This is a genomic window from Terrabacter sp. RAF57, assembly GCF_052113925.1.
Taxonomy (GTDB): Bacteria; Actinomycetota; Actinomycetes; order Actinomycetales; family Dermatophilaceae; genus Terrabacter.
In genome coordinates this window covers 226,940-283,978 of sequence record NZ_JBFRDT010000002.1, presented here as the reverse complement: position 1 = coordinate 283,978, position 57,039 = coordinate 226,940, and the positions used below count along the sequence as shown (strand labels likewise).

The window sequence follows — 57,039 nt, the reverse complement described above, 5'->3', positions numbered from 1 at the left end:
TCGCGACGGCGCTCGAGATGCCGCCGCCCACGGCCGAGCAGGCCGCCGTCATCGAGGCGGGTGCCCGCCCGCTGCTCGTCGTCGCCGGCGCGGGCTCGGGCAAGACCGAGACGATGGCGGCGCGCGTCGTGTGGCTCGTCGCCAACGGCCTCGTCGACCCTGACCAGGTGCTCGGCCTGACCTTCACGCGCAAGGCCGCGGCCGAGCTCTCCCAGCGCATCGCCAAGCGCCTGCGAGGCCTCGAGCGGGCCGGCATCTGGACGCCGCCCGCCGACGACGGCACGGGCGCCGAGGTGCTCGGCGGCACGCCCACCGTCTCCACCTACCACGCGTATGCCGGCCGGCTCGTCCGCGAGCACGCCCTCCGGGTGGGCATCGAGCCGGAGTTCCGCATCCTCACCGAGGCCGGGGCGTGGCAGCTGGCTGCCGAGGCGGTGTCGCGCTGGGACGGTCCGATGGACGACGTCGTCAAGAGCGAGGCGACCGTCATCCAGGCCGTCATGGCGCTCGCGGGCGAGATGGCCGAGCACGTGCGCACGCCCGTCGACGTGATGGACCATCTTGACGCCGTGCTCGCGCGCCTCGACGCCCTGCCCGACGGCGAGGGCCGTGGGTCGCTCACCGCCGCGCGAGACGCGGTCGCCGTCCTGCGCGAGCGCCGCACGGTCCTGCCGATCGTCGAGGCCTTCCTCGCGCTCAAGCGCGAGCGCGAGTCCCTCGACTTCGCCGACCAGATGGCCATCGCGGCCCGGCTCACCCGTTCGGTGCCGGCCGTCGGCGAGATCGAGCGCGAGCGGTTCCGGGCCGTGCTGCTCGACGAGTTCCAGGACACGTCCGAGGCGCAGCTCGAGCTGCTCCGCTCGCTCTTCCACCACTCCGGGGTGGCGCTGACCGCCGTCGGCGACCCCAACCAGTCGATCTACGGCTGGCGCGGCGCGAGCGCGACCACCCTGCTGCGCTTCCCGTCCGAGTTCGGCGGCGACGAGGGCCCCGCCGACGTCCTGCCGCTGTCGACGAGCTGGCGCAACGACTCGCTCATCCTCGATGCGGCCAACGCCGTGGCCGCGCCGCTCGCGACCGAGCACGTGCAGCCGCTGCGGCCTCGGCCAGGCGCCGGGGTGGGCACGATCGAGGTGGCGCGGCTCGGGACCGCCGAGGAGGAGGCCGACCACCTCGCGGCCTGGATCGCCGCGCACTGGTTCAGCCCGAGCGGCCGGCGCACCGGCCGCAGCGCGGCCGTGCTGTGCCGGCGACGCTCGACCTTCCCCGTCGTCCTCGAGGCGCTGCGCCGCCACCAGCTGCCCGTCGAGGTCGTCGGCCTCGGTGGCCTGCTCGTCACCCCCGAGGTCAGCGACCTCGTCGCCGCTCTGTGGGTGGTGCAGGACCCCAGCCGCGGCGACCAGCTGATGCGCCTGTTGACCGGGCCCGTCGTCCGTCTCGGCGCGGCCGACCTGGCCGGGCTGTGGGCGTGGGCGCGTGAGCTGCACCGGCGAACGCCCCGCGTCGGGGCCGCCACCTCGACCGCACCCGACCAGCCGGCGCCCGGCGGCCCCGGCGCAGTCGCCGCGCAGGGGAGCCCGGGAGCCGGGCCCTCCGGAGGCCATACACCCACGGGCGACGGCGCTCCGGCGGACGGYGTCGTGGCGGAGGTGGCGGGTGCCGGTGGCGGCACGGCATCAGCCGATGACCGCCGGGGCTCTGACCTCGCGGCCGACAGTGCCGACACCGCCACGCTCGTCGAGGCCCTCGACGACCTGCCTCGCGCCGGGTGGACCGGACGCGACGGCGCCCGCATCGGCGACGAGGCACTGGCCCGGCTGCACGAGCTCGGCGACGTCGTGCGGCGGCTCCGTCGGCTCACGGCGCTGCCCCTCGTCGACCTCGTCGCCGAGGCCGAGGTCGCGATYGGGCTCGACATCGAGGTGCTCTCGCGGCCCGAACACACGGCCTCGACCGCCCGCGTGCACCTCGACGCCTTCGCCGACGTCGCGGCGCGCTATGCCACGACCGCCGATCGACCCACCCTGTCCGGCTTCCTCAGCTGGCTCGATGCCGCCCGCGACCAGGAGCGCGGTCTCGACGCCGGGCACACCGAGTCCGACGCCGACGCCGTCCAGGTCCTGACCGTGCACGCGGCCAAGGGGCTCGAGTGGGACGTCGTCGCGGTCCCGACCCTCGTCGAGGGAGTCTTCCCGGCGCACGGCGCGACAGCGGTGGCGCCCGTCGCCGACAGCGAGCCCACGGCATACGCCTGCTCGGGGGAGGTCAAGGACAAGGGCTGGCTCATCGGGCTCGACTCGCTGCCCTACGACCTGCGCGGCGACCGAGCCGGCCTGCCGCACCTCGACTGGCGCGGGGTGCCCGACCGCAAGGCACTGAGCGCCGCCATCGACGCGTTCGTGCTCGACGGTGGGCGTCATGCCGTGGCCGAGGAGCGGCGCCTCGCCTACGTCGCGCTGACGCGCGCACGGTCCGCGATGCTCCTGACGACCCACCTGTGGGGCTCGGCGAAGAAGACGCTGTCGGTGCCGTCACGCTTCATCACCGAGGTCGAGGAGACCCTGCCCGGATCCGTCGTGCGCACCGCCTGGGCGCCGGACCCCGAGCCGGTCGTCGACGACAAGGGCAAGGCGTCGGCACCGACCAACCCGCACCTGGCCGTCCCGATCTCACAGCTGTGGCCGCATGACCCGATGGGGGCGAGGCGCGCCGGCCTGCTCGACGCGCACCGACGGATCGCCGCCCTCGTGGACGCGGGTCCCACTGTGCCGCAAGGGGATCCGCGCGTCGACGACCTTCGCATCCTGCTCGCCGAGCAGGCGGCCCGGCGGTCTCGTGATGAGTCCGTCGTCGACGTCCCTCGCCACCTCTCGGCGTCCGCGGTCGTCTCGCTGGCCCGGGACGCGGAGGCGTTCGCGATGTCCCTCCGGCGTCCGATGCCGAGCCCGCCGGCCGTCGCCGCGCGGCAGGGCACGGCCTTCCACGCGTGGATCGAGGAGCACTACGCGCGCGCCGCGTTCGTCGACCTGCTCGACCTCCCAGGCAGCGCCGACGAGGGGGCAGCCGACGACGGCGACCTGGACGGGATGAAGGAGCGCTTCCTCGCCAGCGGGTGGGCCGACCGCATCCCCGAGGAGATCGAGATGTCGATCGAGACGGTCATCGACGGGATCGCCGTCCGCGGCCGGGTCGACGCCGTCTTCCCTCGCGACGACGGCGGTTGGACGGTCGTCGACTGGAAGACGGGCGCCAGGCCGACCGGGCGCGACGCGACCGTCCGCGCGCTCCAGCTCGCGGCGTATGCCGTCGCCTTCGCCCGGCTGCGCGGCGTCGACCCGTCGCTCGTCGACGCGGCGTTCTACTACGCGGGCGAAGGTGTCACGGTGCGTCCCGACCTCCCGGGCGAGGGCGCCCTCGTCGACCTGCTCCGCACCCTCCCCGACTAGCCCCCTCGAGTGAGCGCCCCGTCCCACTCGAGTGGCCGCCCCGTCACACCGATCCGGTCCGTCCGTGTGGGACCGGTGGGGTGCCGGGGCCACTCGACGGGAGTGACGGGTGGGGTCTCGGGGCCACTCGACGACGCGGCCTGGGCCCGTCAGCTGCGCGCGTCGTGCGCGGGGTGCTCGGGTCGGTGCTCGACAGGCACGAAGTCGGAGGCGCCCTCGTGGAGGTCGAGCACGCCGTCGGCGTCCTCGGGCAGGGCCTCGACCTCGTCGATCTCGAAGGTGGAGGCGTCGGCGTCCGCGGCCGTGAGCGGCACGGGCTGGGACTCCTCGACGGTCTCGTCGTGCCACGGTGACCGGTCCGGCTCGGCCGTCCCGTCGGGGACCGCTGGCATGTCGTAGGCCGCGACGGCGTCACCCGGTGCCGCATCGGCCGCCTCCGGCGACGTCGAGGGCGCCTCGGCGTCCCCGGCGGTCCAGTCATCGGGGGCCTCCGGCTCGTCGAGCAGCGAGGTCATCGAGATCGCCTGGGTCGCGCCGAGCATCGGGAAGGGCACGTGCGGCTGGGTCGCGTCCCACTCGGGCTCGGGCCGCTCGGGGTCGTCGGGGTCGAGGACCGCTGCGGCGCGCTCTCGCGCCTGTCGGGTGCGCTCGCTGCGCTCGGCGTCCTCCTGCGCGTGACGACGGTCGTCGTCCTCGACCTGGCCGTCGAGGGCGCGCAGCTCGTCGGCGGTGCGCTCGACGACGTCGAGCTGGCCCGAGGCGAGGGCGTGGAGCAGGGTCCGCAGCGGCGCCATCTCGGCCGCGAGCCGGGCCCGGCGCACGAGGTGCACGTCAGGTCGCTCGATGCGCGACTCGGCGTAGGCCTCGAGCACGGCATCGAGCGTCTCGGCCGGCGCGAGACTGGCGAGCTCGGCGAAGTCGTCCGCCGGGTCGCCGATGCGGCTGGCCTCCCAGGCCAGGACGCCACGCACGTGACCGCTCGACGAGTCGTCGTCGTCGTCGAACGACGCGAGGACGTTCTCGCCGGTGAAGGTGCCGTGGACCGTGCTCGGCGCGAAGCGCCACAGCGAGACGTCCTCGAGCGCGTGCTCCCACCGCGTGAGGAGCCCGGTGGGCACGTGCCCCGTCGCCGCGGCCCGGTCGAGCTCGGAGAGCTGGCGGCGGCGGTACGCCTCGGCGTCGTACGAGGGTCGCCCGGCCTCCTCGTAGAGCAGGTGCTCGACGTTGTGGATGTGCGCGAGGGTGCGACCCACCTCGGCCGTCAACGGGCCCGGACGGAGCCCCGCGAAGTCGAGGGGTCGACCGGGGACGCGCAGGTAGACGGCCGCTCGGCCCTCCGGCACCTGGGCGAGGCCGCGGACCATCGGCATGGCCACGTCGAGCCGGCGCCCGAGCAGGCCGGACAGGGCGGAGATGTCGTCGAGCATCGCGCCGGCCGCCGACGTGCACGGCGCCTTGACGACCCAGCGGCGGTCCTGGCTGTCCTGGACGTAGGCGATCTCGAAGAGGTCGCCGGGACGGCCCGGGACACCCTCCACCGTCACCGGGTCGAGGCCCGGCACGGCCGAGCTCGCCAGGGCGGCGAGGAAGAGCGGGCTGCGCGTCACGTGTCCACCGTAGGTCGAGCAGCGCGCCGAGCGTGGGAGGCGACGCCCGCGCCGGGTCGGTTCGGTGCAGGCTCGACACCGGTGCGCCGGTGCCGGCTCGCCGCCCTAGGGTGGGTCGCGTGGCAGTGACCGACGAGACCCTGGCCGACCTCGCGCTCTCGCGCAGCTCACTGGACCGGGTGGCGCTCGAGCGTCGGCGGCCCGAGGTCCTCACCGAGCTGCTCGACGACCCGCAGACCCGGGTCGCCGAGGTCCGGGGTGACCGCATGCAGGTGTCGGCCCCAGACGGCGCAGAGGTGGCCGGTGACGACGGGCTGACGCTCGTCCTGCGCGCCCCCGAGCCCGAGGACCACGCCCGGCTCGGACTGCACMTCGGCCGCGACGGCGACGGGACGGCATACGTGGGCGTCGTCTCGACGGACGACGGGAGCGCGGCCGACGAGGACCGGCCGCCGGAAGGCTGGCTCACGCTGCGTCAGGCGGGCGAGGCGCTCGCACCCCGCGACGCAGGCGTCTTCACGACCGCGCTGGCACTGGCCAACTGGCACGCGACGCACCGCTTCTGCCCTCGCTGTGGCGCCCCGACCCATCCCCGCCAGGGTGGCTGGGTGCGGCGCTGCGAGCGCGAGGGCAGCGAGCACTATCCGCGCACCGACCCGGCGGTCATCATGTCGGTCGTCGACCCGGACGACCGGCTGCTGCTGGGGCGGGGGGCGCACTGGCCGGAGGGTCGTTTCTCGGTGCTCGCCGGCTTCGTCGAGCCGGGGGAGTCGTTCGAGTCCGCGGTCGCCCGCGAGGTCGCCGAGGAGGTCGGCATCTCCGTCGAGGCGGCGCACTACCTCGGCAACCAGCCATGGCCGTTCCCCTCGTCGGTGATGATCGGTTTCCAGGCGACGACGCGCGAGACCGAGCTGACGATCGACCCCGTCGAGATGGCCGAGGCGCGCTGGGTGAGCCGTGAGGAGTACCGCGACCTGCTCCGCGACGGCTCGATCCGCACGCCGAGCGGCATCTCGATCGCCAAGCGGATCATCGAGCACTGGCTCGGCCAGACGGTCGAGTCCGTCGTCGAGCCGGGCACGCGGACGAGCTTCTGAGCCCGGTGGGTTGTACCCGTCAGCCCGCGAGGCGCGAACGGACCTCGGCGAGCGAGGGGTTCGTCGCGGCCGAGCCGTCGGGGAAGACGACGGTCGGGACCGTGCGGTTGCCGCCGTTGACGTGCTCGACGAAGTCGACGTGCTCGGGATTGGCCTCGAGGTCGATCTCGGTGAACGGCACGCCCTCGCGGGTCAGCTGGCCCTTGAGGCGTGTGCAGTAGCCGCACCACGTGGTCGTGAACATCGTGATCGAGCCCTCGTCGGGCGTGACCTGCGTGGACTGGGGCATCGGTTCCTACTCGTGTCGCGACGTCGTGCGTGGTGGTGGGGACGGCTCCCACGGGCGTCGTCCCTCGGTGCAAGGATGACCCCATGGCCAAGCGCGGCGCAAAACGATCCCCGAGGATGGACCTCGACGTCTACGAGACCGAGGTCCGTCGGCTGCAGGCCGAGCTCGTCGCGTTCCAGGAGTGGGTGCGTTCGACGGGTCAGCGGGTCGTCGTCGTCTTCGAGGGGCGCGATGCCGCCGGCAAGGGATCGGCGATCAAGCGGATCACCGAGTACCTCAGCCCTCGCGTCGCCCGGATCGCGGCCCTCCCGGCGCCGACCGATCGCGAGAAGACACAGTGGTACTTCCAGCGCTACATCGCCCACCTGCCCGCGGCCGGAGAGATCGTGCTCTTCGACCGGTCCTGGTACAACCGCGCCGGCGTCGAGCGGGTCATGGGCTTCTGCACCGACGAGCAGTACGCCCGGTTCCTCGAGCAGGCCCCGCTCTTCGAGCAGATGCTCGTCGATGACGGCGTCATCGTGCGCAAGTACTGGTTCAGCGTCTCCGACGTCGAGCAGGAGCGCCGGTTCCGCAGCCGCGCCAAGGACCCCATGCGCCAGTGGAAGCTCTCGCCGATGGACCTCGAGTCCATCACCCGGTGGGAGGACTACTCCGAGGCCAAGGACATCATGATGGCCGCGACGAGCACCGACTGGGCGCCGTGGCACGTCGTCGAGTCGGAGGACAAGCGGCGCTCGCGGGTCAACGTCATGCACCACCTGCTCAGCTCCATCCCGCACGCCGCGGTGGCGCCCGTCGTGCCGCCCGTTCCCAAGCGCCCCGCTCCGCGCGGCTACGAGCGCCCGCCGCAGCACGAGCAGAACTACGTGCCGGACCACGCCGCGAGCGTGCTGGCCGCCTCGAAGGGTGATCGCTCCTGAGCGCAGTACCGTCCGCCGACGAGATCCTCGCCGGGCTCGACCCGGAGCAACGCGAGGTCGCGATGGCCCCGCCGGGCCCCCTGTGCATCCTCGCGGGTGCGGGCACGGGCAAGACGCGCGCCATCACCCACCGCATCGCGTATGCCGTCCACTCGGGTGCGCAGCAGCCGCAGCGGGTGCTCGCGCTGACCTTCACGGCCCGCGCCGCCGGGGAGATGCGCACGCGCCTGCGCGGGCTCGGGGTGCAGGGCGTCCAGGCCCGCACCTTCCACGCCGCCGCGCTCCGGCAGCTGCACTTCTTCTGGCCGCAGGCCATCGGTGGCGCGGCCCCCGAGGTGATGAGCCACAAGGCGGCGGCCGTCGCCGAGGCGGCGAGCCGGCTGCGCATGCAGTTCGACCGCACGACCGTCCGCGACCTCGCCGCCGAGATCGAGTGGGCCAAGGTCAACCTCCTGACGCCGCAGTCGTATGCCGCCCGCGCCCGTGAGCAGCGACGCGAGCCCCCGGGCCTCGACCTCACCGCCATGGCCCGGCTCTTCGAGGCGTACGAGGACGTCAAGCAGCGTCGCGGCGTCATCGACTTCGAGGACGTCCTGCTCCTCACCGTCGGCATCCTCGACGAGCGCGAGGACATCGCCCGAACCGTCCGCGGCCAGTACCGCCAGTTCGTCGTCGACGAGTACCAGGACGTCAACGACCTCCAGCAGCGGCTCCTCGACCAGTGGCTGGGGGAGCGCAAGGACCTCTGCGTCGTCGGTGACCCCGCCCAGACGATCTACTCCTTCACCGGGGCCAGCCCGCGACACCTCGTCGGCTTCCCCCAGCGCTTCCCGGGGGCGCAGGTCGTGCGTCTCGTGCGCAACTACCGCTCCACACCGCAGATCGTCGGGCTCGCCAACACCATCGTCGCGTCCGGCACCCAGGCAGCGCGCGACGGGGCGGTGCGCCTCCTCGCACAGTCCGACCCGGGTCCCGCGCCCGAGCTGACGAGCTATCCCGACGACCCGGCCGAGGCTGCCGCGGTCGCTGACCGCATCCGCACGCTCGTCGCCGGCGGGCACCAGGCGGCCGAGATCGCCATCCTCTTCCGCACCAACGCCCAGTCCGAGGCCTTCGAGTCGGCTCTCACCGACGCCGGGGTGGCCTACCTCGTGCGGGGTGGCGACCGCTTCTTCGCTCGCAAGGAGGTGCGCGATGCGGTCCTGCTGCTGCGCGGCGCCGCCCGCAGCGACGACGGCGAGAAGCCGCTCGGCGAGATCACCCGCGACGTCATCACCGGCGCGGGTTGGTCGCATCAGCCCCCGTCGGGGAGCGGAGCCACCCGTGAGCGGTGGGAGTCGCTGACCGCGCTCGCGACGCTCGCCGACGACATCGCGGCAGCGGCCCCCGACGCCCGGCTGCCCGAGCTCGTCGCCGAGCTCGAGCGGCGGGCGGCCGAGCAGCACGCGCCGGCCGTGCAGGGCGTGACGCTCGCCAGCCTGCACGCCGCCAAGGGCCTGGAGTGGGACACCGTCTTCCTCGTCGGCGCCTCCGACGGCCTCATGCCCATCTCGATGGCCGAGGGTCCCGACGCCGTCGAGGAGGAGCGACGCCTGCTCTACGTCGGGCTCACGCGCGCCCGCAAACAGCTCTTCCTGTCGTGGTCCGGCGCCCGCACGCCGGGAGCCCGGGCCACGCGCCGCGTCTCGAGGTTCCTCGCGCCGGCGGCCGACATCCTCGGTCAGGGCGCCCGCAGCGAGGCGAGGTCGGGCGGGTCCAAGCGGTCCGCGCCGAAGGTGGCACCCCGCGCGCACTGCCGCGGCTGCGGCGCCGAGCTCGTGTCCGCGGCGCAGCGCAAGACCGGCCGCTGCGACGACTGTCCGCCCACCTACGACGAGGCGACGTTCGAGCGGCTGCGCACGTGGCGCCTTGCCGTCGCGCGCGAGGCGAGCGTGCCGGCATTCGTCGTCTTCACCGACGCGACGCTCACCGCGATCGCCGAGGACGCGCCCTCCGACGAGGGTCGTCTGTCGGTCATCAGCGGCGTCGGCGCGCGCAAGCTCGAGCAGTACGGCAGCGACGTCCTTGCCATCCTGGCCGGTGCCGACCCGCAAGAAATCATCGAAAGCCGTTCTGCGGCAAAGGAATCCGCGGGTTAGACGCAGTGGCCCAAAATAAGTTCGGAAAACTTCGTTAAATCAGTTGTTCGCCCGCGAGGCGCACGCGTACCCTTGACGAAGTCAAGCCCAGTGGTCTCGGTGGCCAGCTGGGGCCCGTGAGCAGAAGTGAGGAGGTCGGCCTGATGGACAACGCCACGATGACGATGAGCGCAGTCTCCTGCGTCCTTTCCGTGCGTCTGCGGCCGACCACCGGCGATGTCCGCCTGGCGGCCACGCGCGCTCCGGAGCAGGGGACCACTGTGTCCATCGCCGCCGTCATGGGCGGCCGTGTCGCCGACTTCCGCGCCCCGATCCAGGGAGACGTCTCGGTCACCGGCCTCACGTCCGCCCCCGCCTACAAGACCCTCGATGTCGTTCGCTCCCGTTCTGGGAGGCCACCGGTCTGACAAGACCCGAAGCCTCACCTCCAGGCCGCGAACCCGACATCACCGGGTCCGCGGCCTTCGTGTTACCCGGGGGAGTTCCCCGGCCGAATGCCGCTCCCACACCGCACCAACCGACACCGACAGATGAGCACCCGACCGGGTGCCTGACAGATCAGGGACACAGATGACTCCCCGGATGCCGAGCAGCAGGACCGAGACCCGCACCACCGGTGCAGGCCTGCGGACCAAGCCAGACACGAGAGAGCAGGGGCACCCCGCCACGGGCGCCCAGGAGACGGAGGTGAGAACGATGCAGCTGAGCGAACTGATCGACATGAGAACCGAGGCGGAGCAGGTCGGCGAGACCATTCCGTGCCGCGACTACGACGCGGAGCTCTGGTTCGCCGAGCGACCCGAGGACGTCGAGTTCGCCAAGACGCTCTGCGGGCTCTGCCCGGCGCGCGTCCAGTGCCTCGCCGGCGCCCTCGAGCGCCAGGAGCCGTGGGGAGTCTGGGGCGGGCAGCTGCTCGTCCAGGGCGCCATCGTGGCTCGCAAGCGGCCACGCGGCCGTCCGCGCAAGCACCCCGTGGCTGCCTGAGCCTGCGTGACCACGCATGACCCAGACGCCCACGCCCACCACCAGCACTTTTCATCCCAGACCAGGAGATCGTCATGAACCAGCTCGAGATGCTGGCTCGCGACCGGATCAACCAGCGCAGTCAGCGCCAGGAACGCAGCGGCATCCGTCGCAGCGCCCGGCTGATCGCCCAGGAGATCCGCGCCAGTCGACGCCACAGCCAGAAGTGAACGACCGCGCCACGAGGCGCGTTGCAGGACAACTGAATCGAGTGAGCGAGCCGCGGGTGACGCGCACGTCACCCGCGGTTCCGCACGTCCGGGGCCGTTCGCCCCGCTCCTGAACCCCGTGCCCAGCCCCCTCCTTGCCCGGGCCGAGATCCCGCGTGGCGCCACGAACCACCCCCACGTCGGCGGATACTCGAAGAAGGAGAAGGGAGAACCCCGTGAACACCTCTACCGAAGCGGCGAGCGAACCAGCTACCAACGCCGCAGCCAGTGACGAGTCCCTCGTCTGCTCCGGGTGCGGCACGACCCCGCGGCCCGAGGACCAGTCGGCAGCCCGGCTCACGTGGAGCCGAGGCAGCGACGCCGGGCGCACGACCTGGACCTGCGAGCGATGCAGCCGCGAGAACCTCCGCTCGATCGAGAGCAAGCTCGACCCCGTCTGGTGGTGACGAGCAAGGCCGTGTGAGCGCGACCGTCCGGGCGATCGTCCGTCGATGGCGTGCGTCAGTCGGCGTCGCCCACGGGCGGTAGGTCCGCCCCGGGGAGCAGCTCGTCGACGATGGCGCGCCCGTGGACGGTGCCGCCGAGCTGGCTGAGCACGCCGATCCCGCCACCCCACACCCGGTGGATGAGGAGGTACTCGGGCGGCAGGTTGAGCTTGTAGGCGACGGCGTAGTTGGGCTGGCGCGGGTCGTTGATGTGCGCGAAGACGCCCCGGAGCCAGTCCCGGCTGAAGGTGAACGTGTCGGTGCGGAACGGCGCCATGAAGGGCTCGAGGTAGTCGAGGAGCCGCTGAGGGTCGAGGTCGATGTTGTCCTTGACGAAGCCGATCCCGCGCAGACCCTCGAGCACGTCCTCGGCGCTGCCTTCTAGGCCGGTGGTGAGCAGCGGCCCGATCTCGGGCGGCATGCCGTTCGGGAGCCGGTTCACGGCTCCGAAGTCGATGACGCCCAGGCGCCCGTCGGGCGTCATGCGGAAGTTGCCGGGGTGCGGGTCGGCGTGCAGCAGCCCGGCTCGGGCAGGCCCCGCGAGCAGGAAGCGCAGGTAGAGCTGCGAGGCTGTGTCGCGCTGCTCCTGGGTGCCCTCGGCGATGATCCGCGAGAGGGGGAGCCCGTCGAGCCACTCCGAGACGATGACGTGCTCGCGGCCGTCGACGACGTGCGGCACGGCGAAGTCGGGGTCGCCGTCGAAGGCGGCAGCGAAGGTCGCCTGGGACTCGGCCTCGAGGCGGTAGTCGAGCTCCTCGGCCATCCGGTCGCGCAGCTCGTCGAGGATCGGGCCGAGCTCGATGCCGGGCACCCAGCTCGCCGCGACCTTGGCGACCCGGCTGATCTGCCGGATGTCGCTCATCAGGGCGGCGCCGGCGCCCGGGTACTGGATCTTCACCGCGACGTCGCGACCGTCCTTCCAGACGGCCCGGTGCACCTGCCCGATCGATGCGGAGGCCACGGGGTGGTCGTCGAAGGACTCGAACTTGCTGCGCCACCGTGTGCCCATCTGGGCGCGGAGCACGCCGTGCACGGAGGTGGTCGGCATCGGCGGGGCGCTGTCCTGCAGCTTGGTCAGCATGGTCCGGTAGTGCACGGCGAGGTCCTCGGGCAGCGCGGCCTCGAAGATCGAGAGCGCCTGCCCGAACTTCATGGCGCCGCCCTTGAGCTCGCCGAGGACCTGGAAGAGCTGCTGCGCCGTGCGGGCCTGCAGCTCCGCGGCCACGATCTCCGCCGGGCGACCACCGAGCCGTTTGCCGAGGCCGAGGGCGGTCCGACCGGCGAAGCCGAGTGGCACCGAGGCGAGCTTGGCCGAGCGTACGACGGCCTTGCGTGGCAGGTCGGTCACGGCGCACCTCCTCGGGCGGGTCGACGGTCTCGTGCGGGCGCGAGTGGTCGGTCCGGCGCTGGTGAACGAGACAACATCGCGCGGCGGCGGATCGAGCCCACCCTCGACTCTATGTGTACCCGCCCGGGCAGGTGTGCCCGACCATCTGTCCAGCCTTGGCCCTGCGTCGGTCACGCCCCGCGGCGGAGCGACGCGTCCCCGGTGCCAGTCCACGCGCGGCCGGGGCCGCTCGTGCCGCCTGAGGCAAGGTGCGCAGGGCAGAGCGGGTGCGACGGCCAGCGTCGGTGGTCCATCCGCGGCCACGGGGGGCTCACCTCGACGGACACCCCGGGCGGGGGAGGGTGGCCCTCGAGGACCCCGTTCACGAGGAGGGTCACGCTGCCGACGACGAGATGGGACAGGCCCGGAACGAGGCCGTCGTGCTCGCCCTCGGGCGACCCGGCCGGCGCGAGGGCCCGTGTCGGCGTCGCCTGGCTCATCAGCGTCGGCCACGCGTCGTCGCGGTCGGCCCGGTGCCGGTCGAGGCACCAGAGGCACGGCGCGCCGGGGGAGCCGTCGACGAGCGGACCGATCACCGTACGGGGCCCGGCCGGGGCCACGGGCAGGTGCGGGACGCCATGACGCAGCCAGAGGTCGCCACGACGAGGGTCGACGACGGGCGACCCCACGAGGACGACGAGGTCGGGCCGTGGGCGCAGCGGCGCGGCGACCGCTCTGTCGACCGCGGTCCGGCCGTGCACGACTGTCGTGCCGGCGTGCGCCAGTGCCTCGGCGATGTCGGTGGCGACGTGGCCACAGCCGTCGACGACGACCCGCCCGGGGGCGCTGGCGCGTGCAGCGGCACCGGAGCCGGACGAGGACACCCCCGCCGGGAGCCGGTCGGTGAGCACGCCGAGCTCGGCGACGAGCTCGAGCAGCGCACGCCATCGTGCGGGAGCGATGCCAGCGTCGGCCGCCACGCGCTCGGTCGAGACGAAGGGGAGGGCGCCGTCGAGACGGGCGAGCAGGGCGGCCTCGGTGTCGCTGACCCCCGTGACGACAGGACCGCCCGGGAGCACGCCGAACTGGACCTCGCCGCGTCGTCTCGTCAGCGGACGCAGCCAGACGGGCACGCGGGGGTGGGGTGGGACGGCAGCAGCGGACATCGGACCTCCAGACCCGGTGGCGCCACCAGCGTGCGCCACCCTCGGTCGTCAGGCTCGCAGCCGCCCGGGTGCGGCGGTGCTCGTCGTCCACAGCCCCTGACGGCGGCCCGAGGACCTGACGTCTCCGGTCGGGCGTCGGCGAGGCCTGAGCCGGCCCGCGGGCCGGCTCGTGGGGGGGGTACGCGCGAGGGGGCGGGACCGTGTGGTCCCGCCCCCTCGATCTGCGGCGTCAGCGACGCCGCCGCGACCTGGTCAGGCCTTGCCCAGAATGCGGTTCAGGTTCGTGCCACAGACGGGGCACTGTCCCTTGGCCATGCGGCGACCGTTGTCAGAAACGACAACCTTGCCCTCGGCCTCGCGCTTCTCCTTGCACTTCACGCAGTAGAACTCGCCCTTGTAGGTCTCGTCAGCCATTGATGTCTCCTTGTAGATGGCACCCATCCGACGGGTGCCTCGACTCGTTCAACCCTAGAGCACGCTGAGCACGAAATCATGCTCATCCCCGCTTGGCGCGCCCGTCCGCCATGAGGTATGACGCGCGAGCGCGGCCGTGTCGGGCCCGTGCTCCGGGGCGTTGTCCCCACGCTGGCCTACCCTGCCCTCATGGCGACGGTGCGACGTGAGGTGGTGCACACGGTGGTCGACGGGGTGACCGTCGAGGTCCGCCGCAGCGCCAAGCGTCGCCGCACCGTGTCGGCCTACCGCCAGGAGGGGCGCCTCGTCGTCCTCGTCCCGGCGCGGATGAGCCGCGCCGAGGAAGGGGAGTGGGTGCGCACCATGGTCGCTCGGGTCGCCGCGTCCGAGCAGCGCCGCCAGCGCAGTGACGGCGACCTCGAGCAGCGCGCCCTCGCCCTGTCGCGCGAGCACCTCGGCGGGCGCGCCGTTCCGGCGAGCGTGCGGTGGGTCTCCAACCAGAACTCCCGCTGGGGTTCGTGCACCCCGGCCGAGGGCTCGATTCGCTTGTCCGACAAGCTCCGTGGCATGCCGGGCTGGGTCGTCGACTACGTCCTGCTCCACGAGCTGGCCCACCTGCTGCAGCCCGGGCACGGCCCGGAGTTCTGGGCCCTGCTGCAGGGCTACCCCCGTCTCGAGCGGGCCCGCGGCTACCTCCAGGGCGTCTCGGCCGCCGCCGGCCTCGACCTCAGCGACGAGTGAGCCCGACCACGCGCCCCGCCTGACGGCATACGACCGCGTATGCCGTGACGCCGGCCCGCGTCACGGGCGTCGGGTCAGCGGTGGCGCAGCCTCAGGCCGGCGTCCACGAGGGGGCGCAGGTCCTCTCGTGTCCCCTCGGGGAGGGCGTCCACCGGCCACCACCGGACGTCGAAGGACTCGGTGCTGACAGCCGACTCGGCCGACCTGGGGGTGCGCGCCGCGAAGCGGATGTCGAGGTGCTCACGGCACGTGCCGAAATCTCCGGAAAGATGATGTCGATCGAGCTGCGCGATCTCCGGAAAGGCCGTGATGTCCGCAATGCCCGACTCCTCACGCGCCTCACGAGTGGCCGCGTGCCACACCGACGCGTCGCCGGGCTCGAAGTGTCCCCCGAACTGGAACCACGCCCGCGCCCGGCGGTGCAGGGTCAGCAGCGCGGCGTCGCCGTCGTCGTCGAGCACGATGACGCTGCCCGTGAGGTGTGCCGGCGGTCCGGCCTTGCTCATCGCCGCCGGATGGGCGTGGAGGTGGTCGAGGAACTCCCCGCGCAGGCGCTCCTGCCGCTCGTCCGGCGCAGCCCACGACTCCAGCCGTGCGACGGCGTCGTCGTGCAGCCGGCGCCAGGCGGCCGCGTTCGGCCCCTCGAGGGGCTCGCCGGACCCGCGCGGGTCCCGCGGCACCGGCGGGCGGTGCGCCCCCGTCACCGCTGAGGGCCGGCGCCGGTGTCGCCACTGGTGTCGCCACCGGTGTCGCCGTCGTCGTCGGTGGCCGTGCCCGTGTCGGTGCCCGTGTCGGTGCCTGTGTCGGTGCCCGTGTCGGTGCCTGTGTCGGTGCCTGTGTCGGTGCCTGTGTCGGTGCCTGTGTCGGTGCCGCTGTCGGTGCCGCGCTCGCGGTCGGCCTCCTCGAGGATGCCCTGGAGCACGGAGTCGAGGTCCGCGCCCAGGTTGTCGCCGCCCTCGGGCAGCGCGCCCGCCGCGGAGGTGCCGGTCGCCCGCTCGACGTAGCCGATCGGGTCGTCGAGGTCGGCCGACGTGGGGGCGAGGTCGGGGTGGGCCCAGCGGCCGTCGCGGAGGGTCGCCCCGCCGGCGCTCTCGAGCGCGGCCCAGAGGTTCGCGGCGTCGCGCAGCCGGCGCGGGCGCAGCTCGAGCCCGACGAGCCCGGCAAACGTCTTCTGGGCCGCTCCGCCCACCCGACGCCGGCGGATCGTCTCGGCCAGCGCCGCCGACAGCGGCAGGTGCCGGGCCGTCGTCCGGTCGGTCACGTGATCGACCCAGCCCTCGGCCAGGGCGAGGAGCGTCTCGAGCCGGTCGAGGGCGGCGCGCTGGGCAGGGGTGGGCTGCGGCCGGAAGAGGTTGCCCTGCAGGGCCGTGCGCAGTGCCTCGGGGTCCGAGGGGTCGATCGTCGACAGGGCCGACTCGATGGCGTCGGTGTCGATCGTGATGTTGCGGGCGTAGTCGGAGACCGCCGAGAGCAGCTGTGGCCCGAGCCACGGCACCTCGGAGAAGAGGCGGACGCGGGCCGCCTCGCGGACCGCGAGGTAGAGGCGCACCTGCGCGATGTCGATCTCGAGCGACTCGGCGAGCTCGGCGACGTTGCCGGGAAGCAGGGCGACGACGCCCGGCTCGGTGAGGGGGAGGCCGACCTCGGTGCCGGTCACGACCTCGGTGGCGAGCGTGCCGACGGCCTGGCCGAGCTGGGCCGAGAACATCTGGCGGCTGAGGTTGCCGAGCATCGGCGCCCACTGCTCGACCATCTGCCGCGGGTCGAAGCCCTCCGGCAGCCCCTCGGGCAGGGCCTCGCCGAAAGCCTCCGGGCCGAGCTCGCCGACCTGCTTGCGCATCGCGTCGGACGTCGCGGCGGTGACGCCGTCGGAGACCGGCTCGATGAGCTCGAACCAGCGCGGCATCGTCGCCTCGACCCACTCGGCGCGGCTCAGGCCGGTCGCACGCCAGGCGGGGGAGGCCAACGTCGTCTGCTCGTCGAGCCACAGGGTCGCGACGGCGACGGCGTCGGCGACGGCCCGGGCAGCGGCCTCGTCGTGCACGTCGTTGCCCTGCGCGGCCATCACGTGCCGGCGGGCGACCTCGGTGGCCATGTCGCGCGAGCCCGTGGGTGACTCCTGGGCGGCCATGAAGGTGCCGAGCTGGGCCCGCATCGCCGCCTGCGTCGCGGGGTCGGTGGGGTCGACCCCCATGCTCTTCATGACCTCGGCCAGCTCGGGGTTGTCGGCAGCCTCGCCGAGCACCTTCTCGAGCATGGCCCCCAGGTCGGACGGGTCCATCCCGCCGAGGTCCGGCAGCCCGGGGAAGCCCTCACCGAAGCCGCCCCCGAAGCCGCCCCCGAAGCCGCTGCCGAAGCCAGCCGGGCCGGCTCCCGAGCCGGGTGAGCCGCCGCCGGGCCGGTTCAGCGGCAGGCCGAAGGGGGACTCGCCGGGCGCCCGGCCCGCATCGGGCGGGCCGACCTGGTCGCCGGTGTTGCCCTGCTGGCCGGCGTCGCCCTGATTGGCGTCGCCCTGCTGGCCCGCGTCGCCCTGGTCCTCGCCGGACACGTCGTCCTTGTCGCTGTGGTTGTCGTCACCGCGTCCACGGTCGTCGGCCATGCCTGCTCATCCCCACTCGAACGGATCTCCTGCCGGCCGTCTGGCCGTACACCAAGACAACCACGGATCGACCTCGTTGGTTCCCCACCCCGGGCACGGGCGCGAGCACGGGCGCGGGCACGGGCGCGGGCGCGGAACGCGGGGGCCCGCGCGGCGGCATACGATTGCGGGCGTGACGGTCACCCTTGCCGAGATCCGTGAGACACCTCTGTCGGTCGACGAGGTGCTCACGAGCGTCTCCTCGCCCAAGGCGGGCGGCGTCTGCCTCTTCGTCGGCACCGTGCGCGACCACGACGGGCCCGCCGGCGACGTCGCCGAGCAGACCGCGGACAAGACGGTGTCCGCCCTCGACTACTCCGCGCACCCGCAGGCGGCCGAGGCGGCCCGTGCGCTCGCCGACCGTCTCGCGGCCGATGGACGCTCCGTGCGGCTGGCCGTCGTCCACCGGGTGGGTCACCTCGAGGTCGGTGACGTCGCTGTGGTCGTCGGCGTCAGCGCCGAGCACCGCGGCGAGGCGTTCGACGTCTGCCGCGAGCTCATCGACGAGTTCAAGGCGACGATCCCGATCTGGAAGCACCAGCGCTTCGCCGACGGCGCCGACGAGTGGGTCGGCCTGCCGTGAGGACGATCAAGCGCGTGCCGGAGCAGCCCACCGGTACCGACCTGCCCACTCGTGCCGAGGTGCTCGAGGGTGAGGACACCGGCAGGCTCACCCGCGGCAACAAGGCGGTCCTGGCGGCGTTCTTCGTCATCCTCGTCGTCATGGTCGTCGGGTCGGTCGTCCACCTGCCGTATGCCGTCATGAGCCCCGGGCCCACGCAGGACACCCTCGGCACGTCCGGCGCCCAGGACAAGCCGATCATCGCGATCTCGGGGTTGCCGACCTACCCGACCGACGGCGCGCTGCGCTTCACCACGGTCCGCGTCGAGGGCGGACCCGGCTACCCCGTCGACGCGTGGGACATCCTGCAGGCGTGGGTCGACCCCGCCCGAGACGTCTTCCCCGTCGACGACGTCTTCGACCCGCAGGTCACCCAGGAGCAGGTGGCCGAGGCGAACGCCGTCCAGATGGAGGGCTCGCAGGAGGAGGCCACGGCCGTCGCGCTGCGCGCGATCGGCAAGGAGGTGCCGACCCACGTCGCCATCGCCGGCATCACCGACTCGTCGAGGGCCAAGGGTCTGCTCAAGGTCGGCGACCGTCTCGTCAGCATCGACGGCGAGCCCGTGACGACGACCCAGGCCCTGCGCGACGCCCTCCAGAAGAAGAAGCCCGGCGAGAGCGTGTCCCTCACGGTCACGCGCGGCGGCAAGGAGGTGACGGTCGACGTCCCGACCGTCGAGGGCCAGGGTGGCCGCACGGCACTCGGGGTCCTCCTCGGGCTCGACCACGACTTCCCGGCCAAGGTCACCATCGATGCCGGCGCCATCGGCGGTCCGTCCGCGGGACTCATGTTCTCCCTCGGCATCTACGACAAGCTGACGCCCGGCCCGCTGGCCGGGGGTCACCAGGTCGCCGGCACCGGCACGATCGACGACGAGGGCAAGGTCGGCCCCATCGGCGGCATCCGCCAGAAGCTCGCCGGTGCCCGCTCGGACGGCGCCGCCTACTTCCTCGCCCCGGCCGACAACTGCAACGAGGTGGTGGGCCACGTGCCCGACGGTCTCGACGTCTTCAAGGTGGGCACGTTCGACGAGGCTCGCACCGCGGTCGAGGCCATCGCCAAGGGCCAGACGGGCTCGCTGCCCCGCTGCTGACGTCGCGGGAGTGAGCCCTCAGGCGCTCAGTCCTCGAAGGTCGCCTTGAGGGCCTCGACGAGCCCGGGCGCGATGTCCTTGCCGGTCGCGACGGCGTCGTCCGAGTCGTGGTCGCGCTGGCGCAGCAGGCAGATCGAGGTGCCGTCGCGCAGGACGGCCACGACGAGCCGCACGTCCTTGCGGTCCGGATGGGCCGCGAGGTGGTCGACGGCGTCGTCGCCGCGGGAGGGCAGCTTGCGCTCGGCCTCCGGCGGCACGACCATGCGCTCGATCGCGAAGGCGCAGCCGTCGACCTCGTCGGGCCAGGCGAGCCGGCCGAGCAGCGTCTCGAGCGAGCTCGTCGTGGGCAGACCCTCCTGCTCGATGGCGGTCAGGGCGCCGTCAGCGAGGTCGGAGGGCCCCATCTGGTCGCGCAGCTGCGGCTCGCGCTCGAGCAGGTCAGCCGTGCGCACGAGCGCGAAGAGCCGGGCGGGCTGGTCCCAGCCGGAGGCCGCGACGTGCCGCTCGGTGTCGAGGGCGGCGATGGCGAGAGGGTCGATGACGGGCTGCGCGTTCACGCCCCCATGCTGCCGTATGCCGTCGGGTGGCCGGCGCTGACCCGGCGCTGACCCGGCGCTGACCCGGCGCCGGCCCGGCGCGGACCGGGCGCGGACCGGGGGCCGCCCCCGGGACGGGCCGCACGCATACGCCCTCGACGCTCGGGGTCTCGTGCCGGTCACGTTGCGGTATCGCGCAGCGGGTGCCGCACGAGCGCGGGTTATGGTTGCCGCAGGCGGCCTCAGGAGGCTGCCCACGGGTCCGCCCGACCACCTGCCCGCCCCAGCACCCAAGGCACTCCACGTGAGCGACAGCAACTTCGGCCCCCCGCCGGGCAACTTCAACGACGACGACTCGGGCTCGCCCCGACGCCCCGACGCGGCCACGCTGCCGCCCACCCGACGCCCGCTCGTCACGTCCCTCGTCGTGGCGGCCGCGCTGCTCGTGGTCATCGCCATCGCGGCGCAGTTCTGGACCGAGGTGCTGTGGTACCAGTCGGTCGGCTTCGCGGGGGTCTTCAGCACCCAGATCGTCACCAAGATCCTGCTGGGTCTCGTCGGTGGGCTGCTGACAGCAGCGATGGTGTGGTCGAGCATCCACTTCGCCTTCCGCAACCGTCCGATCTACGCCCCGTCGCCCGACACGCAGGCCATGGAGCACTACCGCCAGCTCGTCGAGCCGATGCGTCGCACCGCGACGATCGCGGCACCGCTCGCGGTCGGCCTCTTCGCCGGTCTGTCGGCAGCGACGCAGTGGGACACCTTCCTGCTATGGCGCAACGGCAGCCCGTTCGGCACCACCGACCCCGAGTTCAGCCTCGACATCGGCTTCTTCGTCTTCGACCTGCCGTGGATCAACTTCGTCGTCGCGTTCCTGACGATGATCCTCGTCATCGGCTTCATCACGGCCGCCTTCACGCACTACCTCTACGGCGGCATCGTCGCCGGCAACAAGATGCGCTCGACCCAGGCCGCCCGCGTGCACCTGTCGGTCATCGCGGCCGCCCTCGTGCTCGTGCGCGCCGTCGCCTTCTGGGTCGACCGCTACAACCTCGCGACCGCGCAGTCGACGAAGATCACCGGCATCCAGTACACCGAGTCGCACGCGATCATCCCGACGAAAGGCATCCTCGCGCTGGCCGCCGTCATGTGCGCGATCATGTTCCTCACGACGATCTGGACGCGCTCGTGGCGCCTGCCGCTCGTCGGCGTCGCCGTGCTGGCGGTCATCGTCGTCGCGGTCGGTGGCATCTACCCGGCCCTCGTGCAGTCGCTCAAGGTGCGTCCGTCGGAGAAGTCTCTCGAGGTCCCGTACATCCAGCGCAACATCAACGCGACCCGGGCGGCCTACGGCTTCAGTGAGATCAACGTCGACTCGTACGACACGAAGACCGTCGCGGCGCCCGGCCAGCTGCGTGGCGACGCGGCCACCGTGCCGGGCATCCGACTCATCGACCCCAACGTCGTGGGCCCGACGTTCAAGCAGCTCGAGGCGAGCAAGGGCTACTACCAGTTCGCCGACGTGCTCGACGTCGACCGCTACCAGATCGAGGGCAAGTCCCAGGACACCGTCATCGCGGCCCGCGAGCTCGACCTCAGCGGCGTGCCCGACGGCCAGCGCAACTGGCTCAACGACCACACCGTCTACACCCACGGCTACGGCGTCGTCGCGGCCAAGGGCAACACGCGGGAACCCGACGGTCGTCCGACCTTCATCGAGTCGCAGATCGGCACCGAGGGTGCGCTCGGGAAGTACGAGCCGCGCATCTACTTCGGTGAGAACTCGCCGGAGTACTCCATCGTCGRCGRCAACAAGCAGGAGTTCGACTACCCGGACCCCCAGGGCACCGGGCAGATCAACTACACGTACGCCGGCGTGGGTGGCGTGCAGCTCGACGCCGTCCGGCGCCTCGCGTATGCCGTGAAGTACCGCGAGATCAACTTCCTCCTCTCCGACGCGGTGACCAACGACTCGCGCGTCCTCGACCACCGAACGCCGCGTGAGCGCGTGCAGCGGGTCGCGCCGTGGCTGACGCTCGACGGCAACGCCTACCCGGCGGTCGTCGACGGTCGGGTCCAGTGGATCCTCGACGGCTACACGACGTCGGCGAACTACCCGTACTCCCAGACGACGACGCTCGACACGGCGACCGAGGACGCCGTGACGAGCACCCGCAACTCGGTGCGTGCCGTGCAGGCCGGCCAGGTCAACTACGTCCGCAACTCCGTCAAGGCGACGGTGGACGCCTACGACGGCACGGTGACGCTCTACCAGTGGGACGAGCAGGACCCGGTGCTCAAGGCGTGGATGTCGATCTTCCCGGGCACGGTCAAGCCGCTCAGCGACATCAAGGGCTCGCTCATGGCGCACCTGCGCTACCCGGAGGACCTCTTCAAGGTGCAGCGCACGCTGCTGGAGAAGTACCACGACCAGGACGCAGCGTCGTTCTACGGTGGCCAGAACTTCTGGCGCGTGCCCGACGACCCGACGCAGCCCGCCGACAACCTGCTCCAGCCGCCGTACTACCTCTCGCTCGCGATGCCCGACCAGTCGAGCCCGGCGTTCTCGCTGACCTCGACCTTCATGCCCACCGGTGACCGCAACGTGCTCTCGGGCTTCCTCGCCGTGGACGGCGACGCGGGCAGCCAGGACGGCAAGAAGTCGTCGGCCTACGGCAAGATGCGCCTTCTCGAGACGACGGGTGGGTCGGTCAACGGCCCCGGTCAGGTCTACAACGACATGCGGACCTCGACCGTCACCTCCAACGACGCGTCGCTCGGTCGCCAGCTGACCCTCGCGCAGTTCATCTCGACCACCTCGTCGACCGGGGCCAGCGTCATCTTCGGCAACCAGCTGACCCTGCCGGTCGGTGGGGGACTGCTCTACGTCCAGCCGATCTACGTCCAGGCCCGATCGAGCGGCTCGGGTACCTACCCGCGCCTCTCGGCCGTGGCGGTCGCCTTCGGCGACAAGATCGCCTGGGCCGGCTCGCTCGATGCGGCTCTCAACGACCTCTTCGGTGGTTCGTCGGGTGCGCAGGCCGGTGACACCGGCACGACTCCGACTCCCACCCCGACTCCGACACCCACGCCGGGCAGCACGGCGACGCCGACGCCGACGCCGTCGACCGCGACGCCCGGGAGCCCGGACGCGGCGGCGCTGTCGAAGGCGCTCAAGGACGCCCAGGCGGCGTACGTCGAGGGCGAGGCTGCTCTCAAGCGGGGTGACTTCGCCGCCTACGGTCAGGCGCAGGCCAAGCTCAAGGAGGCGCTGACGCGCGCGGTCGAGGCCTCACCGCGGTCGGCGCCGACCGCGACACCCTGACCGACCGATCTCGATCACGACCTGTGGCAGCACGCGAATCGCGTGCTGCCACAGGTCGTTCCGGCGTCGACCACGCTGGATCTGAGCACGACCGGACCCCGATTTGGTCCTGCGCGAGGTTTCGCGTAACGTTGCTCTTGCCGACGCGGGGTGGAGCAGCTCGGTAGCTCGCCGGGCTCATAACCCGGAGGTCGCAGGTTCAAATCCTGCCCCCGCTACTGATCGCGTCAGCGACACGAAGGGCCCCAGAGTGATCTGGGGTCCTTCGTCGTCCCCCGGCGAGCCACTGGCGCAACGACCTGCCGTCGCGGCAGGCTGGGCCCGAGGCGCCGCGTCCGGTGGCGCACGCTGAGGGGAGCCGGCCGTGGTGGAGGAGACAGCCCGGGAGCGGGCCACGCGGCTCATCGCCCGGGGCAACCCGGCCGGACTGCTCTACGGGGCCATCATCACCGGCGCTGTCATGAGCGCGACCGCGAACCACGCGCCGTCGACGGGGCGCGTCGTCCTCGCGGCGGTCTTCGTCCTCGTCGTCTATTGGCTCGCCGACGTCTACGTGCGCGCCTTCTCCGACCAGTTCACGCACGCCGGGTCGCCGTTGCCACGGCGGATGGTGGCCGCCGTACGCCACGAGTCGCGCGTGCTCATGGGCGGTGTACCGGCGATCGTGGTCGTCCTCGTCGCCTCCCTGCTCGGGGCCGATACCGCGCTCGCGGTCAACCTCGCCCTGTGGCTCACCGTCATCGAGCTCGGGGCGGTCGGCTATCTCGGGGCTCGCGCCGCGGGCTCGAGCCCGCGCAGGGCCGTCCGGGAGTCGCTCGCAGCGGCCCTGCTCGGCGTCGTCATGGTCGTCTCCAAGACGTTCCTGCACTGAGCGTCGCCCCGGGCCGTCGCCCTCGGCCGTCGCCGGGCCAGCACGTCGCCCCAGCCAGCCTCGAGGTTCAGGACGTCCGAACGAGAGACCCCAGGGACCTCAGGTAGCGGCCCGCGACGAGACGCTGCGCCCGGCGCCCGACGGGGCCGCTGAGGCGCGCCACGGCGCCGTCCGGGCGTGAGAACGCGCGCACCGTGAAGGTGACCGCGCCGTCCTCCCCGAGCGACACGACGAACGACTCCTCGCCCGCCTCCGGGTGTCCGGGGAGCGTGCCGTAGGCGAAACCGCGACGCCGCGGTCCCTCGACGACGTCGACGACGCGTACGGGTGCCCGGAGGGACAGCGGCCCGGGGCCGAGGCGCAGGTCGGCGACGACGGCGGGCAGCACGAGCGGGCTCGAGGCGACCACGCGCACGCCGGCGCCGCGCTGGACGGCCCACCCGAGCAGCGCCTCCGTCGCACGGTCGAGGGCGTCCGGGCCGTGACCGACGACGGCGCGCCGTCGCAGGTGCCCGTAACCCGCCGGGAGGGGGCCCTTGCGCAGGCTCGCACCCACCTCCGGATAGGTCAGCGGCGCCAGCGCCAGCTCGGCGAGGCGGTCGCCGGCGAGAAGAAGGGGCCCGTCCATGCGCCCAGCATGCCCGATCGTCGCGGTCGTGCGACCAGGACGGCTCATCCACAGGAGGTCCGCGCGTCGCCCGGCATCCCGCTCGTGGCGTGCACAATGAGCCCGTGCTGCTGACCATCACGACGACGGCGACGGGGACCACGGTCGCGAGCGACCTCGGCTACCTGCTGCACAAGCACCCGGACCGTGTGCAGTCCTTCGAGCTGCCGGTCGGCACGGCACACGTCTTCTACCCCGAGTCGGACGAGCGGCGGTGCACCGCAGCGTTGCTGCTCGAGGTCGACCCCGTCGGCACCGTCCGGGGCAAACGTTTCGGCGGCGACGGATTCGTGCTCGCCCAGTACGTCAACGACCGTCCGTATGCCGCGTCGTCGATGCTCGCGGTGGCGCTCGGCAAGGTGTGGGGCACGGCGCTCAAGGGACGCTGCCCGGCCCGACCGGACCTCGAGGGCGYCGCCCTCCCGCTCACCGTCGCCGTGCCGGCGCTGCCCTGCTCGGGCGGCGTGGACCTCGTCCGGCGGCTCTTCGCGCCCCTCGGCTGGCAGGTCCGGGCCGACGCCGTCGCCCTCGACCCCGAGGTGCCGCGGTGGGGCGACTCGCGCTACGCCGACGTGACGCTGACGGGCACCATGCCGCTCGCCGACGCCCTGAGCCACCTCTACGTGCTCCTGCCGGTGCTCGACGGCGCGAAGCACTACTGGGTCAGCACCGACGAGGTCGACAAGCTCGTCCGGAACGCCGGCGCGTGGCTGGGCAGCCACCCGGAGCGCGACCTCGTCACCCGTCGCTACCTCAAGCACCAGCGCGAGTTCGTCGCGGAGGCCACCGAGCGCCTCGACGCGCTCGACGACGTCGCCGCCGAGTCGCTGCAGCCCGAGCCGACCACCGGCGGTGACGGTGACGATGTCCAGCCGGCGACCCCGCTCGTCCGACTCCGGTCCGCCGCCGTCCTCGCCGCCCTGCGCGACACGGCCTCGCACCGCGTCGTCGACCTCGGCTGCGGCGAGGGCGCGCTGCTGCGCGAGCTGCTGGCCGACCCCGCGTTCACCGAGGTCGTCGGCGTCGACGTCGCGCCCGGTGCCCTCGAACGTGCCGAGCGGCGCCTCGCGCTGGAGCGGATGCCCGACAGCGTCCGTGCGCGCCTGACGCTGCGCCAGTCGTCGGCCACCTACCGCGACCGCGCGCTCGAGGGCTTCGACGCCGTCGTCCTCATGGAGGTGGTCGAGCACCTCGACCCCGATCGGCTGCCGGCCCTCGAGCGCAGCGTCTTCGGCCACGCACGCCCGGCGGCGGTCGTCGTGACCACGCCGAACGCCGAGTTCAACGTGCGCTACGAGCGTCTCGCGGCCGGCGCGATGCGACACCCCGACCACCGGTTCGAGTGGACCCGGGCCGAGTTCGGGCGGTGGGCCTGGGCCGTCGCCGAGACCCACGGGTACGCCGTCGAGCTGCGTCCCGTGGGCGAGGTGGACCCGGAGGTCGGGTCACCCACCCAGCTCGCGCTCTTCCGCCGCGTGGACCTCCGTCCGGACTCCGCGGCCGACGCCGACCTGACGAGCGAAGGTGGTGCGGCATGACGACGATCGCGATCCCGGAGCTCGCCCTCGTCGCCCTCGTCGGGGCGTCCGGGTCGGGCAAGTCGACGTTCGCGGCACAGCACTTCGGCCGCTTCGAGGTCATCTCGAGCGACTTCTGCCGCGGGCTCGTGTCCGACGACGAGAACGACCAGGCGGCCTCGAAGGACGCCTTCGACGTGCTCGCCTACATCGCCGGCAAGAGACTCGCCGCCGGACGGCTCACGGTCGTCGACGCGACCAACGTCTCGAAGGACGCTCGGCGCCAGCTCGTCGAGCTCGCCAAGGCGCACGACGTGCTGCCCGTCGCCGTCGTCCTCGACGTGCCGGTGGCCGTCGCCGTCGAGCGCAACCGCGAGCGGCCCGACCGCGACTTCGGCGCCCACGTCGTCAGACGGCACCACGACCAGCTCCGTCGGTCACTCAAAGGCCTTGGGAGAGAAGGCTTCCGCAAGGTCCACGTGCTGAACGGCGTCGACGAGATCGCTTCGGTCGAGGTGATCCGCGAGCGACTGCTCAACGACCGTCGCGACGAGCACGGCCCGTTCGACGTCATCGGCGACGTGCACGGCTGCCGGGTCGAGCTGGAGCAGCTGCTCGACCGGCTCGGCTACGCGATGGTCCGCGACGACGGGGGGCGAGCCATCGACGCCGAGCACCCCGAGGGCCGCCGTGCCGTGTTCGTCGGCGACCTCGTCGACCGGGGTCCCGACACCCCGGGGGTGCTGCGTCTCGCCATGGGCATGACGGCGGCGGGGCACGCCCTCGCGGTCCCGGGCAACCACGAGCACAAGCTCGTCCGCGCGCTCGACGGCGCCCGCGTCCAGGTGAGCCACGGGCTCGAGACGACGCTCGCCCAGCTCGGGCAGGAGCCCGCCGAGTTCCGCGCGGCCGTGCGTGACTGGTGCTACGGCCTGGTGTCGCACCTCGTGCTCGACGACGGCCGGCTCGTGGTCGCCCACGCGGGGCTCAAGGAGGCCTACCACGGACGGGCCTCGGGGCGGGTCCGGTCGTTCGCCCTCTACGGCGACACGACGGGGGAGACCGACGAGTTCGGGCTGCCCGTCCGCTACCCGTGGGCGCGCGACTACCGCGGCCGGGCGATGGTCCTCTACGGCCACACGCCGACTCCCGACCCCGAGTGGGTCAACAACACGATGTGCCTCGACACCGGGTGCGCCTTCGGCGGTCACCTCACGGCACTGCGCTACCCGGAGAAGGAGGTCGTGCAGGTCACCGCCGAGCAGGTCTGGTACGCACCGTCCAAGCCGTTCCCGGTCGCCGGCGGGGGCACCGGAGCCGCGGGCGACGCCCGCGCCGGTCAGGCCCGTGGCGACGACGACCTCGACCTCACGGACGTCCTCGGGCGCCGCGTCGTCGAGACGGGCCACCACGGGCGCATCTCGATCCGCGGCGAGAACGCCGCCGGCGCTCTGGAGGTGATGAGCCGCTTCGCCGTGCACCCGCGCTGGCTCGGCTACCTGCCGCCGACCATGGCGCCGGTCGCGACGTCGCGGCGCCCCGACCTGCTCGAGCACCCCGACGAGGCCTTCGCCGCCTACGCCGAGGCCGGTGTGGGTGAGGTCGTGTGCGAGGAGAAGCACATGGGCTCGCGAGCCGTCGTGCTCGTGTGCCGCGACGCCGCCACGGCAGCCCGGCGCTTCGGGGCCCGGTCGGGCGAGACCGGGGTCGTGCACACCCGCACGGGTCGGTCGTTCCTCGACGGCCCGCTCACCGAGTCCCTCCTCGCGCGGGTGCGGACGGCCGTGGGGGAGGCCGGGCTCTGGGACGAGCTCGGGACCGACTGGCTCCTGCTCGACGCCGAGCTCCTGCCGTGGTCGCTCAAGGCCGAGGCGCTGCTGCGCGAGCAGTACGCGTCAGTCGGCGCGGCGGCACGCGCCGCGCTGCCCGCCGCCGTCGACGTGCTCGAGCGGGCTGCCGGCCGCGGTCTCGACGTCGCCGCCCTGCTCGGTCGCACCACGGCACGGCGGGCCAACGCCGAGGCGTTCACGGCGGCATACCGCCGGTACTGCTGGGACGTCGACGGTCTCGAGGGCGTGCAGCTCGCGCCCTTCCAGCTGCTCGCGGGCGAGGGCAGCACGTGGCACGACCGCGGGCACCGGTGGCACCTCGACCGCATCGACCGCCTCGTCGACGCCGACCCGACGACCTTCCGCACGACGCGCCGTCTCGTCGTCGACACCGCCGACCCGTCGTCGGTCGCGGCCGGGGTGCGGTGGTGGGAGGACCTCACCGCCTCGGGTGGCGAGGGCATGGTCGTCAAGCCGGCTACCGGCATGCTGCGCACCCGCGCGGGTCTCGTGCAGCCGGGCCTCAAGGTGCGCGGCCGGGAGTACCTCCGCATCATCTACGGACCCGACTACACGGTGCCGCACCACCTCGAGCGGCTCCGGGAACGCAACCTCGGGCACAAGCGGTCCCTCGCCCTGCGCGAGTACGCGCTCGGGCTCGAGTCCCTGGAGCGACTGGCCCGGGGCGAGCCGCTGTGGCGCGTCCACGAGCCCGTCTTCGCCGTGCTCGCCCTCGAGTCGGAACCGGTCGACCCCCGTCTCTGACGCATTCCCCTGCCACGCCGGGCACACGTCCGTGACAATCGCTGTCTCGGGGTCCGGCGCGCAGGAGGTGCGTCATGACAACGAGCACGCGTCAGACAGCCGTGCGTCGGGCGGTCCCACGTGGCTCGGGACAGGGGCCGCCCCGGGGTGCGCGCCCGGGTCTTCGCCGCGGCTGCGATGCTCGTGCTCATGGTCGGGTCAGTGGTGCTGTCGGCGCAGTCGTCGACCGCAGCCACGACATCGGGCCGCGCGATGTGGGTGTGGTCGTGGACCGACGCGGGGGCCGTGGTCCAGCTCGCCCAGTCCCGTGGCATCGGGACGCTCTTCGTGGGCGTGCCGCCCGACCTCGCGACGAGCCCCGCGCTGCCGACGGTGCGCGCCCTCGTGACCCGGGCCAGGGCGGCTGGACTGCGCGTCGATGCGCTCGGCGGCGACCCCGGCTGGGTCGACGACGCTACGTGGGCCGTTGACCACTGGGTCAGGCCCACCATCGCGACGGGCCTGTTCACCGGCCTCCACGTCGACGTCGAGCCGTGGACGACGCCGGCCTGGACCACACGGCAGTCGACGACCGTGTCGAGGTACCTCACCCTGCTCGACCTTCTCGTGGCCGCCAGTGGTGGCCGCCCCCTCGAGGCGGACATCCCCTTCTGGTTCGGCCACGTCACAGCCGGCAGGAAGTCGACCCTCGACACGGAGACGATGCGTCGCGTCTCGGCGGTGACGATCATGGCCTACCGCAACACGGCCGCCGGCCCCGACGGCACCCTCGCCATCGCCGCCGCCGAGCTCAGGACCGCAGCGGCGCTCGGCAGGCCCGTCCGGATCGGCCAGGAGACGAACGACCTCGGGGCCGACCCCGCCGAGGTCAAGCAGACCTTCTACGGCCAGACCCTGACACGGATGAACGACCAGCTCGCCCAGGTCGACTCGGGTGCCTCGGCCTACGCGACGTACGCCGGCGTCGCGGTCCACGACGCGACGGGGTATGCCGCGATGGCGCCGTGACGGCGGACAACGCTGCGAGGGTGCGGTGACCAGGGACCGGACGCGACGGCATACGCGAGCGGTCCACGTCGTTGTCCGGGTGACGTCGCCCGTCGGGCGGCCCGGGCAGCAGGAGGCACCATGAAGGCCATCGTCATCGACCGGTTCGGCGGACCCGAGGAGCTGCACGAGGCGCAGCGGCCCGACCCGCAGCCGGCCCCCGGTCAGGTCCGGGTCCGGGTCGAGGCGGTCGGGGTCAACCCCGCCGACGGCAAGGCCCGCAGCGGCCTCATGGCCCCGCCCGACACGACGTTCCCGTTCGTGCTCGGTCTCGAGGCGGCCGGTGTCGTCGACGCGCTGGGGGACGGCGTCACCGACGTCGCCGTGGGCGACCGGGTCGTCGGGTTCGCGGAGGGCGGTGCCTACGCCGAGCTCGCCGTGCTGAGCACGTATGCCGTCCTGCCCGACGCGCTCGACGCCACCGTCGCCGTGTCGCTGCCCGTCGCGGGCGAGACGTCCCGACGCGTCCTGCGCCTCCTGGGCGTGCAGCCCGGCGAGACGCTGCTCGTGCACGGGGCCAGCGGGGTGGTCGGCGAGGTCGCGACCCAGCTCGCCGTCGCGGGCGGTGCCACCGTCATCGGCACGGCCTCGGCCGCCAACCAGGAGCGTGTCGCGGCCCTCGGCGCCACGCCGACGACGTACGGCGACGGCTGGCTCGACCGCGTGCGCGCCCTGGCGCCGAACGGGGTGGACGCCGTGCTCGACGCGAGCGGCGCCGGTGTGCTCGACCAGTCGGTCGAGCTCCTCGGCAGCCCCGACCGGCTCGTCACGATCGCCGACCCGGCCGCCTTCACCACGGGCGTCACCTTCAGCGGCACGTCGCAGCGTTCGGCGGAGGAGCTCGCCGACCTCGTGGCCCAGCGGGCGTCCGGTGCCGTCACGACGACCATCTCGCGCGTGCTGCCGCTCGCCGAGGCGTCCGAGGCGCAGGCGCTGAGCGACAGCGGTCGCGCCGGCGGCAAGCTCGTGCTCGTCCCCTGACCTCGGGCGCCCTCCGCCTCAGCGAGAGAGGCTGCGGACGGGCAGCTCGAACCACCTGAGGTGGTCGAAGTCGACGTTGACGTGCGCCTCGTCGCACCGCTCCGGCGTCGCGGCGGCGAGGACCGCACGCGCGTCGGCGAGGTGTCCGGCGAGTGCGTCCTCGCCAGCCCTCTCGAGCTGCGCGGGGTAGGTCAGGTGGCCCTGCTCGAAGCTCACCTGGTGCAGCCGCAGCGGGGGTTCGACAGGCCCGTCCTGGTGGCGCCAGAGCCCTGTGGCTGGCTCGAAGTCGTAGTCGCCGAGCAGTCGCCAGCCGTCGCGGGCCACAAGGCGGACGGCCTCGATGACGTAGTCGGCGACGACGTCGGAGATGAAGTAGTTGAAGTTGACCCGCACCCAGCCCGGCTTGATGCCCTCGCAGCCGCGCCCGATCTCGCGCTCGAACTCGTGCGAGCGCTCGAGGTCGATGCCCAGGAGATAGTGGCCGTAGGGCCCCGCGCACGAGCAGCCGCCGCGGGCCTGGATGCCGAAGAGGTCGTTGAGCACGGCGACGACGAAGTTGTGGTGGAGGTAGCGCTCGCCCTGCGCGTGGACGACGAACGACACGATCGACAGGCGCTCGGCCTCGAGGTTGCCGAGGATCTCGATGGCGGGCTCGTCGCGCCAGGCCGTGACCGCGCGCTGGAGGAAGTGGTCCTCGCGGGCGCGGATGGTCTCCACGCCGACGGCCTCCTTGAGCTTGAAGACGAGCCCGGCGCGGATGGCCTCGATGATGGCGGGTGTGCCGCCCTCCTCCCGGTGCGCGGGGTCGGTGAGGTAGTCGTGGGCGTCGGGGTTGACGTAGGCGACGGTCCCACCCCCGGGCACGTCCGGCACTCGGTTGGTCATGAGGTCGCGGCGCACGACGAGGACGCCGGGCGTGCTCGGGCCCCCGATGAACTTGTGCGGGCTGAGGAAGATGGCGTCCTTGTATGCCATCGGGTCGGCGACGCCCCGGCCGCCCCGGCCGTACATCTCGATGTCGACGTACGGCGCGGCCGCGGCGTAGTCCCAGAACGCGAGCGCGCCGTGCGCGTGGAGCAGGGAGGAGATCGCGTCGGTGTCGGTGACGATGCCGGTGACGTTGCTCGCGGCAGAGAACGAGCCGATGAGCAGGGGCCGGTCGGCGTGCTCGACGAGACGCTCGCGGAGCACCTCGATGTCGACGTGCCCGTCGAGGTCCTGTGGGATGACGATGACGTCGGCGACGCACTCGCGCCACATCACCTCGTTGGAGTGGTGCTCGTAGGGCCCGATGAAGATGACCGGCCGCTGGTCGGCGGGCACGAGATCGCTGGCGTGCCAACGGTCCTCGAAGTTCGACGGGATGCGCAGGCCGAGGATTCCGACGAGCCTGTCGATGGCCCCGGTGCAGCCCGAACCGGCGAAGACGACGACCGTCTCGTCGTCACCACCCACGGCGTCGCGGATGGTGCGCCGGGCGTCCTCGCGCAGTCGCGTCGTCTGCAGCCCGGTACCCGAGCTCTCGGTGTGGGTGTTGGCGTAGCGGGGGAGCACCTCGTCGCGGATGAAGTCCTCGATGAAGGTCAGGCCGCGGCCCGACGCGGTGTAGTCCGCGTAGGTGACGCGGCGCGGGCCGTAGGGGCCGTGCATCACCTGGTCGTCGCCGATGACGCTCGCGCGGATCGTGGTCAGCAGGTCGTTCTCCGGGGCTCCAGCCATGACCCAAGCATACCGCATGGTGATGCTAGCCGAGAAGAGCATAACTATTAGTTATCTGAGATGGCGAGTGTGGCGAGGGTGCGGTTATGTGAGCGGCACGACGCACACGACCGTCCCGGTGCCGCCCTGCGACACGGCACTCGTGAACGCGCGTGTCGAGCCGTGATCGGCGCAGATGCGGCGGACCGAGGAGTCGTCGGTGAACGCTTCTCGCTGCACGAAGACGACCCTGCCCAGAGCGGACGGGTCCGAGCAGTCGACGGCCCGCACGTCTCGGGCCGGGTCCGCAGTGACGCACTGGCCCGTTGAGATGTCTTGGGCGGCATCGTCGGAGGTCACGGCGCGGAAGACCAGAAAGGCCAGGACCGCAAGCAGCAACGGGCCGAAGCGCCGGAGGCTCGAGGTGTGTGCAGGCTTCGGCATGGAGCCGTCCTGTGGCGAGTCGGTCAACGTGAGGACTCCAGTCGTGGCGGGGTGGTGGCGGCGGGAGGTGCCTCCGCATTCTGCACGCACTCGACGCCCAGGTGTTGCGTTCACGACTCGTCACCTCCCGCGCTCCGTCGCATAGGGTCGATCCGTGACAGCGATCTCCTACCCGCTCGCGGAGCACACGCTCGCCAACGGCCTGCGCGTCATCGTCAGCGAGGACCACACGGTGCCCAACGTCGCGGTGAACCTGTGGGTCGGCGTCGGCTCCCGCCACGAGACCCCCGGACGCACCGGCTTCGCTCACCTCTTCGAGCACCTGATGTTCCAGGGCAGCCGCGCCGTCGCGTCGGGCGAGCACTTCTCGGCCCTCATGGACGAGGGTGCGCGGCTCAACGCCACGACGTGGTTCGACCGCACGAACTACTTCGAGACGGTGCCGACCGGTGCACTCGAGCTCGCGCTGTGGCTCGAGGCCGATCGGCACGGCCACCTCCTCGACGCCGTGACGCAGGAGAACCTCGACAACCAGCGCGACGTCGTCAAGGAGGAGAAGCGCCAGCGCTACGACAACGTGCCCTACGGCTCGGCGCTCATCGACATCTACGCGACCGCGTTCCCCGAGGACCACCCCTACCACCACCCGACGATCGGGTCGATGGAAGACCTCGACGCCGCGACGCTCGAGGACGTCCACGCCTTCTTCCGCGCGCACTACGGGCCCAACAACACCGTCCTGACCCTCGTCGGCGACGTGACCCCGGAGGAGGGCTTCGCCGCTGCCGAGACGTACTTCGGCGGCCTCCCGGCCATCGAGCTGCACCCGCGGGAGCGGCACGCGCAGCTGCCACCGCTCTCCGAGCCGGTCCGGCTCGACCGCGTCGGTGACGTCCCCAACGACCGGATCTACGTCTCCTTCCGGCTCCCCGTCGACACGACTCCCGACTACCTCGCCTGCCAGGTCGCCGTCGACGTGCTCGGCGGCCTGGCGAGCTCTCGGCTCGTGCGCCGTCTCGTCCGCACCGACGAGACCGCCGTGGCCGTGGGTGGCTGGACGATGGGACTCGTCGACGGCGTCGGCCTCGGCACCATCACCGTGGACGTGTCCGCAGGCGCCGACGTCGAGAAGGTCGAGGCCGCGGTGTGCGAGGAGATCCGCCGCTTCATCGAGGAGGGGCCGGATGACGCCGAGCTCGAGTCGGTCATCGCCGACACCGAACGCTCGTGGCTGAGCGCGCTCGCGAGCATCGAGGAGCGCGCCGACCACATCAGCCACCACGCGCTGCTCACGGGCGACCCGGCATACGTCAACACCTTCGTCGAGCGCATCCGCGCGGTGACCGCAGAGCAGGCCCGCGCCGCCGCGGCGGCGTGGCTCGACCCCGCGTCGCGGGCGGTCGTGCGCTACCTCGCCGACACGAGCAAGGACGCCGACCAGCACGACGACACCGACCGCACCGACAAGGACTCGGAGGAGGCCGCATGACCGCCGTCGCCCGCCCCGTCGTCGCGCCGCCCGAGCCGTGGGACTTCCCCGAGGGCAGCGCCCACGACCTGCCCAACGGCCTGCGCCTGCTCACCTACGACGTCCCCGGCCAGTACGTCGTCTCGGTGCGCCTCGGCCTGCCCGTGTCGCTCCGGGACGAGCCGCGCGAGCGCGAGGGCGTGGCCTCGATCATGTCCCGCACCCTCGACGAGGGCACCGCAGAGCACACGGCCGAGGAGTTCGCCCGGCTGCTCGAGCGCAAGGGTGTCAGCTTCGGGGCGGGGATGGCGGACGCCGGTCTCTCCCTCGACCTCGACGTCGTCAAGGGCAACCTCGAGCCCGCGCTCGACCTGCTCCGTCAGATCCTCACCGAGCCGGCCTTCCCGCAGACCGAGGTCGCCCGCCAGGTGCGCACCCGTCTCGCCGAGATCGAGCAGGAGCGCTCGGTCGCCGCGCACCGCGCCGGGCTCGAGTTCGTCCGCACGTTCTACGCCTCCGACGACCGCTCGTCCAGGCCCACGGGCGGCACGCGCGAGACCGTCTCGTCGATCACGCGAGACGACGTCGTGGACTTCCATGCGGAGCACGTCGTCGCCGCCGGCGGCACGGTGGTCGTCGCCGGGGACCTCGACGGGCTCGACGTGCCGGCCCTCGTCGAGGCCGCCCTCGGTGGGTGGGCCCACGGTCCGCGGGACCGGGAGCGCTACCTCCAGCACGCCGCCGCCCTCGCGCCCGACCGCGGTCGCATCGTCCTCGTGTCCCGCCCGGGCTCGGTGCAGACCGAGTTCGTCATCGGCGCGCCTGGACCCGACCGCTCCGTCGAGGGTGGCTGGGCGCCCTACCCCGTGCTCGGCTTCGTCCTGGGAGGCTCTCCGAACGCTCGCATCGACGCCGTCCTGCGCGAGGAGAAGGGCTACACCTACGGCATCCGGTCGAGCTTCCGCCCGCGGCGTCGCGGCGGTGTGTTCCTCACGTCCGGCTCCGTGCGCGCCGACTCGACCGCGGAATCACTGAGGCTCCTCGTCGAGATCCTCGAGAGCGGCCGGGACGGGTTCAGCGACAAGGAGATCCGCTCCGGTGTCGACTTCATCTCCAAGACTGCGCCGGGTCGCTACGCCACCGCTGACTCCATCGCCGACGAGGCGGTGGGCATGGCTCTCGACGGTCGCACCACCGCGTTCACGACCGACAACCTCCGCGACCTCGCGACCGTCGACCGCAGCCGGGTCGAGGCGGCCTACGCCCGCTTCGCCGAAGGAGCCGGCATCGGCAGTGGCGAACCCGGAGCCGGGTGGACGATCGTCGTCGTCGGAGACGCCGCAGCCCACCTGCCAGCCATCGAGGCCCTCGGCCTCGGCGACGTCACCGTAGTCACCGACGCCTGACCCCGAAACGACCTCGCGTTCGAGGTGATGCCGACCCCCGGGTGCGTCTCGGCATCACCTCGAACCGGGGAGTGTGTGTCGGCTGTTTAGAGCGGGCGCTCCATGACGTAGTCGTCCTCGTAGACACCGCCGACGAGGAAGCGCTTGGTGCCGACTCGGTCGAAGCCGCTCTTGCCGTAGAAGCGCTGGGCGCGCTCGTTCTGCTGGTTGACGCCCAGCCACACGCCGGCGGCGCCGGAGTCGCGTGCCCAGTCCAGGGATCGGCTCATGAGCAGCGCCGCAGCGCCCGTGCCATGAGCCTGCGGCAGGACGTAGATCTTGGACAGCTCGACGGTCGGGCGGAGCCGGATCGCGGCGCTGACGTCCTCGTCCTGTGGGTCGCCGGCGACGAGCATCGCGTACCCCAGTGCGGTCCCGTCGCGCTCGGCCAGGAGGACGTGGCGGTGGGCGTCGGTGACGTAGTCGGTGAAGCGGGCGGGGGAGAGGACCTCCTCGACGAACGCCTCGACACGGTCACGCGTCATCGACGGCGGACACGCGAGCACGAACGTCGCTGCGGCGACCTCGGCCAGCGCTGGCACGTCAGCCTCGCGGGCAGGGCGGACCGATGCGACGGGGACCGCCGGGGCGGGTACGGAGGAGTCGGCGGGGTCGGCGGAGTCGGCGGGGTCGGCGGAGTCGGTGCTCATGCCGAAAGGCTATGCCGGACAGCGCAGCCCGCCCAGAGCACCCCGCCCAGAGCAACCCGCCCAGTGCATCCCGACCAGGGCGGCCTCAGGCAGGCGTGGTGCCGATGCGCGAGAGCACCTCGTCGTGCAGCAGGCCGTTGGTCGCGAGCGCGTTGCCGCTCCAGCAGCCGTCCTTGCCGTCGAGTCCGGTGAACCGCCCACCGGCCTCCTGCACGATCGCGACGAGCGCGGCCATGTCGTGGACGGCGAGCTCGGGCTCGGCCGCGATGTCGGCGGCACCCTCGGCCACGAGCATGTAGGACCAGAAGTCGCCGTAGGCACGGGTCCGCCAGCAGTCGTCCATGAGGTCGAGGAAGTCGTCACGCCGGCCGCGCACCCGCCAGCCGGCGAGCGAGGAGTACGACAGCGACGCGTCACCGAGCCGTCCGACCTGGGACACCGAGATGCGCTTGGCCGACGACAGGGAGCGGCCGCTCCAAGCGCCTGAGCCGGTCGCGGCCCACCAGCGACGCTGCAGGGCCGGCGCGGCGACGAGGCCCAGCACCGGGACGTTGTCGACGACGAGGCCGATGAGCGTGGCCCACACGGGCACGCCGCGGACGAAGTTCTTCGTGCCGTCGATGGGGTCGATGATCCACCGCCGCGGACCGTGCCCGGTCGTGTCGAACTCCTCGCCCTCGACGGCGTCACGCGGTCGGGTGCGCTTGAGCTGCAGCCGGACGAGCTCCTCGGCGGCCCGGTCGGCGTCGGTGACGGGCGTGAGGTCCGGCTTGCTCTCGACGACGAGGTCGGCGGCACGGAAGCGTGCCATCGTCACCCTCTCGACGGCATCCGCGAGGACATGGGCCAGACGAAGGTCGTCGTCGTAGGAGGTCACCGGCTCAACCTAGCGGGATCGGTCCGAGCAGGGGCGATGAGCCCGACGACGAAGGTCGCTGCGGCTCAGTGCTCCTCGGTCGTGCTCCGGCTGCTGAGCAGGCGACGCAGCGACTCGAGACGTGACGCGCCGGCCGGTCCGGCGTGACCGTCGGCCACCCAGGCGTCGAGCGCGCACTCCTCCTCGTCGTGCGTGCAGCCGCGGGGGCAGTTGTCGGTGCCCTCGGCGAGGTCGGGGAAGTGGTCGATGATGTGGTCGACGTCGATGTGGGCGAGTCCGAACGACCGGATGCCCGGCGTGTCGATGACCCAGCCGTCGTCGGAGCCGTCGGCACCGTGCAGCCGCAGTGCCACGGCGTTCGTCGAGGTGTGGCGCCCGCGGCCGGTCGTGTCGTTGACGACGCCGGTGGCGCGCAGGGCGCCGGGGACGAGGCCGTTGACGAGAGTGCTCTTGCCGACGCCGGAGTGCCCGACGAGGACGGAGACCTTGCCGGAGAGCCTGGCGCGGAGGTCCTCGAGGCCGGAGAAGTCGCCGTCCTTCCACGACGTCACGACGTGCTCGACCTCGAGCGGCGTGTAGTGCGCGAGGAAGTCGCTCGGGTCGACGAGATCGGCCTTCGTCAGCGCCAGCAGCGGCTCGAGGTCCGCGTCGTAGGCCGCGACGAGGCAGCGGTCGACCATGCGCGGCCGCGGCTCGGGGTCGGCCAGGGCCGTCACGATGACGAGCTGGTCGGCGTTGGCCACGATGATCCGCTCGTAGGGGTCCGTGTCGTCGGCCGTGCGTCGCAGCACCGACCGACGCTCCTCGATGCGCACGATGCGGGCGAGCGCGTCCGGACCGCCTGCCAGGTCGCCGACGAGCGCGACGTCGTCACCGACGACGACCCTCGTGCGGCCGATCTCACGGGCCTTCATGGCCGTGACGACGCGCTCGGGCTCCTTCTTGCCGAGCGAACCCTTGGGGATGAGGCACGTGTAGCGGCCACGGTCGACGCCGATGACCATGGCGACGACGGCGTCCGCGTGGGCGGGCCGCTCCTTCGTGCGGGGCCGGGACCCCTTGCGACTGGGGCGGACCCGGATGTCTCCCTCGTCGAGGTCCCGCCAGCTCATCGAGTGAGCACCACCGGGCGTGAGCCGTCGAGCATGCCCTGCCACAGCCCGACGAAGTCGGGCAGCGTCTTGCGGGTCGTGTCGATGTCCTCGACGTGCACGCCGGGCACGCGCAGTCCGATGATCGCGCCTGCGGTGGCCATGCGATGGTCGTGGTAGGTGCGGAACCGGCCACCGTGCAAGGGTGCCGGCGAGATGCGCAGCCCGTCGTCGGTCTCGGTGACGTGCGACCCGACCCGACCGAGCTCTGCCGTGAGGGCCGCGAGACGGTCGGTCTCGTGGCCGCGGATGTGGGCCACGCCCCGGATCCACGTCGGCGTCGACGCGAGCGCCGCGAGTGCAGCCACCGTCGGGGTCAGCTCCGCGGCGTCGTGCAGGTCGATGTCGATGCCGACGAGCTCACCGCTGCCGACGACCGTGAGTCCCGAGCGGTCGAGGCGCACGTCGGCGCCCATGGTGTCGAGGATCTCGCGGAGGAGGTCGCCGGCCTGGGTCGTGTGCTGGGGCCATCCGGGCACCCGCACCGTCCCGCCGACGACGAGCGCCGCCGCGACGAAGGGCCCGGCGTTGGACAGGTCCGGCTCGACCGACACGTCGAGGGCGTTGATCTCCGAAGGCTCGACACGCCAGGTGTCGGGCTCGCTGTCGTCGACGATCGCGCCCGCGTCGCGCAGCGTCTCGACCGTCATGAGAATGTGCGGCTCGCTGGGCACCGGCTTGCCGTCGTGGTGCACCGTGACGCCCTCGTCGTAGCGTGCCCCGGCGAGGAGCAACGCCGAGATGAACTGCGACGAGGCCGACGCGTCCATCGTCACCGACCCGCCCGGCACCCGTCCGCGCCCGTGGACCGTGACCGGCAGGTGCCCCTCGTGGTCGTCGACCTCGACCCCGAGCGCGCGCAGCGCATCGGTGACCGGCCCCATCGGGCGCACCCGCGCCTGGGGGTCGCCGTCGAGCCGGACCGGTCCGTCGGCGAGCGCCGCCACGGCGGGCAGGAAGCGCATCACGGTGCCCGCCAGGCCGCAGTCGACCGTCACGTCACCGCTCAGCGTCTCGGGCGGCGTCACCACCCAGTCGAGCACGCTGTCGACCGCACCGACCCCACCGCTGCCGGACTCACCTTCCGGCTGGACGTCGTCGATGCGTACGCCCAGGGCGCGCAGCGCGTCGGCCATGAGGAGCGTGTCACGCGAGCGCAGGGGCGCCCGCAGCCGTGAACGGTCGCTGGCCAGTGCGGCGAGCACGAGGTAGCGGTTGGTCAGGGACTTGCTGCCCGGCAGGACGACCGTGGCATCGAGCGGTCCGGGCGCGAGCGGCGCCGCCCAGTCGGGCTCCTCGGTCAGAGTGGCGCCGTCGGTGGCGCCGTCCCTCACGGGCATGGGGTGGGGCGATGGATCAGCGGGACTCAACTCAGCTCACGACGTCCTGGGCTCGATGGGCGAGCAGGCGCGCCTCACGCTTGGCGGCCCGCTGGGCGTGACGGGCCTCGCGGCGCGTCGTCTTCGTGGCGTGCTGGGCGCGCCAGGCCAGGCCCGGCTTGCCCTCGGTGTCGACGGCGGCGAGGAGCAGGCCGCCGAGCAGACCGACGTTCTTGAGGAAGAGGCTGCGGCTCTGCGCCTTGCGGGTGGGGTCGGTCTCCTCCCAGAAGGCGTGCTCGATCGCCGTCGTCGGCACGACCGAGGCGGCGAGCACCGTCGAGGCGAGCCGCGGCATCCGACCGGTGGCGAGCAGGAGCCCCCCGCCGAGCAGGGCGGCGCCGTTGACCCGGACGAAGAGGTCGGGGTCCTTCGCGGCGACCTCGGCCCCCGGCACCTGGCCCGGCACCTTCTGGAGCAGGTGGGCGGCCTGGCCGGTGCGCGCAGCCGGGTGGCGGAGCGCCTCCACGCCGGCGGCGACGAAGACGGATGCGAGCAGCGGGCGGGCGAGACGACGGACGATCATGCGTTTTCCTCCTCTGGCCGCGACCCGTTCGAACGCGTCGTGACCATCGTGGACCTGTGGGCACCTACGGTATCGACATACCCGGGGCGCAGGACGTGCCGCCCACGCCGGCCCTCGGGGTCGTCGCGGTCGTGACGGACGGGTATGCCGTCACGATCCATGTCGTCGGCCACCCGGCATACGCTGTGGCGCATGTGCGGGAGGTATGCCGCGAGCGCGCGGCCCGACGAGCTCATCGAGGCCTTCGACGTCGACGAGGACCACACCGACGAGCCCGCGCGCAGCGTGCTCAAGAACCCCCAGAGCCCGCCGGCCGGCGAGCCCGACTGGAACATGGCCCCGTCCAAGCAGGCGCCGGTCGTCCTGACCCGGAGGCCGCGCGGCACCGGAGGCACCGACGGCGCAGACGAGGAGGCCGTCCCCGCCCGGCAGCTCCGGATGCTCACGTGGGGTCTGGTGCCGGCGTGGTCCAAGGACGTCTCGACGGGTCTGCGCATGACCAACGCGCGCGCGGAGTCGGTGCTCGGCAAGGGTGCCTTCGCCAAGGCCGCCCTCTCGCGCCGCTGCCTCGTGCCGGCCGACGGGTGGTACGAGTGGCAGGTCTCGCCGACCGCGGTCGACGCCAAGGGCAAGCCGCGCAAGCAGCCCTTCTTCATCCACCGCGCCGACGGCGGCCCCGTCGCCTTCGCCGGGCTCTACGAGTTCTGGCGCGACCGCGAGCTGCCCGAGGGCGACCCGGCGGCGTGGTTGACGACCTTCACGATCATCACGACCGCAGCCGACCCCGGCATGGACCGCATCCACGACCGCCAGCCCCTCGTCCTCGAGCCCGCCCAGTGGGAGCACTGGCTCGATCCCGACGAGAAGGACCCGGGCTACGTCCAGGGCGTCCTCGAGTTCGCCGCGCCCGGACGCTTCGAGGCGCACCCGGTCAGCCGTGCGGTGGGTGCGACGCGCAACAACGGTCCCGCCCTCGTCGAGCCCGTCCCCGAGTCCGAGCTCGAGGGTGTCGTAGACCCGATGACCGGTGAGGTGGTCGGCGCGTGAGCGCACCGGCCCGTGAGGCGGTTCGCGAGATCGAGACGCCCGGCGGGCCCGGACGCGCCCACATCCAGCGACCCGCACGCCCACGCGGCACCGTCGTCCTCGGCCACGGCGCCGGGGGAGGGCTCGGAGCGATCGACCTCGCGATCGCCCGCGAGGTGCTCGTCGGCGCGGGCTGGGCGGTCGTGCTCGTCGAGCAGCCGTGGCTCGTGGCCGGTCGCAAGGTGGCCGGTCGCCCGCCCACGCTCGACGTCGCCTGGGTGCCGATCGTCGAGGCGCTCATGACCGGCCGGGGCCGCCTGCCGCGCCCCCTCGTCGTCGGCGGCCGCAGTGCGGGCGCGCGCGTGGCGTGCCGCACGGCCGGACCGCTCGAGGCCGATGCCGGCCTCCTGCTCAGCTTCCCCCTCCACCTGCCGGGTCAGCCGGAGAAGCTGCGCGCCCACGAGCTCGCGCTCGCGCCAGAGCCGTCATGGGTGGTTCAGGGCACCCACGACACGTTCGGCACGCCCGACGAGGTGCGCGCGCACCTGCCGGTGGGCACGACGCTCGTCGAGGTCCCCGGCGCGCACAGCTTCCCGAAGGGCTCGCGCAGCGCCCTCACCGAGGCCCTTGGCACGATCGCGGGAATGCTGCCCGGCTAGGTGTCGTTGCACGGAGCATGGTCACCTGCCCCACCCGTGAGCCCGAGAGCGTCGCGACCGTGCCGACCGAGCACGGTCTGCTGACGCAGCCCACCGGTCTAGGCTGGGAGGCGATGGCAAAGGACAAGAAGACCGATCCGAGCGCTGCCCTGCGGCTGACGGACCCGAGCACCGACACGAGCGCGACGACCCGGGGGTCGGCGACTGCACCGTCCGCCGACCCCGACGACCTCGCGCGCGCCGACGCGACCGTCGACGTCGCGAGCGAGAGCGAGCACGATCGTCGAGCGCGCTTCGAGCGCGAGGCGATKCCCCTGCTCGACCAGCTCTACAGCGCTGCTCTGCGCACGACGCGCAACCCGAGCGACGCCGAGGACCTCGTGCAGGAGACGTTCGCCAAGGCGTACGCCGCGTTCCACCAGTACAAGCCGGGCACGAACCTCAAGGCGTGGATGTACCGCATCCTCACCAACACGTACATCAACAGCTACCGCAAGAAGCAGCGCCAGCCCCTCGAGTCCGACTCGGCCGAGATCGAGGACTACCAGCTGGCGCGGGCCGAGTCGCACACGTCGGTCGGCCTCCGGTCCGCCGAGGCCGAGGCGCTCGACCACCTCCCCGACAGCGACGTCAAGCGCGCCCTGCAGGCGATCCCCGAGGAGTTCCGCCTCGCGGTCTACTTCGCCGACGTCGAGGGCTACGCCTACAAGGAGATCGCCGAGATCATGGACACCCCCATCGGCACCGTCATGAGCCGCCTGCACCGCGGCCGCCGTCAGCTGCGCGAGCTCCTCTCGGAGTATGCCGCCGACCGCGGTTTCGCTGCGGCCGGCACCTCCGAGGGTGCCGCGATGGGTGCGGGGATCGCTGCTGGCACGGAAGGAAGCCGGTCATGAACGACCACACGACGGGTGGACAGGGTGCGTCGGACAGCGCGATGACGCGCACCGACTGCTCCGAGGCGTTGCTGAGGGTCTACGAGTACCTCGACGGCGAGCTGGGCCCCGACGAGTGCGCCAAGATCCAGGCGCACCTCGACGAGTGCGGGCCGTGCCTCAAGGAGTACGACCTCGACACGACCCTCAAGTCCCTCATCAAGCGTTCGTGCGAGTGCGAGCAGGCGCCGGAGGCGCTGCGCCTGACCATCATGTCGCGCATCTCGATGACCATGATCCAGGTCGACCGCGGCTGATCAGCGGCCCACGACGTCACGTCGGGTCCCACGGAGACGACGAAGGCCCGCCCCGAGCTGCTCGGGTGCGGGCCTCTGACGTCTGCGGCTCAGGCGTTGGGCTTGCGGCCGTGGTTGGCGGCGTTGCCCTTGCGGGAGCGGCGCTTGCGGGCGCGCTTGCTCATCGTCGGCTCCTAATGGGTCGTACAGTGGTCTCGGGCCCCGGTGCGGGACACGAAGACCTGATTCTTCCACATCCTGCGCGAGTGGCCAATTTGGTCGCAGGGATGCCCTGCAAACCTTAAAATCTTCGTATAGATCCGGCATGGATACGCCGGATCTGCTTCCGTGCGCCCGCGCGCGCAAGGCATCCTGAGCATCGAGGGAAACCTCTGTTGTTCTGTGCTGCCGCAGCAACGCCCCTCCATGGCGCACGCATCCGGAACATCCACTTATGAAGGAGCCCCCACATGTTCGCTGCCCTCCTGTCGGCACTTGCGTCCAACGACTACGCCACGCGCGCGCTCATCTCGCTCAGCAGCATCTGGGGATGGGGCGGCTGAGCCGAAGAACCGGTGAACGGCGTCACGGACGCAGTGCGTCCGTGGCGCCGTTTCGCACTACCGTGAACGATGTGAGCACGGTCCCCATCGCGAGCAGTCGATCGCAGTGGTTGCCCGCCTACCTTGCCCTCGTCGTCGCGACTTCCGTCGCGACCGGAGTGGCGTCCTGGATGTTCCTGCCGCGGCCCGGGCTGGGGCCCCTGCTGCTTCTCTGCCTGATGGGCATCCTCAGCTTCCAGATCCGCGAGCCCGACGTCGGTCTGCGCATCAGCTTCTCCTTCCTCTCGATCATCCTGCTGGCCTCCGCCGCGATCGTGGGCGCGTTCGGGGCCTGGCTCGTGGGCAGCGTCTCGATGCTCATCGACCGGCGACAGCGCAGATGGACTGCAACGATGTTCAACGCCGCCATGAGCGGGTTCGTCGGCGCGGCCGGAGCGATGGTCTACGCCATGCTCGGTGGCGTCGAGGGGAGCGGGACGGTCGGTCTGAGCACCGTCGCGCTCGCCCGGGACCTCGGGTGGCCGTTGTTCGCCGCCGACGTCGTGGCGTGCCTCCTCAACGCTGCCCTGCTGTCCGGTGTCATCCACTTCGACCAGGGCATCCCCTTCGGCGTCCAGGTGCGACGCGTGCTCAGCGGGTCCGGAGTCGCCTTCGTGGGCTACGGCATCATCGGGCTGCTCTTCGTCATCCTCTGGTACCCCGCGGGGCTGGGCGCCTTCAGCGCCCTCCTCGTGCTCGCCCCGCTGCTCGCCGCCCGCTGGGCCTTCATCCAGTACGGCGAGGAGCTCCGCTCGCACGAGCGGACCATCGACACGCTGGTCACCGCGCTCGGCACCAAGGAGCCCGCCGCCGTGGACCGGAGCCGGCGCGCCGCCGTGCTCGCCGAGTGGATCGCCGAGGAGCTCGGCCTGACACCGGGCCAGATCGGCACGGTGCGGTATGCCGCGACGCTCCACGAGATCGGCCACCTGGGGGTGGCCACCCGGTTGCTGCGCCGGTCCCCGGCCTCGCTGAGCCCCACCGAGCGGCGGGTCATCGACGGCCACTGCGTCGTCGGCGCCCGGATGATCGAGGGCATCGATTTCCTCGAGGACGCCCGGTCCGGCATCCGCCACCAGCACGAGCGCTTCGACGGGACCGGCCGACCCGACGGACGCGCGGGCCAGGACATCCCCATCGCCGCGCGCATCGTCGCCGTCACGACCGCGATCGACGACGTCATCCGGGAACCCGGTGCCGCCCCGGTCGTCTCGATCGCCGAGGTTGCGAGGCGACTGCGTGGCGACCCCGGTCGCTTCGACCCGGACGTCGTCGCGGCCGCCGTCATCGCGCTGGACAAGCACGGCTGGCCGGCCGGCTCGCCGGCGCCGGTGGCCTCGTGAAGGGCGCCCTGAGGCGGGAGCCCCTGGCCGGGATCTTCGGCGTCCTGGGGCTGCTCGTGACCGTCGTCGTCGCGGTCCAGAGCGGCGACGTGCCCGCGCTGCACGACTCCGCGACGATCTGGGTCGTCGTCGCCTTCGCCGTCACGATCGTGCTCGGCGAGTGGTTCCACATCTCGGCGCCGGGCTTCAGGGGAGCGGCCCCCATCGCGCTGGCGGCCGCCTTCGGACTCGCCCTGACGACCGACCTGCCAGGCAAGGTCCACCTGCCGTACGGCGCGCCCTTCGCCCTCGCGGTGACGGCTACGGCCATGGCGCTCGGGACCACGGTGCGCGTCGCGGCGCGTCGAGACACGAGCCTCGTCGACACGGCCGGACGGTTCGTCGCCATCGTCGTCGCCACGCTCGTCTACCGTGTCGCGGTGCTCGGACAGGCGCCGGGGTCACCGGCCCGCCAGACGCTCGGCACGCCTGAGCAGCGTGCCGCGCTGCTGCTCGGGATCTGCCTGCTGGCCCTCGTCACGGATGCCCTGTTCACCTCCCTGCTCCGTGGGCTGTCGGCCGGCGCGAACGTGCGTCGGACGTTCATCGAGGAGTTCCGCTCGTCGTTCGCGCTGTCGATCGCGGTCGCGGTCACCGGCGTCCTCATCGCGCTCGCCGCCCCGCCCCTCGGCATCGTGGCACTGCCGCTCTTCCTCATCCCGCTCGTCCTGACGCTCTTCGCGTTCCGGCGCTACGTCAGCATCCGCGCCACCTACCTCCAGAGCATCCGGACGCTCTCGCGACTCACCGACGCCGCGGGCTACACCCCGTCCGGGCACTCCGAGCGCGTGGCGGCCCTGTCGGTCCAGGTCGGCCGCGAGCTGGGCCTGTCGGAGCGCGAGCTGCTCGACCTCGAGTACGCCGCGCTGCTCCACGACATCGGACAGGTGGCTCTCGTCGAGCCGATCCCCGGTGGCGCCACCGTCCTCGCGGCGCCGGCCGACCAGCGGCGCATCGAGGCCGACACCGTCGCCATCGTCCGAGAGACCGGCGTCTTCGAGGGGGTCGCGCGGATCCTCGAGCACCAGACGACGCCCTACCGCCAGGTGCGCGAGCTCGGCGAGGAGATCCCCCTGACGAGCCGCATCGTCAAGGTCGTCAACGCCTACGAGGACCTCACGGCCGGCGCCCGCAGCGCTCGGGCGCGCGAGGCGGCCATCGAACGCATCTACCTCGGCCTCGGCTACGAGTACGACCCGCGCGTCGTCGACGCCCTCCTGAAGTCCCTCGGCTCCTCGGCCCACGCCTGAGACAGGGGTCACACCGCGCCGGAGGCCCTTGGGTCGGTCCGTGTCGCCGTGCCATGATGGCGACTTCGGGCAACCCCCGTCGCGAGAACGAAACCTGCAGGCCAGACCCCCGGCACTGTCCACCAGTGAGGGCGCCTGCCCTCTTCGTCTCCATGCGAACGAGGTGTTCCAGCATGAGTGCGTTGCCCACCAGCCAGCTCTTCGACCCCAGCGACCCGGTCTTCCGGGCCCACGTGGGCGGGAAGCTCGGGGTACACGCCACGTCGGAGCTGCGCGATGCTGCCGACCTCTCCCTCCTCTACACGCCGGGGGTCGCCCAGGTCTCTCTCGCCATCGCGGCCGACCCGACGCTGGCCGCCGTCTACACGAGTCGACGCAACACCGTCGCCGTCGTCAGCGACGGCACCGCCGTCCTCGGGCTCGGCGACGTCGGACCGCTGGCCGCCATGCCCGTGATGGAGGGCAAAGCGGTGCTCTTCAAGCACTTCGCCGACGTCGACGCCGTCCCCGTGTGCATGGAGACCGGCAGCGTCGACGAGATCGTCGACGCGGTGGCGCGGATCGCACCGACGTACGGCGGCATCAACCTCGAGGACATCTCGGCGCCGCGGTGCTTCGAGATCGAGCGCCGGCTCCAGGACCGTCTCGACATCCCGGTCTTCCACGACGACCAGCACGGCACGGCGATCGTGGCCCTGGCCGCCCTGCTCAACGCGGTCAGGGTCGTCGACAAGGACCTCGCCGACCTCACGGTCGTCGTCTCCGGCGCCGGTGCCGCCGGCGTCGCCGTGAGCCGGATCCTCGTGTCGGCCGGCGTGGGCGACGTGGTCGTCGTCGACTCCCGTGGCGTGCTTGGTCCCGACCGTGACGACCTGGCCACCCACAAGCGCGAGCTCCGGGAGGTGACCAACCGGCACGGGGTGACCGGCGCCATCGGCGACGCGCTCTCCGGGGCCGACGTCCTCATCGGCGTCTCCGGGGGCACGGTCGCCGAGCGCGACCTCCTGCGGATGGCACCGCGCGCGATCATCTTCGCGCTCGCCAACCCCGACCCCGAGGTGCACCCGCTCGTCGCCGCCCGCTTCGCCGAGGTGGTCGCGACCGGCCGCTCCGACTTCCCGAACCAGATCAACAACGTCCTCGCCTTCCCGGGCATCTTCCGCGGTGCGCTCGACTCCGGGGCCCGCCGGATCACCGAGGAGATGAAGCTGGCGGCAGCGCACGCCATCGCCGGGCTCGTCGACGCGCCGACGGCAGACCGGATCGTGCCCAGCGTGTTCGACGAGCGCGTGGCGCCGGCCGTGGCCGAGGCCGTCTCGGGCCGGGTCCTCGGGGGAGTGCGCTAGCCGGCCGACCGTGACGACGCTCCCGGCCCGGACGGGCCGGGAGCGTCGTCGTCGGCCGGGTCGGTGAGTCCTCTGGCCGCGAGGGCCTCCCCCGTCGAGCGTGCGAAGGCGACGACGTGCACGACCGTCGGCACGACGACGGCCCGTGGGTCGCGGTCGAGGCCTCGGGCGCGGGCCGACTCGCGCACGCTGGAGAACGACCCGGCCACCCAGGGCACCGAGCGCACGACGACGCCGAGGGTGAGGGCCACGACCTCGGGGTCGACGACGCGGCGCAGCGGGCRGGCCGCCCGCACCACGCCGTCGAGCAGGTCGGTGACCGGGGTCGTCGCCGTGAGGATGCCCGCCGCGACGAACGCGTTGACGATGCCGAGGACGACGCGGACGGCATACGCGAGGTCGTGCGACCACCACTGGAAGGCCAGCAGGACGACGAGGACGGGGAGGAGGCCACGCATCGACCGCACGAGGCGGCGGGACGGCAGGCGCGCTGCCAGCACGACCCCGGCCAGGACGACGGTCGTGACGGCGAGCGGCCACACCGACTGCGCGAACCACGGCGTCGCCCCGACGACGAGGACGCCGACGAGCTTGAGCCACAAAGGCATTCGATGGACCACCGACGTGCCGGGGACGTGCGCCGTGAACATGCCGGGACCGTTCACGGCGCGTCGGACAGTGCGAGGTAGCGCTCCACGGCCGTCCCCGGCTCACCGTCGAAGACGATGCGCCCCTCGTCGACGACGAGGGTCCGGTCGGCGTGGAGGGCGAGGTCGAGGTCATGGGTCGCGAGGACGACGGACTGGGGGAGCGAGTCGAGCAGGGAGCGCAACCGGAGGGTGTTGCGTCGGTCGAGGAGCGTCGTCGGCTCGTCGAGGACGAGCAGACCCGGTTCGGTGGCGAGGACGACGGCGAGGGCCATGAGCTGACGCTCACCCCCGGACAGGTCGTAGACGCTCTGGTCGGCGAGGTGGGCCAGTCCGAAGCGCTCGAGCACCCGCTCGGCGGCGGCCCGGCGGTCGGTGCGCGACCGGTGCAGCCGCCGCAGGGAGAGCTCGACGTCCTCGCGCCCCGTGGGCATGACGAGCTGGGAGATCGGGTCGGTGAAGGCGAACGCGACGCGCCGGCGCACGCGGGCCCCGTGACGCACCGTGTCGAGGGCGTCGACGGTGACGGTGCCCGACGTCGGGGTGACGAGGCCGTTGAGGAGGCGCAGCAACGTCGACTTGCCCGACCCGTTGGCGCCGATGACCGTCACCCGCGACTCGGCCAGGACGAGGTCGACGGGCCCGAGGATGGTGCGCGTCCGCTGCCCGGGCGAACCGTCGACGGGCACGGTCACCGTCGCGGCCTCGAGGCGGACCTCCGTCACGGACGGGTCACGCGCGGGGGCGCCGCGGGCGCACGAGGACGTCCGGGAAGGCGCGGTGCACGGCGACGGCGGCGACGACCGCGACGACGTCCTTGACGAGGTCGCCCGGGAGGAAGGGCAGGTCCGCGCTGATCGCGGCCGACAGCGGCAGCCGGAGGTTGACCATGAGCCCGACGACCCCGAGCGCGTGGACGACCGCGACGGTCGTCGCGAAGGAGGCGAGCAGGAGCACTGGCACCCAGAGCGACCGGTTGGTGCGGCGGACGACCACGCGGGCGGCGACCCCCACGACGAGCGCCGCGACGAGGAACGACACGAGGTAGCCGGCCGTCGGTCCGCTCAGCACCTGCAGGCCGGACTGACCCCGGCTGAAGACCGGCAGCCCGACGAAGCCGAGCAGCAGGTAGAGCGCCACGGCGAGTCCGCCGCGGAGGGGCCCGAGCACGAGCCCGGTGAGCACGACGGCGAGGGTCTGCAGCGTGATCGGCACCCCGAACCCGCCCACGGGGATGCCGGGCACGACGGCGGCCGCGACGAGGAGCGCCGTGAAGACGGCGACGAGAGCGACCGACTGCGCGTCGACGCCGTGGGTCTGCTGACCGGCGCCGCGACCGCCGGCCCGGGAGGCCTGGCCGGTCGTGGTGGCCCTCGACTCGACACGGTCCCGGGTCGCCGTCGTCGTCTGCGCGGGATCGTGGCGCACGGGGGTGTTGTCGGTCACGGGCAGGACCCTACCGGGGCGCCGTTCGGCCTCCGGTCACTATGGTGCTGGAATGCTCGCTGCCTACGCCGCCGGTCAGTCCGCCTCCGACCCGCTCTCCGGTCTCGTCGTCGGGGACCGCCCCGATCCGGAGGCCCGCCCGGGCTGGACCGTCGTCGACCTGCGCGCCGCCGCGCTCAACCACCACGACGTGTGGTCGCTGCGTGGCGTCGGCCTCGCGGCGGACCGGCTGCCGATGGTCCTCGGCTGCGACGGCGCCGGGGTCGACGCCGACGGAAACGAGGTCATCGTCCACGCCGTCGTCCCCTCGGAGGGCTGGCGCGGCGACGAGACCCTCGACCCGCGACGCACCCTTCTGTCAGAGCTGCACGACGGCACCCTCGCCGAGAAGGTCCTCGTCCCCGAGGGCAACGTCGTGCCGAAGCCGGCGTCGATGTCGTGGGAGACGGCTGCCTGTCTCTCGACGGCGTGGCTCACGGCATACCGCATGCTCTTCACCAACTCCGGCGTGCAGCCGGGCGGCACGGTGCTCGTCCAGGGCGCCGGTGGCGGTGTCGCCACGGCGCTCATCCAGCTCGGCTCGGCCGCCGGCTACCGGATGTGGGCCACCTCCCGCGACGAGGCCCGGGGTCAGCGGGCCCTCGAGATCGGCGCCGACCGCGTCTTCGGCTCGGGCGAGCGGCTGCCCGACCGCGTCGACGCCGTCATGGAGACCGTCGGCGCCGCGACGTGGTCGCACTCGGTCAACTCGCTCCGCCCCGGCGGGACGATCGTCATCTCCGGGGCGACGTCCGGCGACGCCCCGGCGAAGGCCGAGCTGACGAAGATCTTCTTCAAGCAGCTGCGCGTCGTCGGCTCGACGATGGGCACCCGCGAGGAGCTCGGGCAGCTGGCCCGCCTCGTCGAGCAGGCACGCATCGAGCCGGTCGTCGACTCGGTCCTGCCACTCGCCCGGGCTCGTGACGGCTTCGCACGGATGGTCGACGGCGATGTCTTCGGCAAGGTCGTCTTCACCGTCGGGTGACGTCCGCGGGCTCGTCCCGCCCTGCCCCCGGCGGTCAGGACCCGTGCGCGCCCGAGACGTGCACGACCGCCGACAGGCCGTCCGCCGACGGCGAGCCGGCCTCGCCGACCAGCCACTCGCACCACAGCGCGGCCCGCAGCCGGGCGACGAGCTGTCCGAGCTCGTAGGGGCTGTCGGCGCCGAGGGTGACCGAGAGGCGGCCCACGTCGGCGGTGCCCGACTCGACGCCGTGAAGCGCAGCGCGAACCGCCCGGGACACCGCGTCGAGGCGGGTGGCGGTGCCGGCGGGGGCGATGCCCACGGCAACGGCCTCCGGGCTGCCCGGCTCGATGCCCAGGGCTGCCCGCACGGCCTCGACGCGTCCGTAGCCGAACCAGTCGCCGGGGCCGGTGCGCACGAGGTCGCGTCCACGGGGGTGGGACTCGAGGGGCTCGTCGACGAGGATCCCCGGCACCCCCCGCAGGACGGCGGCGGGCACGGCGGACACCTTGCCCTTCGCGAGGTCTGCCGCGGCGGCGATCTCGTCGGCGACCGCGCGGGTCGTCACCTCGAGCGGCTTGCCGTCGGCGTCGGTGCCCCCGCGCAGGTCGTCGAGGACGCGCAGCCCGTGGGCGCCGAGGGCGAAGTCGACCTGTCCGACGCGCCAGGCACGTCCGGCGGTGTCGCTCAGGACCACCCCGACCCGGACGCCGTGCCGCGCGACGAGGGCGTCATGGACCTGCTGACAGATGCCGTCGGGGTCGTGGGGGAGCAGCAGCCACCCGCCACGTGCCCCCGTGTTGGAGCCGTCGACACCCGCCGCCGCCATGATGGGTCCGGCCTTGGCGCGGACGATCCGCGTGACGCGGTCGCCCACCGAACGCTCGGCGACGACGTACTCGGTCTCGCCGTGCACGACGCGGTCCTTGTCTGGATCGTGCGTCACGAGACCGAGGGCCTTGCTCGCGATCTTGCTCGAGACGACGACGACGTCGCCGTCGGCGAGCCGGACGCCCGCGTGGTCGAGACCGACCTGGAGCACATCGGCGAGGTCGTCCCCCTCGCGCACCTCGGGTATGCCGGTGAGCGGGGTGATCGTGATCGGCGCGGTCACGCCCGGGCTCGCTCCGTGCGCAGCCGCAGACCGAGGTCGAGGGCCGCCCCGGCCATGTCGGCGGCTGCCTCGACCGAGCTCATGAGCAGCGGGCGGCGCAGGACCTCGAGACCGCGGCGTGCCGGCATGGGGTCGTCCTCGTCGACGAGCCAGCCGTCGAGGAAGTCGGCGTAGAGCCCGGCGACGCCGGCGCTCGACTCCTCGACCCCGATCGTGCGCAGGCACACGTCGGCGTGGCCCCGCACCGGACGCCCCCCGACGAGGGGGGAGACCCCGACGACCGGCGCGCGGGTGCCGCGCAGCGCGTCACGCACACCCGGGACGCCGAGGATGATGCCGATCGAGACGACGGGGTTGCTCGGCGGCAGGATGACGACGTCGGCCTCGCGGATCGCGTCGAGCACGCCGGGAGCCGGCGTGGCTCGGTCGAGGCCGGCCACGACGAACCGGTCGGCAGCGAGCTCTGCGCGGTGGCGCACCCACCACTCCTGGAAGTGGATGGCCCGCTGCTCGCCGTCCTGCTCGACGACGACGTGCGTCTCGACGGGGGTGTCGGTCATCGGCAGGAGGCGTACGCCGAGCTCACCGAGCCCCCAGCGGGCCGAGAGCCGCTTGACGACGCCGCTCAGCGGCATACCCTGGCCGAGCAGCTGCGAGCGGTAGACGTGGGTGCCGAAGTCCTTGTCTCCCAAGGTGAACCACTGTGGCTCGGCGCCGAGCGCGGCGAGCTCCTCGGCGAGGTGGTGCGACTCGTCGGCGCGCCCCCAGCCCTGCCCCTCGTGGATGCCTCCGCCCAGGGTGTAGAGCAGCGTGTCGATGTCGGGGCACACCCGCAGGCCGAAGAGCGTGATGTCGTCGCCGGTGTTGCCGATGACCGTCAGCTCGAGCGGATCGGGGCGGTCGGGATCGGCGACCAGTGGGTAGGTCTGTCGGGCGTGGTGGAGCAGGCCCCGGAGGAACCGGGCGCCGCCGACTCCTCCGGCCAGGGCGGTGATGCGCATGCGCCGATCCTCTCAGCAGTCTGCTCCCGTCCCGTCGTGCGGGGTCGGCCCGGACATGTCGAACCTGCGAATATCACCAACGGGCTTGACGTAGGGCATATGACACGCATGTAATTTCATTGTTGTATTCGGTCGGGGTTGGATCGCTGGGAATCTTGGACGCATTTGTCCGGAACCTCCGGAGAACGGTGCCGCTCGGTGCGACAGTGCTGACACAAAGTGCAGTCAGGGTCGAGGAGGGGTCATGCACGAGTTGATGGTTGTTTGGTCGGACACGGGCGAGCAGGAGGGTGAGCTCTCCTGGCAGGAGCGCTCGCTCTGCGCCCAGACCGACCCGGAGGCGTTCTTCCCTGAGAAGGGCGGCTCCACCCGCGAGGCCAAGAAGGTCTGCGTGGGATGCGAGGTGCGATCCGAGTGCCTCGAGTACGCCCTGTCCAATGACGAGAGATTCGGCATCTGGGGCGGACTGTCCGAGCGAGAGCGCCGCAAGCTGAAGAAGCGCGCGGTCTGATCGTGAGGTTCCAGCCCGGCACCTCGCTGGTGTCCGGGTGCAGGTAGCCGCTGTGCCCGACGAGCTCGCCGAAGACCTGAGCACCCCCGCTGGCGCGGGGAGTGCGTCGTCCGTGTCGTTGTCCGCCCCTCCCTCCACCGGGCATCGACCGAACGGAACGGTCGACGCGATCGTCGTCGTGCACAACGGAGCTGCGTGGCTGGCGCAGTGTCTCGACGGCCTGGCCGCCCAGACACTGCCGCCAGCGCGGCTCGTCATCGTCGACGTCGCGAGCAGCGACACGTCGAACGCCATCGCGCGCGCCCACTCCGGCGTGCGTCGGGCGATCCCCTCCGTCGAGATCGTGCGTCTCGACGGCCGCGTACCGATCGGTCGCGCCATCGACGCCGGTGTCGCGTCGCTCCCCGTCGGCGCCGACGCGTCCACGAGCTGGGTCTGGGTGCTCCACGACGACACCGTGCCGCGTGCCAACGCGCTCGCCCAGCTGCTCCAGGCCGGGCTCCGCTCGAAGTCCGTCGGGGTGGCCGGGCCCAAGATCGTCGCTTGGGACGACCCGCGACGCCTCGTCGAGATGGGCATCCAGATCACCCGCACGGGCCGCCGCCTGGCCTCGCCCGCCCGCGGGGAGGCCGACCAGGGCCAGTACGACCACCGCGCGGACGTCCTCGCGGTGAGCACGAGCGGCATGCTCGTGCGACGCTCCGCCTACGACGACATCGGTGGCTTCGACCCCGCGTTCGTCGAGCACGGAGCCGACCTCGACCTCGGCTGGCGGGCGCAGCTCGCCGGCCACCGCGTCATCGTCGTGCCGGGTGCGGTCGTGCGGGACGCGTCCGCCGGCATCGACGGTGAGCGACCGGGTGTCCCCAGCCCTCGTGAGCTCGAACGCCGCGGGCGCCGGGCCGCCCGACAGGTCACGCTGGCCCGCTGCTCGCCGCTGGCCGCACCGTTCCTCGCCGTCTGGATGGCGCTGTCCGCCCTCGTGTCGTCCGTGACCCTGCTCGTGGCCAAGCGCCCGAGGCAGGCCTGGCGCGAGCTGACCGACGTCAGCGCGCTGCTCCACCCGTTCGCGACCCTCGGCGCCCGCTGGCGTGGACGCCGGACCAAGCGGTTGCGCCGGGACCACCTCGGCACGCTCTTCGTCGCACCGGCCGTGGCCGCTCGCACCACCATCGACCACATCCAGGACGCCATCACCCCCGAGCGCACCCGCGCGCGGCGCGAGGCGGCCGTCACCACCGAGACCGGCCCCGTCGCCGACGACTCCGAGTCGCTCGACCACCTGCCGGCATCGCTGCCGCGTCGCATCGTCTCGCACCCCGGGTTCCTCGCCGTCCTCGCCGTGCTCGTCGCGACGACGGCCGCCTGGCGCGACGCCATCCGGGCCGGGGCGCTCTCACCCACGAACGCCGGCGTGGCCGGCGGCGAGCTGCGACCCGTCTCGACCGACGCCTCTGGCCTGTGGCACGCGTTCCGCGACGCCTGGCACGGCGCCGGACTCGGCACCGGCGCCGAGTCCGGCCCCCATCTCGCCGTGCTCTCCGCCCTGACCTGGCTCGCCGAGCGGGTCCCCGGCGTCGCCGAGAGCCGGTCGAGCGCCGGGGTGACCATCGCCTGGCTGCTCTTCCTCACGCCGGTGCTCGCGACGTGGTCGGCCTATCTCGCCGGACGCGTCGTCACCTCCTCGCGGGTCGCCCGGGCGCTGGGTGCCCTGGCCTGGGGCACGGCCGGCGTCGCCGCGACCGGCATCGCGCAGGGTCGGGTCGGCGTGGCCGTCGTCCACGTCCTGCTGCCCTTCGTCCTCGCCGGCTTCTGCCTCGCGGCCCGCCGCGACGGCACCTTCACCGCCTCCTTCGCGACGGCGCTCGCGACGGCGGTGGTCGGGGCCTTCGCGCCGCCGCTGCTCGCGCTCTCGGTCGTCGCGGCCCTGCTGCTCCTGGTCCTCGGCCCGGGCCTGCGCCGGGCCCGCGCTCTCGTCCTGCTCGTCGTGCCCACCGCGCTCCTCGGACCGTGGGTGGCCCAGTTCGTCGAGGACGCACGGCTGCTCCTCTCCGGTCCCGGCCTCGTCACGACCGTCGACGACCGCGGCCCGTCGGGGGTGCTCGCGCACGTCCTCGGCGAGCCCGGGGCGACCAGCTGGGCCGTGTGGCTCGGTGCGCCGCTCGTCCTGCTCGGGGTCCTCGGGCTGGCGACGCGGGGACGCAGCCGCGCCGAGTCCGTCGGTCTGCTCGTCGGTGGGGTGCTCGCGCTGCTCGGGCTCGCCGCCGCCCTCGTGTCCGGGCGGGTCGTCCTCGGCTCGGCCGAGACCGGGGTCGGGCAGTCCGCCACGGCACACCTCTGGGCGGGCGTCGGCGTGCAGCTCTGGCTGGCCGGCCTGCTCGTCGGGGTGCTGGCGGGCAGCAGGCCCGTGCTCGAGTCGCTGGCCCGTCCGGGTCGTCGCTGGGGGTTCGCCGCAGCCGTCGCCGCCGCGGCGCTCGCCGTCGTCCCGGTCCTGGCCGGCGCCGCCTCCTGGGGCGTCCAAGGGATCGGCCACACGCTCTCGGTGGGGCAGGCCACCCTCCCCGCCGTCGCGATCGAGCAGGGCAGCGGCCCGCTCGGCAACCGCCTGCTGCTCCTGCGTCCGTCCGACGACGTCGTGGACTTCGTCCTCGCCGGTCAGGAGCCGGGCGAGCTGCTGCGTGACCTCGACCGCACCCCCGACGCCGATGACGCGCCGCTCGTCGACGCCGTGGCCAACCTCGTGGGCGGCCGCGGGGCCGACTCCCTCGACTCCACCGCCCTGGCCCGCCTCGGCGTCGGCTTCGTGCAGGTGCGGGCGACGGCCGACTCCGCGCTCGCCCGCCGCCTCGACTCCTCCGAGGGTCTGAGCCGTCTCGGCACGAGTGAGCGCGGCATCCTCTGGAAGGTGCAGCCGCTCCCCGCCGCCGACGGCGGGGTCGCTGCGACCGCTCCGTCCCGGGCCCGCCTCGTCGACGCCGATGGAGCGCTGCTGCGCGTCGTGCCCACGTCGGGACCGCACGCCGCGGTCGACACGATGCTTCCGGCCGGGAAGGCCGCACGCTTCGTCGTCCTGGCCGAGCCCGCCGAGTGGTCGCAGCAGGCGCTCGTGACCTTCGACGGCCGAGAGCTCGTACCGGTGGCCGGGGCCGCCCAGCCCACGTATGCCGTGCCACCCACCGCCGGGGAGCTCGAGATCGATCTCGCTGCAGCACAGCCGTGGTGGCGCCTCGGCCAGGGTCTGCTGCTCGGCTTCGTGGCGTTCATGGCCGTGCCCTTCGGCAACCGACGCTCGAGGAGGCGCACATGACGAACGTGTCCGGAATGGTCCGGGCGGGCGCCGTGGCGCTCGTCGCCGCGGGACTCGCGGTCGGAGCGACCCGGGTGAGCGGCTCCGTGCAGCTCGCGACCCCGGGCGGGCAGGCCGGCCTGCCCGAGTCCTCCACCGTCCTGCTCGACGAGTCCTCCCTCGTGTGCCCGGGCCAGCAGCGACTCGGAGCCACGGGGCTGAGGGACGTCGAGGGCACCGTC

The 57,039-nt window shown here is 72.8% G+C and carries 52 protein-coding genes and 1 tRNA gene (2 of these 53 only partly in view); 31 read left to right on the top strand and 22 right to left on the bottom strand.

Translation table 11 applies throughout. The features are described 5' to 3' along the window. Positions 1-3,446, top strand: partial view of an ATP-dependent helicase gene (locus AB4Y83_RS03140; RefSeq protein WP_442296000.1) — the 3' portion only. It extends 55 nt beyond the left edge of the window; 3,446 of the gene's 3,501 nt are visible here — the last part of the coding sequence; the start codon falls outside the window, past its left edge; it ends in the stop codon at positions 3,444-3,446. Positions 3,447-3,595: 149 nt separating this feature from the next. Here the strand turns inward: AB4Y83_RS03140 and AB4Y83_RS03135 are convergent, their stop codons facing one another. Next, positions 3,596-5,053, bottom strand: coding sequence for a phosphotransferase (locus tag AB4Y83_RS03135; protein WP_442295999.1), 1,458 nt, complete (start codon positions 5,051-5,053; stop codon positions 3,596-3,598). Between the two features lie 119 nt (positions 5,054-5,172). Between AB4Y83_RS03135 and nudC the strand changes: the two genes are divergently transcribed. Continuing rightward, the gene (nudC, locus tag AB4Y83_RS03130) at positions 5,173-6,150 is read left to right on the top strand and encodes an NAD(+) diphosphatase (RefSeq protein ID WP_442295998.1); all 978 of its coding nucleotides are present in this window, start codon (positions 5,173-5,175) and stop codon (positions 6,148-6,150) included. Between the two features lie 19 nt (positions 6,151-6,169). Here nudC and AB4Y83_RS03125 read toward each other — a convergent pair whose 3' ends face one another. Continuing rightward, positions 6,170-6,439 (bottom strand): mycoredoxin, encoded by a 270-nt coding sequence (locus tag AB4Y83_RS03125; protein ID WP_020143062.1) that lies wholly within the window; start codon positions 6,437-6,439, stop codon positions 6,170-6,172. 83 nt (positions 6,440-6,522) lie between these two features. Between AB4Y83_RS03125 and ppk2 the strand changes: the two genes are divergently transcribed. From ppk2 to AB4Y83_RS03095, 6 genes are all read left to right on the top strand, one after another. After that, the gene (gene ppk2, locus AB4Y83_RS03120; RefSeq protein WP_235508577.1) at positions 6,523-7,362 is read left to right on the top strand and encodes a polyphosphate kinase 2; all 840 of its coding nucleotides are present in this window, start codon (positions 6,523-6,525) and stop codon (positions 7,360-7,362) included. 23 nt (positions 7,363-7,385) lie between these two features. Next, entirely contained in the window at positions 7,386-9,500 is a 2,115-nt protein-coding gene (locus AB4Y83_RS03115) for an ATP-dependent DNA helicase UvrD2 (protein WP_442296187.1), read from the top strand. 116 nt (positions 9,501-9,616) lie between these two features. Continuing rightward, a complete protein-coding gene (locus AB4Y83_RS03110) occupies positions 9,617-9,907 on the top strand; it encodes a hypothetical protein (RefSeq protein WP_442295997.1) in 291 nt (96 codons plus the stop codon). A gap of 289 nt (positions 9,908-10,196) precedes the next feature. Beyond that, complete coding sequence (locus AB4Y83_RS03105) at positions 10,197-10,484, top strand: WhiB family transcriptional regulator (RefSeq protein WP_020143058.1); 288 nt, start codon at positions 10,197-10,199, stop codon at positions 10,482-10,484. 74 nt (positions 10,485-10,558) lie between these two features. Then, complete coding sequence (locus tag AB4Y83_RS03100) at positions 10,559-10,693, top strand: hypothetical protein (RefSeq protein WP_278247775.1); 135 nt, start codon at positions 10,559-10,561, stop codon at positions 10,691-10,693. A gap of 215 nt (positions 10,694-10,908) precedes the next feature. Beyond that, entirely contained in the window at positions 10,909-11,139 is a 231-nt protein-coding gene (locus AB4Y83_RS03095) for a hypothetical protein (protein ID WP_442295996.1), read from the top strand. 55 nt (positions 11,140-11,194) lie between these two features. Here AB4Y83_RS03095 and AB4Y83_RS03090 read toward each other — a convergent pair whose 3' ends face one another. From AB4Y83_RS03090 to AB4Y83_RS03080, 3 genes are all read right to left on the bottom strand, one after another. Beyond that, entirely contained in the window at positions 11,195-12,526 is a 1,332-nt protein-coding gene (locus tag AB4Y83_RS03090) for an ABC1 kinase family protein (RefSeq protein ID WP_442295995.1), read from the bottom strand. Between the two features lie 170 nt (positions 12,527-12,696). Further along, a complete protein-coding gene (locus AB4Y83_RS03085) occupies positions 12,697-13,671 on the bottom strand; it encodes a hypothetical protein (RefSeq protein ID WP_442275074.1) in 975 nt (324 codons plus the stop codon). Positions 13,672-13,923: 252 nt separating this feature from the next. Beyond that, entirely contained in the window at positions 13,924-14,085 is a 162-nt protein-coding gene (locus AB4Y83_RS03080; RefSeq protein WP_020143053.1) for a DUF5679 domain-containing protein, read from the bottom strand. 189 nt (positions 14,086-14,274) lie between these two features. On the opposite strand from AB4Y83_RS03080, the gene AB4Y83_RS03075 reads away from it, so the two are divergent. Next, the gene (locus tag AB4Y83_RS03075; RefSeq protein ID WP_435985095.1) at positions 14,275-14,826 is read left to right on the top strand and encodes a YgjP-like metallopeptidase domain-containing protein; all 552 of its coding nucleotides are present in this window, start codon (positions 14,275-14,277) and stop codon (positions 14,824-14,826) included. A 74-nt stretch (positions 14,827-14,900) separates the two neighbouring features. Here AB4Y83_RS03075 and AB4Y83_RS03070 read toward each other — a convergent pair whose 3' ends face one another. Together AB4Y83_RS03070 and AB4Y83_RS03065 are read right to left on the bottom strand one after the other, a co-directional pair. Next, positions 14,901-15,506: an NUDIX hydrolase gene (locus AB4Y83_RS03070; RefSeq protein WP_442295994.1), complete on the bottom strand. Its 606-nt coding sequence runs from the start codon at positions 15,504-15,506 to the stop codon at positions 14,901-14,903. 20 nt (positions 15,507-15,526) lie between these two features. Further along, positions 15,527-17,425 carry a zinc-dependent metalloprotease gene (locus AB4Y83_RS03065; protein ID WP_442295993.1) on the bottom strand — a complete coding sequence of 633 codons (1,899 nt, stop codon included), beginning with the start codon at positions 17,423-17,425 and terminating at the stop codon, positions 15,527-15,529. A gap of 172 nt (positions 17,426-17,597) precedes the next feature. Between AB4Y83_RS03065 and AB4Y83_RS03060 the strand changes: the two genes are divergently transcribed. After that, the gene (locus AB4Y83_RS03060; RefSeq protein WP_442295992.1) at positions 17,598-18,047 is read left to right on the top strand and encodes a molybdenum cofactor biosynthesis protein MoaE; all 450 of its coding nucleotides are present in this window, start codon (positions 17,598-17,600) and stop codon (positions 18,045-18,047) included. A 14-nt stretch (positions 18,048-18,061) separates the two neighbouring features. Next, a complete protein-coding gene (locus tag AB4Y83_RS03055; protein WP_442295991.1) occupies positions 18,062-19,180 on the top strand; it encodes a YlbL family protein in 1,119 nt (372 codons plus the stop codon). 26 nt (positions 19,181-19,206) lie between these two features. On the opposite strand, the gene AB4Y83_RS03050 is transcribed toward AB4Y83_RS03055, so the two are convergent. Beyond that, on the bottom strand, positions 19,207-19,737 hold the full coding sequence (locus AB4Y83_RS03050; RefSeq protein ID WP_442295990.1) for a PPA1309 family protein: 531 nt from the start codon (positions 19,735-19,737) through the stop codon (positions 19,207-19,209). Between the two features lie 283 nt (positions 19,738-20,020). On the opposite strand from AB4Y83_RS03050, the gene AB4Y83_RS03045 reads away from it, so the two are divergent. The 3 genes from AB4Y83_RS03045 to AB4Y83_RS03035 all read left to right on the top strand — a co-directional run bounded on the left by AB4Y83_RS03045 (position 20,021) and on the right by AB4Y83_RS03035 (position 23,912). Continuing rightward, positions 20,021-23,041 (top strand): UPF0182 family membrane protein, encoded by a 3,021-nt coding sequence (locus AB4Y83_RS03045; RefSeq protein WP_442295989.1) that lies wholly within the window; start codon positions 20,021-20,023, stop codon positions 23,039-23,041. Between the two features lie 144 nt (positions 23,042-23,185). After that, positions 23,186-23,259: transfer RNA gene (locus AB4Y83_RS03040), tRNA-Met, on the top strand. 146 nt (positions 23,260-23,405) lie between these two features. Beyond that, positions 23,406-23,912 carry a hypothetical protein gene (locus AB4Y83_RS03035; RefSeq protein WP_442295988.1) on the top strand — a complete coding sequence of 169 codons (507 nt, stop codon included), beginning with the start codon at positions 23,406-23,408 and terminating at the stop codon, positions 23,910-23,912. A 67-nt stretch (positions 23,913-23,979) separates the two neighbouring features. Here the strand turns inward: AB4Y83_RS03035 and AB4Y83_RS03030 are convergent, their stop codons facing one another. Further along, on the bottom strand, positions 23,980-24,540 hold the full coding sequence (locus tag AB4Y83_RS03030; protein WP_442295987.1) for a DUF1990 family protein: 561 nt from the start codon (positions 24,538-24,540) through the stop codon (positions 23,980-23,982). A 104-nt stretch (positions 24,541-24,644) separates the two neighbouring features. Here AB4Y83_RS03030 and AB4Y83_RS03025 point away from each other — a divergent pair, with 104 nt between their 5' ends. From AB4Y83_RS03025 to AB4Y83_RS03010, 4 genes are all read left to right on the top strand, one after another. Next, positions 24,645-26,117, top strand: coding sequence for a 3' terminal RNA ribose 2'-O-methyltransferase Hen1 (locus AB4Y83_RS03025; protein ID WP_442295986.1), 1,473 nt, complete (start codon positions 24,645-24,647; stop codon positions 26,115-26,117). Beyond that, positions 26,114-28,690 carry a polynucleotide kinase-phosphatase gene (locus AB4Y83_RS03020; RefSeq protein WP_442295985.1) on the top strand — a complete coding sequence of 859 codons (2,577 nt, stop codon included), beginning with the start codon at positions 26,114-26,116 and terminating at the stop codon, positions 28,688-28,690. Before AB4Y83_RS03025 ends, AB4Y83_RS03020 begins: the two co-directional genes overlap by 4 nt. A gap of 120 nt (positions 28,691-28,810) precedes the next feature. Beyond that, positions 28,811-29,698, top strand: coding sequence for a hypothetical protein (locus AB4Y83_RS03015; protein ID WP_442295984.1), 888 nt, complete (start codon positions 28,811-28,813; stop codon positions 29,696-29,698). A 120-nt stretch (positions 29,699-29,818) separates the two neighbouring features. Then, complete coding sequence (locus tag AB4Y83_RS03010; RefSeq protein WP_442295983.1) at positions 29,819-30,718, top strand: quinone oxidoreductase family protein; 900 nt, start codon at positions 29,819-29,821, stop codon at positions 30,716-30,718. A gap of 18 nt (positions 30,719-30,736) precedes the next feature. On the opposite strand, the gene AB4Y83_RS03005 is transcribed toward AB4Y83_RS03010, so the two are convergent. Both AB4Y83_RS03005 and AB4Y83_RS03000 read right to left on the bottom strand, forming a co-directional pair. Beyond that, on the bottom strand, positions 30,737-32,437 hold the full coding sequence (locus AB4Y83_RS03005; RefSeq protein WP_442275061.1) for an aminotransferase class V-fold PLP-dependent enzyme: 1,701 nt from the start codon (positions 32,435-32,437) through the stop codon (positions 30,737-30,739). 84 nt (positions 32,438-32,521) lie between these two features. Next, complete coding sequence (locus tag AB4Y83_RS03000) at positions 32,522-32,860, bottom strand: hypothetical protein (RefSeq protein ID WP_442295982.1); 339 nt, start codon at positions 32,858-32,860, stop codon at positions 32,522-32,524. Positions 32,861-33,014: 154 nt separating this feature from the next. Here AB4Y83_RS03000 and AB4Y83_RS02995 point away from each other — a divergent pair, with 154 nt between their 5' ends. After that, on the top strand, positions 33,015-34,349 hold the full coding sequence (locus tag AB4Y83_RS02995) for a M16 family metallopeptidase (RefSeq protein ID WP_442295981.1): 1,335 nt from the start codon (positions 33,015-33,017) through the stop codon (positions 34,347-34,349). Continuing rightward, complete coding sequence (locus tag AB4Y83_RS02990) at positions 34,346-35,734, top strand: M16 family metallopeptidase (RefSeq protein WP_442275059.1); 1,389 nt, start codon at positions 34,346-34,348, stop codon at positions 35,732-35,734. Before AB4Y83_RS02995 ends, AB4Y83_RS02990 begins: the two co-directional genes overlap by 4 nt. Before the next feature lie 86 nt (positions 35,735-35,820). Here the strand turns inward: AB4Y83_RS02990 and AB4Y83_RS02985 are convergent, their stop codons facing one another. The 5 genes from AB4Y83_RS02985 to AB4Y83_RS02965 all read right to left on the bottom strand — a co-directional run bounded on the left by AB4Y83_RS02985 (position 35,821) and on the right by AB4Y83_RS02965 (position 40,353). Continuing rightward, entirely contained in the window at positions 35,821-36,423 is a 603-nt protein-coding gene (locus AB4Y83_RS02985; RefSeq protein ID WP_442295980.1) for a GNAT family N-acetyltransferase, read from the bottom strand. Positions 36,424-36,508: 85 nt separating this feature from the next. Beyond that, positions 36,509-37,300 carry a histidinol-phosphatase gene (hisN, locus tag AB4Y83_RS02980; protein WP_056824182.1) on the bottom strand — a complete coding sequence of 264 codons (792 nt, stop codon included), beginning with the start codon at positions 37,298-37,300 and terminating at the stop codon, positions 36,509-36,511. Positions 37,301-37,365: 65 nt separating this feature from the next. Continuing rightward, positions 37,366-38,412, bottom strand: a complete 1,047-nt coding sequence (gene rsgA / locus AB4Y83_RS02975) for a ribosome small subunit-dependent GTPase A (RefSeq protein ID WP_020143035.1) — start codon at positions 38,410-38,412, stop codon at positions 37,366-37,368. Next, complete coding sequence (aroA, locus tag AB4Y83_RS02970) at positions 38,409-39,791, bottom strand: 3-phosphoshikimate 1-carboxyvinyltransferase (RefSeq protein ID WP_442275056.1); 1,383 nt, start codon at positions 39,789-39,791, stop codon at positions 38,409-38,411. Before aroA ends, rsgA begins: the two co-directional genes overlap by 4 nt. Before the next feature lie 31 nt (positions 39,792-39,822). Next, a complete protein-coding gene (locus AB4Y83_RS02965) occupies positions 39,823-40,353 on the bottom strand; it encodes a DoxX family membrane protein (RefSeq protein ID WP_442275055.1) in 531 nt (176 codons plus the stop codon). A 192-nt stretch (positions 40,354-40,545) separates the two neighbouring features. Here AB4Y83_RS02965 and AB4Y83_RS02960 point away from each other — a divergent pair, with 192 nt between their 5' ends. The 4 genes from AB4Y83_RS02960 to rsrA are packed head-to-tail and all read left to right on the top strand — an operon-like array spanning position 40,546 to position 43,230. Further along, the gene (locus AB4Y83_RS02960; protein WP_442275377.1) at positions 40,546-41,400 is read left to right on the top strand and encodes an SOS response-associated peptidase; all 855 of its coding nucleotides are present in this window, start codon (positions 40,546-40,548) and stop codon (positions 41,398-41,400) included. After that, positions 41,397-42,038: an alpha/beta hydrolase family protein gene (locus tag AB4Y83_RS02955; protein ID WP_442275054.1), complete on the top strand. Its 642-nt coding sequence runs from the start codon at positions 41,397-41,399 to the stop codon at positions 42,036-42,038. Before AB4Y83_RS02960 ends, AB4Y83_RS02955 begins: the two co-directional genes overlap by 4 nt. 17 nt (positions 42,039-42,055) lie before the next feature. Then, positions 42,056-42,934, top strand: coding sequence for a sigma-70 family RNA polymerase sigma factor (locus tag AB4Y83_RS02950; protein ID WP_442295979.1), 879 nt, complete (start codon positions 42,056-42,058; stop codon positions 42,932-42,934). Beyond that, positions 42,931-43,230 (top strand): mycothiol system anti-sigma-R factor, encoded by a 300-nt coding sequence (rsrA, locus tag AB4Y83_RS02945; RefSeq protein ID WP_056770661.1) that lies wholly within the window; start codon positions 42,931-42,933, stop codon positions 43,228-43,230. The genes AB4Y83_RS02950 and rsrA overlap by 4 nt, the downstream gene beginning before the upstream one ends. 89 nt (positions 43,231-43,319) lie before the next feature. Here rsrA and AB4Y83_RS02940 read toward each other — a convergent pair whose 3' ends face one another. After that, positions 43,320-43,394 (bottom strand): 50S ribosomal protein bL37, encoded by a 75-nt coding sequence (locus AB4Y83_RS02940; protein WP_369791897.1) that lies wholly within the window; start codon positions 43,392-43,394, stop codon positions 43,320-43,322. A gap of 449 nt (positions 43,395-43,843) precedes the next feature. On the opposite strand from AB4Y83_RS02940, the gene AB4Y83_RS02935 reads away from it, so the two are divergent. From AB4Y83_RS02935 to AB4Y83_RS02925, 3 genes are all read left to right on the top strand, one after another. Beyond that, the gene (locus AB4Y83_RS02935; protein ID WP_442295978.1) at positions 43,844-45,154 is read left to right on the top strand and encodes an HD-GYP domain-containing protein; all 1,311 of its coding nucleotides are present in this window, start codon (positions 43,844-43,846) and stop codon (positions 45,152-45,154) included. After that, positions 45,151-46,443 (top strand): HD-GYP domain-containing protein, encoded by a 1,293-nt coding sequence (locus AB4Y83_RS02930; RefSeq protein ID WP_442295977.1) that lies wholly within the window; start codon positions 45,151-45,153, stop codon positions 46,441-46,443. The genes AB4Y83_RS02935 and AB4Y83_RS02930 overlap by 4 nt, the downstream gene beginning before the upstream one ends. Before the next feature lie 173 nt (positions 46,444-46,616). Beyond that, complete coding sequence (locus tag AB4Y83_RS02925) at positions 46,617-47,789, top strand: NAD(P)-dependent malic enzyme (RefSeq protein ID WP_442275050.1); 1,173 nt, start codon at positions 46,617-46,619, stop codon at positions 47,787-47,789. Here the strand turns inward: AB4Y83_RS02925 and AB4Y83_RS02920 are convergent. Genes AB4Y83_RS02920 through AB4Y83_RS02910 form a run of 3 tightly spaced genes read right to left on the bottom strand, consistent with a single transcriptional unit; the run spans position 47,786 to position 49,882 of the window. Then, positions 47,786-48,439 carry an energy-coupling factor transporter transmembrane component T family protein gene (locus AB4Y83_RS02920; protein WP_442295976.1) on the bottom strand — a complete coding sequence of 218 codons (654 nt, stop codon included), beginning with the start codon at positions 48,437-48,439 and terminating at the stop codon, positions 47,786-47,788. The two genes, AB4Y83_RS02925 and AB4Y83_RS02920, sit on opposite strands and share 4 nt — an antisense overlap. Positions 48,440-48,450: 11 nt before the next feature. Continuing rightward, entirely contained in the window at positions 48,451-49,161 is a 711-nt protein-coding gene (locus tag AB4Y83_RS02915; protein ID WP_442275048.1) for an energy-coupling factor ABC transporter ATP-binding protein, read from the bottom strand. A gap of 7 nt (positions 49,162-49,168) precedes the next feature. After that, positions 49,169-49,882: a biotin transporter BioY gene (locus AB4Y83_RS02910; protein ID WP_442295975.1), complete on the bottom strand. Its 714-nt coding sequence runs from the start codon at positions 49,880-49,882 to the stop codon at positions 49,169-49,171. Between the two features lie 52 nt (positions 49,883-49,934). Between AB4Y83_RS02910 and AB4Y83_RS02905 the strand changes: the two genes are divergently transcribed. After that, positions 49,935-50,906 (top strand): zinc-binding dehydrogenase, encoded by a 972-nt coding sequence (locus tag AB4Y83_RS02905; protein ID WP_056770642.1) that lies wholly within the window; start codon positions 49,935-49,937, stop codon positions 50,904-50,906. 34 nt (positions 50,907-50,940) lie between these two features. On the opposite strand, the gene AB4Y83_RS02900 is transcribed toward AB4Y83_RS02905, so the two are convergent. Both AB4Y83_RS02900 and cofD read right to left on the bottom strand, forming a co-directional pair. Continuing rightward, positions 50,941-51,999: a coenzyme F420-0:L-glutamate ligase gene (locus AB4Y83_RS02900; RefSeq protein WP_442295974.1), complete on the bottom strand. Its 1,059-nt coding sequence runs from the start codon at positions 51,997-51,999 to the stop codon at positions 50,941-50,943. Further along, positions 51,996-53,000 carry a 2-phospho-L-lactate transferase gene (cofD, locus tag AB4Y83_RS02895; protein ID WP_442275044.1) on the bottom strand — a complete coding sequence of 335 codons (1,005 nt, stop codon included), beginning with the start codon at positions 52,998-53,000 and terminating at the stop codon, positions 51,996-51,998. The genes AB4Y83_RS02900 and cofD overlap by 4 nt, the downstream gene beginning before the upstream one ends. Before the next feature lie 244 nt (positions 53,001-53,244). Between cofD and AB4Y83_RS02890 the strand changes: the two genes are divergently transcribed. From AB4Y83_RS02890 to AB4Y83_RS02880, 3 genes are all read left to right on the top strand, one after another. Further along, positions 53,245-53,511, top strand: a complete 267-nt coding sequence (locus tag AB4Y83_RS02890) for a WhiB family transcriptional regulator (protein WP_020143018.1) — start codon at positions 53,245-53,247, stop codon at positions 53,509-53,511. Positions 53,512-53,689: 178 nt separating this feature from the next. Further along, positions 53,690-56,818, top strand: coding sequence for a glycosyltransferase family 2 protein (locus tag AB4Y83_RS02885; RefSeq protein ID WP_442295973.1), 3,129 nt, complete (start codon positions 53,690-53,692; stop codon positions 56,816-56,818). Next, a protein-coding gene (locus AB4Y83_RS02880; protein ID WP_442275042.1) for a DUF5719 family protein crosses the window boundary here: on the top strand, positions 56,815-57,039 show its start. It continues 1,242 nt past the right edge of the window; the window shows 225 of its 1,467 coding nt (coding positions 1-225); the start codon lies at positions 56,815-56,817; its stop codon lies beyond the right edge, outside the window. Before AB4Y83_RS02885 ends, AB4Y83_RS02880 begins: the two co-directional genes overlap by 4 nt.

Excerpts from the sequence above, each read along its gene's own strand:
- AB4Y83_RS03125 (WP_020143062.1), bottom strand. The coding sequence starts at position 6,439 with ATGCCCCAGTCCACGCAGGTCACGCCCGACGAGGGCTCGATCACGATG.
- ppk2 (WP_235508577.1), top strand. The coding sequence starts at position 6,523 with ATGGCCAAGCGCGGCGCAAAACGATCCCCGAGGATGGACCTCGACGTC.
- AB4Y83_RS03065 (WP_442295993.1), bottom strand. The coding sequence starts at position 17,425 with ATGGCCGACGACCGTGGACGCGGTGACGACAACCACAGCGACAAGGAC.
- AB4Y83_RS03080 (WP_020143053.1), bottom strand. The coding sequence starts at position 14,085 with ATGGCTGACGAGACCTACAAGGGCGAGTTCTACTGCGTGAAGTGCAAG.
- AB4Y83_RS03100 (WP_278247775.1), top strand. The coding sequence starts at position 10,559 with ATGAACCAGCTCGAGATGCTGGCTCGCGACCGGATCAACCAGCGCAGT.
- AB4Y83_RS03005 (WP_442275061.1), bottom strand. The coding sequence starts at position 32,437 with ATGGCTGGAGCCCCGGAGAACGACCTGCTGACCACGATCCGCGCGAGC.
- aroA (WP_442275056.1), bottom strand. The coding sequence starts at position 39,791 with ATGCCCGTGAGGGACGGCGCCACCGACGGCGCCACTCTGACCGAGGAG.
- rsgA (WP_020143035.1), bottom strand. The coding sequence starts at position 38,412 with ATGAGCTGGCGGGACCTCGACGAGGGAGACATCCGGGTCCGCCCCAGT.
- AB4Y83_RS03000 (WP_442295982.1), bottom strand. The coding sequence starts at position 32,860 with ATGCCGAAGCCTGCACACACCTCGAGCCTCCGGCGCTTCGGCCCGTTG.
- rsrA (WP_056770661.1), top strand. The coding sequence starts at position 42,931 with ATGAACGACCACACGACGGGTGGACAGGGTGCGTCGGACAGCGCGATG.
- AB4Y83_RS02965 (WP_442275055.1), bottom strand. The coding sequence starts at position 40,353 with ATGATCGTCCGTCGTCTCGCCCGCCCGCTGCTCGCATCCGTCTTCGTC.
- AB4Y83_RS02890 (WP_020143018.1), top strand. The coding sequence starts at position 53,245 with ATGCACGAGTTGATGGTTGTTTGGTCGGACACGGGCGAGCAGGAGGGT.
- AB4Y83_RS03030 (WP_442295987.1), bottom strand. The coding sequence starts at position 24,540 with ATGGACGGGCCCCTTCTTCTCGCCGGCGACCGCCTCGCCGAGCTGGCG.
- AB4Y83_RS02985 (WP_442295980.1), bottom strand. The coding sequence starts at position 36,423 with ATGAGCACCGACTCCGCCGACCCCGCCGACTCCGCCGACCCCGCCGAC.
- AB4Y83_RS03075 (WP_435985095.1), top strand. The coding sequence starts at position 14,275 with ATGGCGACGGTGCGACGTGAGGTGGTGCACACGGTGGTCGACGGGGTG.
- AB4Y83_RS02925 (WP_442275050.1), top strand. The coding sequence starts at position 46,617 with ATGAGTGCGTTGCCCACCAGCCAGCTCTTCGACCCCAGCGACCCGGTC.
- AB4Y83_RS03010 (WP_442295983.1), top strand. The coding sequence starts at position 29,819 with ATGAAGGCCATCGTCATCGACCGGTTCGGCGGACCCGAGGAGCTGCAC.
- AB4Y83_RS02905 (WP_056770642.1), top strand. The coding sequence starts at position 49,935 with ATGCTCGCTGCCTACGCCGCCGGTCAGTCCGCCTCCGACCCGCTCTCC.
- AB4Y83_RS02960 (WP_442275377.1), top strand. The coding sequence starts at position 40,546 with ATGTGCGGGAGGTATGCCGCGAGCGCGCGGCCCGACGAGCTCATCGAG.
- AB4Y83_RS03105 (WP_020143058.1), top strand. The coding sequence starts at position 10,197 with ATGCAGCTGAGCGAACTGATCGACATGAGAACCGAGGCGGAGCAGGTC.
- AB4Y83_RS02990 (WP_442275059.1), top strand. The coding sequence starts at position 34,346 with ATGACCGCCGTCGCCCGCCCCGTCGTCGCGCCGCCCGAGCCGTGGGAC.
- AB4Y83_RS03020 (WP_442295985.1), top strand. The coding sequence starts at position 26,114 with ATGACGACGATCGCGATCCCGGAGCTCGCCCTCGTCGCCCTCGTCGGG.
- AB4Y83_RS03085 (WP_442275074.1), bottom strand. The coding sequence starts at position 13,671 with ATGTCCGCTGCTGCCGTCCCACCCCACCCCCGCGTGCCCGTCTGGCTG.
- cofD (WP_442275044.1), bottom strand. The coding sequence starts at position 53,000 with ATGCGCATCACCGCCCTGGCCGGAGGAGTCGGCGGCGCCCGGTTCCTC.